The organism is Streptomyces sp. NPDC007189 (assembly GCF_040703635.1).
Lineage (GTDB): Bacteria > Actinomycetota > Actinomycetes > Streptomycetales > Streptomycetaceae > Streptomyces.
The window spans coordinates 1-55939 of record NZ_JBEYEY010000013.1; the positions used below are offsets into that span (position 1 = coordinate 1).

General features: G+C 72.7%; 51 protein-coding genes and 2 pseudogenes. 27 read left to right on the plus strand and 26 right to left on the minus strand.

What is annotated here, in order from left to right; translation table 11 throughout:
- Positions 1–714: 714 nt before the first annotated feature.
- Positions 715–1011, minus strand: coding sequence for a GYD domain-containing protein (locus AB0950_RS24970; RefSeq protein ID WP_360160106.1), 297 nt, complete (start codon positions 1009–1011; stop codon positions 715–717).
- 573 nt (positions 1012–1584) lie between these two features.
- Between AB0950_RS24970 and AB0950_RS24975 the strand changes: the two genes are divergently transcribed.
- Entirely contained in the window at positions 1585–2142 is a 558-nt protein-coding gene (locus AB0950_RS24975; protein WP_366779443.1) for a hypothetical protein, read from the plus strand.
- A 33-nt stretch (positions 2143–2175) separates the two neighbouring features.
- Here the strand turns inward: AB0950_RS24975 and AB0950_RS24980 are convergent, their stop codons facing one another.
- Positions 2176–2580, minus strand: coding sequence for a DUF3592 domain-containing protein (locus AB0950_RS24980; protein ID WP_366779445.1), 405 nt, complete (start codon positions 2578–2580; stop codon positions 2176–2178).
- 191 nt (positions 2581–2771) lie between these two features.
- Here AB0950_RS24980 and AB0950_RS24985 point away from each other — a divergent pair, with 191 nt between their 5' ends.
- Complete coding sequence (locus AB0950_RS24985) at positions 2772–3263, plus strand: inorganic diphosphatase (protein WP_366779446.1); 492 nt, start codon at positions 2772–2774, stop codon at positions 3261–3263.
- Positions 3264–3312: 49 nt separating this feature from the next.
- Here the strand turns inward: AB0950_RS24985 and AB0950_RS24990 are convergent, their stop codons facing one another.
- Together AB0950_RS24990 and AB0950_RS24995 are read right to left on the minus strand one after the other, a co-directional pair.
- Positions 3313–4587, minus strand: a complete 1275-nt coding sequence (locus AB0950_RS24990; RefSeq protein ID WP_360160110.1) for an MFS transporter — start codon at positions 4585–4587, stop codon at positions 3313–3315.
- A gap of 74 nt (positions 4588–4661) precedes the next feature.
- On the minus strand, positions 4662–6635 hold the full coding sequence (locus AB0950_RS24995; protein ID WP_366779448.1) for a heavy metal translocating P-type ATPase: 1974 nt from the start codon (positions 6633–6635) through the stop codon (positions 4662–4664).
- 114 nt (positions 6636–6749) lie between these two features.
- Between AB0950_RS24995 and AB0950_RS25000 the strand changes: the two genes are divergently transcribed.
- Positions 6750–7154 (plus strand): metalloregulator ArsR/SmtB family transcription factor, encoded by a 405-nt coding sequence (locus AB0950_RS25000; protein WP_360160112.1) that lies wholly within the window; start codon positions 6750–6752, stop codon positions 7152–7154.
- A 65-nt stretch (positions 7155–7219) separates the two neighbouring features.
- Here the strand turns inward: AB0950_RS25000 and AB0950_RS25005 are convergent, their stop codons facing one another.
- A complete protein-coding gene (locus tag AB0950_RS25005; protein WP_360160113.1) occupies positions 7220–7717 on the minus strand; it encodes a DUF1877 family protein in 498 nt (165 codons plus the stop codon).
- 665 nt (positions 7718–8382) lie between these two features.
- Here AB0950_RS25005 and AB0950_RS25010 point away from each other — a divergent pair.
- From AB0950_RS25010 to AB0950_RS25020, 3 genes are all read left to right on the plus strand, one after another.
- The gene (locus AB0950_RS25010; RefSeq protein WP_360160114.1) at positions 8383–9015 is read left to right on the plus strand and encodes an RNA polymerase sigma factor; all 633 of its coding nucleotides are present in this window, start codon (positions 8383–8385) and stop codon (positions 9013–9015) included.
- Between the two features lie 96 nt (positions 9016–9111).
- Entirely contained in the window at positions 9112–9933 is an 822-nt protein-coding gene (locus AB0950_RS25015) for a hypothetical protein (protein WP_366779449.1), read from the plus strand.
- A gap of 208 nt (positions 9934–10141) precedes the next feature.
- Entirely contained in the window at positions 10142–10768 is a 627-nt protein-coding gene (locus tag AB0950_RS25020; protein WP_360160116.1) for a hypothetical protein, read from the plus strand.
- 44 nt (positions 10769–10812) lie between these two features.
- Here the strand turns inward: AB0950_RS25020 and AB0950_RS25025 are convergent, their stop codons facing one another.
- Together AB0950_RS25025 and AB0950_RS25030 are read right to left on the minus strand one after the other, a co-directional pair.
- A complete protein-coding gene (locus AB0950_RS25025; protein ID WP_360160117.1) occupies positions 10813–11106 on the minus strand; it encodes a hypothetical protein in 294 nt (97 codons plus the stop codon).
- A gap of 58 nt (positions 11107–11164) precedes the next feature.
- The gene (locus tag AB0950_RS25030) at positions 11165–12340 is read right to left on the minus strand and encodes a SpoIIE family protein phosphatase (protein ID WP_360160118.1); all 1176 of its coding nucleotides are present in this window, start codon (positions 12338–12340) and stop codon (positions 11165–11167) included.
- A gap of 128 nt (positions 12341–12468) precedes the next feature.
- On the opposite strand from AB0950_RS25030, the gene AB0950_RS25035 reads away from it, so the two are divergent.
- Positions 12469–13338, plus strand: coding sequence for a slipin family protein (locus AB0950_RS25035; RefSeq protein WP_360160119.1), 870 nt, complete (start codon positions 12469–12471; stop codon positions 13336–13338).
- Here the strand turns inward: AB0950_RS25035 and AB0950_RS25040 are convergent.
- Positions 13241–14473: an MFS transporter gene (locus tag AB0950_RS25040; RefSeq protein WP_366779450.1), complete on the minus strand. Its 1233-nt coding sequence runs from the start codon at positions 14471–14473 to the stop codon at positions 13241–13243. The two genes, AB0950_RS25035 and AB0950_RS25040, sit on opposite strands and share 98 nt — an antisense overlap.
- Before the next feature lie 87 nt (positions 14474–14560).
- On the opposite strand from AB0950_RS25040, the gene AB0950_RS25045 reads away from it, so the two are divergent.
- The 3 genes from AB0950_RS25045 (at position 14561) to AB0950_RS25055 (ending at position 17001) form a co-directional block, all read left to right on the plus strand.
- Complete coding sequence (locus tag AB0950_RS25045; RefSeq protein WP_360575449.1) at positions 14561–15556, plus strand: winged helix-turn-helix domain-containing protein; 996 nt, start codon at positions 14561–14563, stop codon at positions 15554–15556.
- Positions 15557–15581: 25 nt separating this feature from the next.
- The gene (locus tag AB0950_RS25050) at positions 15582–16070 is read left to right on the plus strand and encodes a glutathione peroxidase (protein WP_366779451.1); all 489 of its coding nucleotides are present in this window, start codon (positions 15582–15584) and stop codon (positions 16068–16070) included.
- A 64-nt stretch (positions 16071–16134) separates the two neighbouring features.
- Positions 16135–17001 carry a MerR family transcriptional regulator gene (locus tag AB0950_RS25055; RefSeq protein WP_360160123.1) on the plus strand — a complete coding sequence of 289 codons (867 nt, stop codon included), beginning with the start codon at positions 16135–16137 and terminating at the stop codon, positions 16999–17001.
- 136 nt (positions 17002–17137) lie between these two features.
- On the opposite strand, the gene AB0950_RS25060 is transcribed toward AB0950_RS25055, so the two are convergent.
- From AB0950_RS25060 to AB0950_RS25070, 3 genes are all read right to left on the minus strand, one after another.
- Positions 17138–17329: a DUF397 domain-containing protein gene (locus AB0950_RS25060; protein ID WP_360160124.1), complete on the minus strand. Its 192-nt coding sequence runs from the start codon at positions 17327–17329 to the stop codon at positions 17138–17140.
- Between the two features lie 189 nt (positions 17330–17518).
- Positions 17519–18376 (minus strand): helix-turn-helix transcriptional regulator, encoded by an 858-nt coding sequence (locus tag AB0950_RS25065; RefSeq protein WP_360575447.1) that lies wholly within the window; start codon positions 18374–18376, stop codon positions 17519–17521.
- A gap of 262 nt (positions 18377–18638) precedes the next feature.
- Positions 18639–19394 carry a GPP34 family phosphoprotein gene (locus tag AB0950_RS25070; protein WP_360160126.1) on the minus strand — a complete coding sequence of 252 codons (756 nt, stop codon included), beginning with the start codon at positions 19392–19394 and terminating at the stop codon, positions 18639–18641.
- 181 nt (positions 19395–19575) lie between these two features.
- Between AB0950_RS25070 and AB0950_RS25075 the strand changes: the two genes are divergently transcribed.
- The 3 genes from AB0950_RS25075 (at position 19576) to AB0950_RS25085 (ending at position 26719) form a co-directional block, all read left to right on the plus strand.
- Positions 19576–22836, plus strand: a complete 3261-nt coding sequence (locus tag AB0950_RS25075; RefSeq protein WP_366779452.1) for a D-alanyl-D-alanine carboxypeptidase — start codon at positions 19576–19578, stop codon at positions 22834–22836.
- 302 nt (positions 22837–23138) lie between these two features.
- A complete protein-coding gene (locus AB0950_RS25080; protein ID WP_360160128.1) occupies positions 23139–25013 on the plus strand; it encodes an MFS transporter in 1875 nt (624 codons plus the stop codon).
- Between the two features lie 137 nt (positions 25014–25150).
- Entirely contained in the window at positions 25151–26719 is a 1569-nt protein-coding gene (locus tag AB0950_RS25085; protein ID WP_360160129.1) for a sodium:solute symporter family protein, read from the plus strand.
- A gap of 47 nt (positions 26720–26766) precedes the next feature.
- Here AB0950_RS25085 and AB0950_RS25090 read toward each other — a convergent pair whose 3' ends face one another.
- Positions 26767–27879 carry an ADP-ribosylglycohydrolase family protein gene (locus tag AB0950_RS25090; RefSeq protein ID WP_360160130.1) on the minus strand — a complete coding sequence of 371 codons (1113 nt, stop codon included), beginning with the start codon at positions 27877–27879 and terminating at the stop codon, positions 26767–26769.
- A 95-nt stretch (positions 27880–27974) separates the two neighbouring features.
- Positions 27975–28724: a TetR/AcrR family transcriptional regulator gene (locus tag AB0950_RS25095; RefSeq protein WP_366779453.1), complete on the minus strand. Its 750-nt coding sequence runs from the start codon at positions 28722–28724 to the stop codon at positions 27975–27977.
- 110 nt (positions 28725–28834) lie between these two features.
- Here AB0950_RS25095 and AB0950_RS25100 point away from each other — a divergent pair, with 110 nt between their 5' ends.
- From AB0950_RS25100 to AB0950_RS25115, 4 genes and pseudogenes are all read left to right on the plus strand, one after another.
- Entirely contained in the window at positions 28835–29863 is a 1029-nt protein-coding gene (locus AB0950_RS25100) for an alpha/beta hydrolase (protein ID WP_366779454.1), read from the plus strand.
- A 39-nt stretch (positions 29864–29902) separates the two neighbouring features.
- Positions 29903–30142, plus strand: a pseudogene (locus tag AB0950_RS25105) (Scr1 family TA system antitoxin-like transcriptional regulator); the annotation flags it as partial.
- A gap of 36 nt (positions 30143–30178) precedes the next feature.
- Positions 30179–30322, plus strand: a pseudogene (locus tag AB0950_RS25110) (DUF397 domain-containing protein); the annotation flags it as partial.
- Between the two features lie 29 nt (positions 30323–30351).
- Positions 30352–30858 carry a DUF2165 domain-containing protein gene (locus tag AB0950_RS25115; RefSeq protein ID WP_360160133.1) on the plus strand — a complete coding sequence of 169 codons (507 nt, stop codon included), beginning with the start codon at positions 30352–30354 and terminating at the stop codon, positions 30856–30858.
- Here AB0950_RS25115 and AB0950_RS25120 read toward each other — a convergent pair.
- The 3 genes from AB0950_RS25120 to AB0950_RS25130 all read right to left on the minus strand — a co-directional run bounded on the left by AB0950_RS25120 (position 30851) and on the right by AB0950_RS25130 (position 34935).
- Positions 30851–31414: a hypothetical protein gene (locus AB0950_RS25120; protein WP_360160134.1), complete on the minus strand. Its 564-nt coding sequence runs from the start codon at positions 31412–31414 to the stop codon at positions 30851–30853. The two genes, AB0950_RS25115 and AB0950_RS25120, sit on opposite strands and share 8 nt — an antisense overlap.
- Positions 31415–31479: 65 nt before the next feature.
- A complete protein-coding gene (locus AB0950_RS25125; RefSeq protein ID WP_360575443.1) occupies positions 31480–34065 on the minus strand; it encodes a bifunctional FO biosynthesis protein CofGH in 2586 nt (861 codons plus the stop codon).
- A 21-nt stretch (positions 34066–34086) separates the two neighbouring features.
- Positions 34087–34935 carry an LLM class F420-dependent oxidoreductase gene (locus tag AB0950_RS25130; RefSeq protein WP_366779455.1) on the minus strand — a complete coding sequence of 283 codons (849 nt, stop codon included), beginning with the start codon at positions 34933–34935 and terminating at the stop codon, positions 34087–34089.
- 96 nt (positions 34936–35031) lie between these two features.
- Here AB0950_RS25130 and AB0950_RS25135 point away from each other — a divergent pair, with 96 nt between their 5' ends.
- The gene (locus AB0950_RS25135) at positions 35032–36432 is read left to right on the plus strand and encodes a CehA/McbA family metallohydrolase (protein WP_360160137.1); all 1401 of its coding nucleotides are present in this window, start codon (positions 35032–35034) and stop codon (positions 36430–36432) included.
- Between the two features lie 13 nt (positions 36433–36445).
- Here the strand turns inward: AB0950_RS25135 and AB0950_RS25140 are convergent, their stop codons facing one another.
- Genes AB0950_RS25140 through AB0950_RS25155 form a run of 4 tightly spaced genes read right to left on the minus strand, consistent with a single transcriptional unit; the run spans position 36446 to position 39322 of the window.
- Positions 36446–36853 carry a hypothetical protein gene (locus AB0950_RS25140; RefSeq protein WP_366779456.1) on the minus strand — a complete coding sequence of 136 codons (408 nt, stop codon included), beginning with the start codon at positions 36851–36853 and terminating at the stop codon, positions 36446–36448.
- 36 nt (positions 36854–36889) lie between these two features.
- On the minus strand, positions 36890–37414 hold the full coding sequence (locus tag AB0950_RS25145) for a protease inhibitor I42 family protein (protein ID WP_360160139.1): 525 nt from the start codon (positions 37412–37414) through the stop codon (positions 36890–36892).
- Positions 37368–38933: a peptidoglycan-binding protein gene (locus AB0950_RS25150; RefSeq protein ID WP_366779457.1), complete on the minus strand. Its 1566-nt coding sequence runs from the start codon at positions 38931–38933 to the stop codon at positions 37368–37370. The genes AB0950_RS25145 and AB0950_RS25150 overlap by 47 nt, the downstream gene beginning before the upstream one ends.
- An 11-nt stretch (positions 38934–38944) precedes the next feature.
- Positions 38945–39322: a hypothetical protein gene (locus AB0950_RS25155; RefSeq protein ID WP_366779458.1), complete on the minus strand. Its 378-nt coding sequence runs from the start codon at positions 39320–39322 to the stop codon at positions 38945–38947.
- 160 nt (positions 39323–39482) lie between these two features.
- On the opposite strand from AB0950_RS25155, the gene AB0950_RS25160 reads away from it, so the two are divergent.
- The 3 genes from AB0950_RS25160 (at position 39483) to AB0950_RS25170 (ending at position 43423) form a co-directional block, all read left to right on the plus strand.
- Positions 39483–39878, plus strand: a complete 396-nt coding sequence (locus AB0950_RS25160; protein WP_360160142.1) for a nitroreductase family deazaflavin-dependent oxidoreductase — start codon at positions 39483–39485, stop codon at positions 39876–39878.
- A 188-nt stretch (positions 39879–40066) separates the two neighbouring features.
- Positions 40067–43039 carry a BTAD domain-containing putative transcriptional regulator gene (locus tag AB0950_RS25165; RefSeq protein WP_360160143.1) on the plus strand — a complete coding sequence of 991 codons (2973 nt, stop codon included), beginning with the start codon at positions 40067–40069 and terminating at the stop codon, positions 43037–43039.
- Between the two features lie 204 nt (positions 43040–43243).
- Positions 43244–43423, plus strand: a complete 180-nt coding sequence (locus AB0950_RS25170) for a hypothetical protein (RefSeq protein ID WP_360160144.1) — start codon at positions 43244–43246, stop codon at positions 43421–43423.
- A gap of 231 nt (positions 43424–43654) precedes the next feature.
- Here AB0950_RS25170 and AB0950_RS25175 read toward each other — a convergent pair whose 3' ends face one another.
- Together AB0950_RS25175 and AB0950_RS25180 are read right to left on the minus strand one after the other, a co-directional pair.
- Positions 43655–46012, minus strand: a complete 2358-nt coding sequence (locus tag AB0950_RS25175) for a serine/threonine-protein kinase (RefSeq protein ID WP_366779459.1) — start codon at positions 46010–46012, stop codon at positions 43655–43657.
- A gap of 179 nt (positions 46013–46191) precedes the next feature.
- On the minus strand, positions 46192–46944 hold the full coding sequence (locus AB0950_RS25180; RefSeq protein WP_366779460.1) for a VOC family protein: 753 nt from the start codon (positions 46942–46944) through the stop codon (positions 46192–46194).
- 134 nt (positions 46945–47078) lie between these two features.
- On the opposite strand from AB0950_RS25180, the gene AB0950_RS25185 reads away from it, so the two are divergent.
- Complete coding sequence (locus AB0950_RS25185; protein WP_360160222.1) at positions 47079–47714, plus strand: TetR family transcriptional regulator; 636 nt, start codon at positions 47079–47081, stop codon at positions 47712–47714.
- 86 nt (positions 47715–47800) lie between these two features.
- Here AB0950_RS25185 and AB0950_RS25190 read toward each other — a convergent pair whose 3' ends face one another.
- The gene (locus AB0950_RS25190) at positions 47801–48253 is read right to left on the minus strand and encodes an Lrp/AsnC family transcriptional regulator (protein WP_360160147.1); all 453 of its coding nucleotides are present in this window, start codon (positions 48251–48253) and stop codon (positions 47801–47803) included.
- 82 nt (positions 48254–48335) lie between these two features.
- Here AB0950_RS25190 and AB0950_RS25195 point away from each other — a divergent pair, with 82 nt between their 5' ends.
- From AB0950_RS25195 to AB0950_RS25205, 3 genes are all read left to right on the plus strand, one after another.
- The gene (locus AB0950_RS25195) at positions 48336–48953 is read left to right on the plus strand and encodes a LysE family translocator (protein ID WP_366779461.1); all 618 of its coding nucleotides are present in this window, start codon (positions 48336–48338) and stop codon (positions 48951–48953) included.
- A 120-nt stretch (positions 48954–49073) separates the two neighbouring features.
- A complete protein-coding gene (locus tag AB0950_RS25200; RefSeq protein ID WP_360160149.1) occupies positions 49074–49499 on the plus strand; it encodes a pyridoxamine 5'-phosphate oxidase family protein in 426 nt (141 codons plus the stop codon).
- Positions 49500–49509: 10 nt separating this feature from the next.
- Positions 49510–50175, plus strand: a complete 666-nt coding sequence (locus tag AB0950_RS25205) for a pyridoxal 5'-phosphate synthase (RefSeq protein WP_360160150.1) — start codon at positions 49510–49512, stop codon at positions 50173–50175.
- Positions 50176–50218: 43 nt separating this feature from the next.
- Here the strand turns inward: AB0950_RS25205 and AB0950_RS25210 are convergent, their stop codons facing one another.
- On the minus strand, positions 50219–51091 hold the full coding sequence (locus AB0950_RS25210) for a GNAT family N-acetyltransferase (protein WP_366779462.1): 873 nt from the start codon (positions 51089–51091) through the stop codon (positions 50219–50221).
- A gap of 270 nt (positions 51092–51361) precedes the next feature.
- Here AB0950_RS25210 and AB0950_RS25215 point away from each other — a divergent pair, with 270 nt between their 5' ends.
- Positions 51362–52549 (plus strand): NAD(P)/FAD-dependent oxidoreductase, encoded by a 1188-nt coding sequence (locus AB0950_RS25215; protein ID WP_366779463.1) that lies wholly within the window; start codon positions 51362–51364, stop codon positions 52547–52549.
- A gap of 123 nt (positions 52550–52672) precedes the next feature.
- On the opposite strand, the gene AB0950_RS25220 is transcribed toward AB0950_RS25215, so the two are convergent.
- The gene (locus AB0950_RS25220) at positions 52673–53983 is read right to left on the minus strand and encodes an MFS transporter (protein ID WP_360160153.1); all 1311 of its coding nucleotides are present in this window, start codon (positions 53981–53983) and stop codon (positions 52673–52675) included.
- Positions 53984–54054: 71 nt separating this feature from the next.
- Here AB0950_RS25220 and AB0950_RS25225 point away from each other — a divergent pair, with 71 nt between their 5' ends.
- Positions 54055–55053 (plus strand): helix-turn-helix domain-containing protein, encoded by a 999-nt coding sequence (locus tag AB0950_RS25225; protein WP_360160154.1) that lies wholly within the window; start codon positions 54055–54057, stop codon positions 55051–55053.
- A gap of 337 nt (positions 55054–55390) precedes the next feature.
- Here the strand turns inward: AB0950_RS25225 and AB0950_RS25230 are convergent, their stop codons facing one another.
- The gene (locus AB0950_RS25230; RefSeq protein WP_360575459.1) at positions 55391–55936 is read right to left on the minus strand and encodes an ATP-binding protein; all 546 of its coding nucleotides are present in this window, start codon (positions 55934–55936) and stop codon (positions 55391–55393) included.
- Positions 55937–55939 lie beyond the last annotated feature (3 nt).

The following is a 55939-nucleotide window of genomic DNA, read 5'->3' on the forward strand; positions in this document are numbered from 1 at the left end:
CCAACTCGAGAAGTTCAGGCGGGGTGAGAGCGCCGCTTCCGTCCGGTGGGATGAGCCAGTGCAGCGTCCCCCACCGGCAGTGCGGGGCGGGGGCCACGATCCAGCCGCCCTTCGAGACGTATCTCAGGTTGGGTCCGGCCCACAGAGCAGTGGGATCGGGCGGCACAAGGAGTCCCCCACGACGGCCCCGACCGTCGTGCAGAACTGGCCCCCGCTCCGTCACCGAGATCGTGTCGAGTAATTCGGCGGTGTACAAGCCGAGGCGCTCAGGAACAGTCAGGACATCCCATAGGCGTCCCGTGGCCAAGAGATGGACCCCGGTCGCTCCGTGCATCCAGTCGTCCCGACACGCGCGCGGATCTTTGGCCGCGGCAGCCAGTTACTCCCGTCTCCTGCACCACCGGCCAGCGAAGCGGAGCACCGCGGAAGCTGTGTGAGCGCGCCAGCCTGGACGCTGCGTTCCATGCGGACGTGCCAGGTACGGGCGCAGGCGCCGTCGTCACAGGCCGGCCGTCCTAGGCCGCTCAACAGCGGCCAATGATGACCAGCGGCGACCACCAGGCGCACGGGCGCACCGCTGCTGAAAAGCCAAAAGGCAGCCTGCCAAGATGCCCGGCAACACCCAGGGCAACCGACTCAGGACCCTCAGCAGACCTGCGGGGCTGCTGCTGAGCCGGCTCGCCAGACGCCGTCGCTTGCAGTGAGTGGAGGCAGTCAGCCAGCGGCCTTGCCGACGATGCGGTCCATCTCCTCTCGACCGAAGGCCCGCAGAGTCGTGGTACGGACATTACCCACCCCGCCGATCTGCAGTAGTGCCGCGGTGGCGGTTTCGTCATCGGGTGCCTCGACGACAGCCACGAGGTCGTACGGACCGACGGTCCAGTAGATGTTCAGGAGCTTCGCCCCGAGCTTCTCTACCGCTGCGCCGAAGGCCTCGGCGCGCTTCGCGGTGTCCTTGTAGTTTCGGATCCCTTGATCGGTCCAGTTCAGCAACGAGACGTAGGTCGGCATGATCTTTCACCTTTATGAGGAGACGCAGCGCAGGGTCAATCCTGGACATCGGGCCTGAAGCCCGCACAAGGTACGCACCCGAACGAGTTACTACGAGCACCACAGGCGGTTGATCACGGTGGTTGGAACCAGGGTAAGGCGGTCGCATCGATTCCCGGCTGGGCCTTTGGCGAGTTCAGGGTCGTGCCGCATGTGCGCCACTACCTGGAGGAGTCGTGGCCCGGATGGGGCATGGCCTTCGGTACGAAGTGGCTCAGGCGAAAGGTGGTTGGTTGCGTCAGGCGTCCGCAGAGCCTGTCCATCCGCACTGCCGTCCAGTCGATCTGCGTGTCCGACGTTCGGAGATGGCGGATGTGAGCGGTCCATTCCGACTCATCCTGGGTTTCGAAAAGCACCTCCCAGTGGCCGGCGTCAGGCGAGAAACGAGCACCAGCCCGTTGCGCCTCGTCCTGCTGCTGACGCCTTCTTTTGCGCTGTCCTGGCATCGGCCCAGCATCGCCGATCGACGGCGTACGGTCGACGGCTGCAAGGTCACCTAGGTGCTTCGCGCCGCCTCTCGGCACACTGTTGCTTGTGTCCAACTCCTATGCGCAGCCCATCCTGAGGACGGCCGATGCCGGCGAGGCGTTGTGTACGGTTGCGCGGTTGCTGGAGGTCGCTGATACCAGCGAGCTCGAGGTCGACTACGAGGCGGTGGTGTCCTCGGCGTCGGCGCTGACCCGGCTGCTCAAGTTGCTGCCGTGTGCGGACTGGTGGGCGGAGGGGGGTCGGGGTGGGTCGTCGCAGGACGGCGTCGATCCTGTGGCGTGTCTGCCGGTCAGGGTGCGGAGTTGGGGGCATTGTGCCGACGTTGTCGTGCCGCTCGTGCGTGCCAGCGGGTCGGAACCGGCCGCGGTGCGCTGGGACTTCGCGGGCTGGCCGGTGGCGCCTGAGGTGGGGCTTGGCGTCGGGGGTTCCCGGGGTGCGTTCGTGACGCTGTGCCTCAACGCCCGTGATCTGGACCTGGAGCATCCCGCGGCCGACCACACGGTCTTCGTGCACGTCAAGCAGGTCGAGGGCGCGCGGGCTCCGTGGCTGGCCGCTCGGGTGGGGCAGCGGGTGATCGGTGAACTGGTGATGGCGCCCTACTGAGCCACCGAGCCAGGTCCGGCGGGCCGGGTGGTCTCACCTCAGGGTGAGCTGCCAGGCCAGGAGCAGGGTGCTCAGCGCGGCGGTGACGAGCGCGCCGCGGAGTGTGGCGCCCAGGCCGCCGTGGGGGTCCATCGGGCTGTAGGGGCTGTCCGGGGAGACGAGGACGGTCATCGAGGAGCCTGCGTCGGCGGGACGGCCGTACGACGCGTTGACGATCTCCGCCTCGTAGCGCTTGCCGTCTATGCGGTAGCGGACCACCGGTGTGAGGAAGTACGCGCCCGGCTTGCCGCTCGCGGCAGCGCTGTTGCCGATGACTTCGGCCGGCAGATTCAGGGCCCGTCGACGGATTTGGCGGAGTGTCACGTTGCGGCGTCGTTCACGCGCCGCGGTGACGAGCGATGTCACGAGTACTCCCGCTGTCACCAGCATCCACACCATGGGGCATCTATAGCGCAGCGCGCGAATCCATGCGATACCGGACGGGCCGACGGGGGCAGGCAGGAAAACCGCGCGGTCCGTGGGGTGGCTCGGAACCGAGCCGGGCGCACACTGGAAGGGCGTGCTCCGGCAGGGGCTCTGCCGGTGGCGGGGCTCACCTTGGAGCACGGTATCCAGGCTAGGAGGCCGTGGTGGAGTTCCTTGTGACCGTGGAGATCCCCCAGGGGTCCCGCAACAAGTACGAGATGGACCACACGCTGCACCGCATCCGCCTGGACCGGCTGCTGTTCACCTCCACCAAGTACCCGGCCGACTACGGCTACATCGACGGCACCCTCGGCCGTGACGGCGACCCGTTGGACGCCCTCGTGCTGACGGGTGAGCCCACGTTTCCGGGTTGCACCGTGGAGTGCCGGGCGGTCGGGATGTTCTGCATGACGGACGAACACGGTCCCGACGAGAAGGTGCTGTGCGTGCCCTCCCACGACCCGCGCTACAGCCATGTGCAGGACATCGGCGACATCTCGGAGTTCGACCGGCTGGAGATCACCCACTTCTTCGAGGTCTACAAGGATCTCGAACCCGGCAAGTCCGTCGAGGGCTCCCACTGGGAGGGCCGGGACGCCGCCTACGCGGAGATCGACGCCTCCCGCGCCCGTGCCGGTGGGCTAGAACAGGGCTGATGGGTCGTGTCGGCACGGCAAGGGGGCTCCGCTCGTCGGGGGTACGTCGTCAGCGCCGCGCCGCGCCCGTGCCCTTGCCCGTCACGGCCAGCAGCAGCACCGCCAGGACCTGGATGGCGACGACCACCTCGATCAGTACGGGGATCGAGTAGCCGTACAGGCCACCGGTGAGCGCGCCGCCGGCCAGGCTTGCCGCGCCTACGACGCCGGCGAACAGGCCGTACGCGGTGGCCCGGCGGCCGCTGGGCACCAGGTCGGCGACCGTGGCGCGCAGGGTGGACTCCTGGATGCCCATGGCCGCGCCCCACACGAGCGAGCCGGCGACCGCGACGGCGAGCGTGTCGGTGAACGCCAGGGCCGCGACGGCCGCCGTCAGCACCGGCAGCGCCAGCAGCACGCGCGGGCCGAACCGGTCGTAGAGCCATCCCGTGGCCAGTGCCGCGACGGCGTCCACGGCCATCGCCGCCGCGTACAGCACCGGCACCCACGCGGCGCTGAGCAGGTGCCGTTGGACCAGGTGGTAGGAGAGCACGCCGAAGGTGGCGAAGCCGGTCGTGGTGGCCGCGGTGAAGCCGGCGTAGGTCCAGAAGGTGCGCGGCAGCCGCACGTTCCGCGCGGCGGGCGGCGCGCTGGCGGCGGCTTCCGCCTCGCGTTCGTAGGCTTCCGGGTCCGGGACGCGGGCCCGCAGCCAGAACAGCAGGGCCAGTACGGCGATGCCGGGGGCGGCGAGCACGCCGAGCGCGGGGCCGTAGTCGTTCCCGGTCAGCGCGAGAACGCCGGCCACCAGCAGGGGGCCGACCAGGGCGCCGACCTGGTCCAGCGCCTCGTGTACGGCGAAGCCGCGGCCCCGGCCGGTGACGGCGGTGGCGTGCGACAGCATCGTGTCCTTGGCCGGGGAGCGCACCGCCTTGCCGACCCGCTCGGCGACCACCAGCGCGCACGCCGCCCACAGCACGCCCACCACGCCCAGCAGCGGCACCGACGCGACCGTCAGCGCGTATCCGGCGATCGCCAGGCCCCAGAAGCGGCGGGTACGGTCCGCCAGCGGGCCGGACACGAGCCGCAGGCCGAACGCCGCCGCCTCACCGGCGCCGGTGACGACACCGACCACCAGCGCGGACGCGCCCAGCGACGCCAGCAGCGGACCGGTGATCGAGCGGGCGCCCTCGTACACGAAGTCGGCGAGCAGGCTGACGGTCCCGAACCACACCACGAACCGCCACGGACCCATCCGCGCCGACTCCGTCCGCACCGGCCGGTCCGTCTCCGCCTCCGGCTCCGGCTCCGGTTCCCCGGACGACACCTGTCTCGTCAGCCTCGTCACCGCTGCCTCCTGACCCGGGTATGCCCGCCCGCCCACCAGCCTCCGCGCATCCAGCGCCCGCGTCGAGAAGGCCGTCAGCCCCGCCCCGGACCCGACCGCCGCCACGCCGCGTCGGCCAGCAGGCGGAGGCCGTTGAGGCCGACGATGACGGTGGAGCCCTCGTGGCCGGCGACGCCGAGCGGCAGGGGCAGGGTGCCGGTGAGGTCCCACAGGACCAGGCCGGTGATGAACACCGCGGCGATGACCAGGTTCTGCACGACCAGGCGGCGGGCGCGGCGGGAGAGGCGTACGACCGTGGGGATGGCGGCCAGTTCGTCGCGGACCACGACCGCGTCGGCGGTCTCGAGGGCGAGGTCGGAGCCCGCGCGGCCCATCGCGACGCCGGTGTGGGCGGCGGCGAGCGCGGGGGCGTCGTTGACGCCGTCGCCGACCACCAGCACCTTGCGTCCGGCCCGCTCCAGCTCCCGTACGGCGGCCACCTTGTCCTGGGGCAGCAGTCCGGCGCGGACGTCGGTGATGCCGGCCTCGGCGGCGAGCCGGGACGCGGCGCGGGCGTTGTCGCCGGTGACCAGCACCGGGGCGGTACCGGTCAGCTCGGCGAGGGCGGAGACGGTGGCGGCGGCCTCCTCGCGGAGCCGGTCGGCCAGGCCAAGGACTCCGGCGGGTGTGCCGTCGAGGACGACCAGTACGGCCGTGCGGCCGTCCCGTTCCAGACCCGCGGCCACGGCGTCCGCCGGGTGGCCGGTGCGGTCGTGCAGGACGCGGGCGGGGCTGCCGACCGCGACGGTACGGCCCTGCACCGTGGCGCGTACGCCGGCGCCCGGGGTGGCGGTGAAGTCGTCCGCCGGCGGGATGTCCAGGCGCCGGCGGCGGGCGGCGTCCACGATCGCGCGGGCCAGCGGGTGCTCGCTGGGGTGCTCGGCCGCGGCCGCGAGCCGCAGCAGCTCGTCCTCGGTGAGGGCGGAGCCGGACAGGGGGCGGATGTCGGTCACCCGCGGGGTGCCCTCGGTGAGCGTGCCGGTCTTGTCCAGCGCGACGGCGTCCACCTGTCCGAGGCGCTCCATGACCACGGCCGATTTGACCAGCACGCCGTGGCGTCCGGCGTTGGCGATGGCGGACAGCAGGGGCGGCATGGTGGCCAGCACCACGGCACAGGGCGAGGCGACGATCATGAAGGTCATCGCGCGGAGCAGCGTGGACCGCAGGTCGGCGCCGAGCAGCAGGGGCAGGGCGAACAGGACGACGGTGGCGGCGACCATGCCGAGGCTGTAGCGCTGTTCGACCTTCTCGATGAACAGCTGGGTGGGGGCCTTGGTCTCGGAGGCCTCCTCCACCAGGGCCACGATCCGGGCGATCACCGAGTCGGCCGGGTCGCGGTCGACCCGCACGCGCAGGGCGCCGGTTCCGTTCAGGGTGCCGGCGAACACCTCGTCACCGGTCTGCTTGGCCACGGGCAGCGGTTCGCCGGTGATGGTGGCCTGGTCGACCTCGCTGGCCCCGTCCAGCACCCGGCCGTCGGCGCCGATGCGCTCACCGGGCCGGACCAGGACGACGTCGCCCACCGCGAGCTGCTGGGTGGGGATCGTCTCCTCGGTGCCGTCGTCGGCGAGCCGGGTGGCCGTGGCCGGGGCGAGGTCGAGCAGACCGCGCACGGAGTCGGCGGTGCGGGCGGTGGCGACCGCCTCCAGGGCGCCGGAGGTGGCGAAGATGACGATCAGCAGGGCACCGTCCAGGACCTGCCCGATCGCCGCCGCCCCGAGCGCGGCGACCACCATCAGCAGGTCCACGTCCAGGGTCTTCTCGCGCAGCGCCCGAAGGCCCGCCCAGCCCGGCTCCCAGCCGCCGGTGGCGTAGACGGCCGCGAAGAGCGGGCCCCGCGTCCAGGCCGGCGCCCCGGTCAGTTGCAGCGGCAGCGCGATCAGGAACAGCACCAGCGCCGCGGCGGCCCACCGCGCCTCGGGCAGCGCGAAGACACGGGTACGGCGCCGGGGCGCCACGGTCTCGCGCGCAGCACGGGGCGGCGCCGGGCGGGTGAGTGTGGATGACATCGGCAGGGGGTCCTTCACCGTGGGCGGACGCGATCAGGTCGGAACCCCACCACCGTAACAGGAAAGAATGAAGAGACATTCATGTGTTCATACGTGGTGCCGTACGATGGGCGCATGGGTCATGGAGCCGCACCGCCCGCCGGAAGCGTCCCGCGCAGGCGCCTGGACGCCGACAGCGCCGCCAAGGTCGCCACCACGCTCCAGGCGCTGGCCACCCCCTCACGGCTGCTCATCCTCGCCCGCCTGCGCGAAGGCCCCCTGCCCGCGACCGAACTGGCCGCCGAGGTCGGCATGGAACAGTCCGCGTGCTCCCACCAGTTGCGCCTGCTGCGCAACCTCGGACTGGTCGTCGGCACCCGGCAGGGCCGCTCGGTCGTGTACTCCCTGTACGACAACCACGTCGCCGCACTCATCGACCAGGCCATCTACCACGTCGAGCATCTCCGCCTCGGCCTGACCGACGCCGCCGCCGTGGCCGCCGACACCGAGCCGGAAGAGGCCGCCGTTCCGAGCGCGTGAGGGTGCCGGACGGCCGGTCGCCCGCTATGGGGGTAGCGGTTCTAAGGGGTCGCGGCTCTATGACGTCAGCCGGTCGGCCGCGCGTCGGCCGGGAGGCGCTTGACCACCGCGTCACCGCATGCGGCCGTCTGCGCGTAGAACGCCCTCAACTCCTGGTGCGCCACGGCGAACGCGGCCCAGGTCTCGGGCTCCGCGGGGGCGCCGCCGTAGCGCGGCAGCAGGTCCTCGCGGACGGCGTCCCACAGCGTCTCGAAGTCGGCGGCGCTCAGGAACCCGGCGACCCGGCGGGCCTGGGCGGACGTCAGCACCAGCAGGCGCGGCCGGTGCCGGTCGCGGCGGAACACCGGCCGGCCGCCGAGCACCACCTGGGTGCGGGGCCGGTTCTCGGCGCGCTGCGGGTGGGCGCCGGCGTAGAGGCGCTCCTGGTCCAGGTAGCGCTCGTCCAGCGCCTCCTCGCGGTGCCGGACGCCCTCGCCGCCCTCCTCGAACTGCCGCTCCAGCCAGGTCGCGCTGTTGCGCAGGGCCGGGGGCGGCACCGCGCGCAGACGGAGATGGGCACTCATGCCCAAGGGAGCGCACGGCGGCGGTGCGGCGTCACGCTGCCTTGATCGCCGGAGCGGCCGGAACCCGTGCAGTGGGCGGGTTCCCGCCGCCCCGTCCCTCACCGTGCCGCCCACGGGGGGAATCGGCGGCGGCACGGAGGGGGCCTGCGCAGCCGGTCTCCGGCAGGCGCCCGCCTTCGGGCCTGCGCGGTACCGGTACCGGCATGCATTGAGTCAGCGCGCGGTCGGCGCGAAACGTCACCTGGTGGGGTGCGCCGAACCGCGCGGGTTGGCTGGCACCGGCGGCCGCGCGGCAGGGCGCGGGCGGTTCCGCGCCCGGGTAACGGGCCGTCGAATCCCGCCGGTTGACTCGGGAGGCAGGACGCGGACGGTGCCGTGCGCCGGCAATAGGCCGCCGAACCGCGCCGGCTGGCTCGCGCGGTGCCGCAAAAGGGCGCCGGTAACGGGCCGCCGAACCGGGCCAGGTCGCTCGGGCCGTGCCGTAAAAGGACGCCGGTAAGGCCGACGAGCCGGCCGGTTGGCTGGTGCGGTGCCGTAAAGGGCCGGCGGGGCGTTGTGACACTTCTGTGACGGCAGACGCTGTGCAGCATGGGGGGCCGTCGATGCGACCGGAGCGCGGCGGACGGCACGGACCCGCTGTGGACCCGGTGCGAACGAGGACAGTCTTGGGCCAGGTACGGCAACCCGGGCGCGTACGTGCGTACGACGGGGAGTTGGGCGCTGCGGTCGCGCGGGCGCAGGACGGGGACGAGGCCGCCTTCGCGGTGGCGTACCGGATCGTGCAGCCCGGCCTGCTCGGCTATCTGCACGGGCTGGTCGGCGACGACGCCGAGGACGTGGCCTCCGACGCCTGGCTGGAGATAGCGCGCGACCTCGGACGCTTCAAGGGAGACGGCGCCGGGTTCCGGGGCTGGACCGTGACCATCGCCCGCCACCGGGCCCTGGACCACCTGCGCCGCCGGCGCGCGCGCCCCCGGGCCGGCGGCACCGAACAGGACGTACTGCACCTGCCCGCCCCCCAGAACACGTACGACCAGGCCCTGGAGTCGCTCTCCACCGAGCAGGCCCTGGCGCTGGTCCGCGCACTGCCCCGGGAACAGGCGGAGGCGGTGCTCCTGCGCGTCGTCGTGGGCCTGGACGGTCCCGCCGCCGCACGCGTCCTCGGCAAACGCCCGGGCGCCGTACGCACGGCCGCCCACCGGGGCCTGAAACGCCTCGCCCACCAGCTGGGCGCCGGCGGCGAGGCGGACGCGGGTGTGACGGATGGGACTCCCCGAACGCTGGGGGAGTGGACGTGAACAACGCCGGCGGCGGAAGGCGGCCGGAAGCCGCCGGGCGTGACACATCGACGCATCAGAACGCAGCGGAACAGTCGGACAGGGACGGAAACGGGCATGGGTGAACGACTGAGCGGCGACGGAGTACCGGTCCGTCACCGGCAGGTGCACCCCGGCGGCACCGCGTCCGGCCCGTCGGGCGCGCAGGACGCCGCCGCGCTGGAAGCGGTGCTGGGCGCCGCCCTGCGCCCGGACCGCCTCGACCCCGAGGCCGAACAGCGGGCCCTGGCCGCGTTCCGGGCCGCCGGCCATCAGGCGGGCGCGCCCCGGGCACGCACCCGGCGCCGGGACGACTGGCGGCCGCGCGAGGAACGGCGGCTCCGGCGCCCGGTCCGGATGACGTTCGGTGTCGTGTTCGCCAGCCTCGCGCTCGGCGGGGTCGCGGTCGCGGCCATCGGCCACTCCGGGTCGCCCGGCCACGGCGCGGGTACCGCCACCAAGACCGCGCACCGTCCGGCAGTGGCCGCCGTCGGCCGGCCGGACGGCACCGCCTCGCCGTCGCCCTCCGGGGGCCCGGGAGCGACCGGCCGCCCCTCCCCCGCCCAGGACACCGAGGCCCACTGCCGCGCCTACGAGCAGGTCGACGGGCTAGGCAAGGCGCTCGGCGCGACGGCCTGGCAGCAGCTCGTCGCCGCCGCCGGCGGAAAGGACAAGGTCGCCGCGTACTGCTCCGAGCAGCTGGCGCGGGCGACGGCCAAGCCCAAGAAACCGGGCGCCCCCGGCAGGGGCAACACGGCCAAGAAGCCCGGCAACCCGGGCGGCGGAACGGGCGCCGACCCCGGCGGCACCCACACCACGACCGGAAGCGGGAGCGGCCGAACGGGCAACGGAGCCCCCCACACCGGCACCGGCGGAAAGAGCAGCGGCAAGCACCGTTAGGCAGCGCGCCGAACCCGCAGGCAGCGCGCACCCCCGCGGCGACCGCCGACACACGCACGGCGGCCGGCGGCACACGTCGTGCGCGCAACCTGTTCGGCGCAGGGCGTCACACCTGGGTTGCGTCTGGAATGCCGGTTATGGGGGCTGTCGGTACGTTCGTCGGAGATCGGTCGTCCGGCCGACGTCCGCTGAGACAGAGGTAACTGACATGCCCTCGCGTACTTTCACCGTGGTCGGCGCCGGAGCCGGCGCGACCGTCCTCGCAGCCGCCGGCCTCACCTACGCCCTGACCGCCGGATCGGCCCCGGCATCCGCGTCCGTCCACCAGGCGGCCGCACCCGCCCACCGTGCGGCGGCCCCGCACGGGCGGCCCGCGGCCAAGCCCGCGCAGCCGGTGGCCAAGCCCGTGCAGCGGTCCGCTCCCGCCACCGCCCCTCAGGACGGCATGGGTTCCGGCGGGCGGAACGAAGGGCGTGACGGCGGCGGACGCGGCCACGGCCGCGGCCACCGTGAGGACGGACGGATCTACTTCAACGAACGCACCTACCCCGCCGCCGTCGACGGCTGCATCACCGCGGCGAGCGGCTTCGGCGCCAGCAGTTTCAGCGTCTTCAACGACAGCCGGCGCACCGTCGAGGTCTTCCGGGGCTTCACCTGCGACAACGGCGCCCCGGTCGCCGTCGTCGGCCCCCACGGCCGTACCTACGGCGTGGTGACCCGCACGGACCACGGGGACGAGTTCGGCGAGGACGGCGGCGTGTTCGCCCGCGCGGGCCTGTTCGACGACGGCGTCGCGGGCAGCTTCCGCGTGGTCGGCGGCCCCTACGACTGGTGACGGCGCCACGCTGTACCTGAACCGCGAAGGCACGCCCTCCCGCCTCAGCCCCGGTCGAGCCCCGGCTGGATCTCCACCGTGAACGTCGCGTCCTCCGGGCCGGTGCCCTCCTCGTCCTCCCAGACGATGACCCGCACGTGCTTCTGGCCGGCTCCGCGGCGGTCCCACTCGGACACCAGGTCGGTGACGACGAGGGCGGCGACGTACTCGGCGTCCTCGCCGGGGCCGTCGGTGGTGACGGTCCCCCGCCACCGCTGCGGATCGTCGCCGTAGGGCCGCCAGCCCTCGGAGCCGTGCGGCTCCTCCACCCGGTACACCCAGTCCGTCTCGGTGCTCATGACCCGATCCTGTCACTTCCCGGCGCGGGCCCGGTGACCGGCCGACCCCCGCTCGGTGTCAGGAGGCATGCCCGAACCCGCTCGCGTGGACGACGCGCCCGTGGCGGTGGCGCCGGTGGCTGTCGGGCTCGCGGTGGAGGGCGACGAGCGCCGCGTCGTCGTCGAGGCGCCCACGGGTGTGGGCGAGCAGATCGCGCTTGATGTGGTGCAGCAGCGACTCCGGGCCGGCGTTGTCCCACTGGGCGGTCCGCACCTCGAAGGGATAGAAGCGGCCCTCGGGATCGCGGGCCTCGATCACGCCGTCCGTGTAGAGCAGCAGGGTGTCGCCGGGCTCGAAGGACGTCACGTCGATGGTGTACGCCTCCGGCCCCTTCTCCGTGATGCCCAGGGGCGGGGCCGGGCTCAGGCCGGGGACGGTCAGGCCGTTGCCGGGGCTGAGCAGCAGCGGCGGCGGATGGCCGCAGCTGATCATGCGGACGATGTTGTCGTCGTTGGGGATCTCCAGCAGCAGGGTGGTGGCGAAGCGTTCGCCGGCCTCGGCGGGCGGCTCGAAGTCGGCCAGGTAGCGGACCACGCTCTGCTCCAGGGTGGCGGCCAGATCGGGCAGCGTGGCGTGCCGGTGGGCCGCCTCCCGGAAGGCCCCGAGCAGCAGGGCCGACTCCCCGATGGCGGACAGTCCCTTGCCCCGTACGTCCCCGATCATGATGCGCACGCCCCCGGGGACGCGGGTGGCCGCGTACAGGTCGCCGCCGATCTGCGCCTCGTCCTCGGCGGCCAGGTACAGGCAGGCGATCCGCAGGGCGCCCATCCGCTCCGGCAGCGGCCACAGCAGCCCGTGCTGCGCGGCCTCGGCGACCGAGCGGACCTGGGCCAGCTCGCGCCTGTGCCGCTCGCGCATGACGCAGAAGAACACGACCAGGGCGGACAGCACCGCGAGGGCGAGGATCTGGACGACCACGTTGCGCGTGAACAGCACGCCGAAGTGCCAGCCGATGTACGCCTGCGCCGCCACCGTCAGGATCCCGATCAGCGTGGTGGTCCGGGGACCGGCGAACGACGCGGTGATCGCGGGGGCGATCACCAGGAGCGGGCCGAGATGGATGTCCGCCGGAACCAGTTGGTCCACCGCCGTGATGACCACGATGAGCACGATCGGGATCAGCAGCAGCGCGTGGCTGGACTGCCGCAGCTGCCGTACATCAGCCAAGCCGTGTCCGGCCTTCACGTCTTCCACAGTGCCACCACCCGCGACAGCTGACGACCCGGTCGGTTTTTGACGCAACCATGACGCCCGGGCCGCATCCATTCGGTCTCCGCCGGTGTCCTTCCCCGTGTCCCTGCCGTTGCGAGGAATGGAGTGCCATGGAAGGCACCGTGGTGGCGGTCGTCGTGCTGGCGCTGTTGGCGCTGCTCGTGCTGAAGAGCGGTATGCGCGTGGTCAACCAGGTGGAGCGCGGAGTCGTGTTCCGGTGGGGCAAGGCCCTGCCGGAGCACCGGCAGCCGGGCGTCACCTTCCTGATCCCCTTCGCCGACCGCATGCGCAAGGTGAACGTGCAGGTCGTGACCATGCCGGTGCCCACCCAGGAGGGCATCACCAGGGACAACGTCTCGGTGAAGGTCGACGCGGTGGTCTACTTCCGGGTGACCGATCCGGTGCGCGCGGCCATCGAGGTCCAGGACTACGTCTTCGCCGTCGGGCAGGTCGCCCAGTCCTCGCTGCGGTCGATCATCGGCAAGAGCGATCTGGACGACCTGCTCAGCGACCGGGAGCGGCTGCACGAAGGACTGGCGCTGATGATCGACAGCCCGGCCGCCGGCTGGGGCATCCACATCGACCGGGTCGAGATCAAGGACGTCCAGCTGCCGGAGTCGCTGAAGCGGTCCATGTCCCGGCAGGCCGAGGCCGAGCGGGAGCGCCGGGCCCGGGTCATCACCGCCGACGGTGAGTTCCAGGCCGCGCAGCAGCTCGCCAACGCCTCCAGGATCATGGCCGACACCCCGGAGGCCATGCAGCTCAGGCTCCTGCAGACCGTCGTGGAGGTCGCCGCCGAGAAGAACTCGACCCTCGTGATGCCCTTCCCCGTCGAGCTGCTGCGCTACTTCGACCGTGCCGTGCAGAAGATCGACGCCGGCCTCAGCGCGCCTCGGCCGACTCAGCCGACTCCGGCCCCGGCCGAGCAGGCGCAGCCCCAGCCCCCGCTTCCGGTGCAGGAGAGCGCCGGCCCGCGGTAGCCAGCGCCAGCGTCACGCACACCGAGCCCGCCGCCATCACCGTCATCCCGGCGGCGGGCGAGGTCAGCTGGGCCACCGCGCCGGCCAGCGCGGCGCTCACGCCCTGCATGGTCAGCATGCCGGAGGAGTGCAGCCCCAGCGCCTGCCCGGCCAGCTCGTCCGGGGTCAGGTCCATCAGGCGCTCCTGCTGGACGAGGCTCGCGCCGAAGCCCGCCGAGGCGACCGTCACGCAGACCGCCGCGACCGGCAGCGGCGGGTGCGCGCCGAACGCCAGGTACGGCGTCGCCAGCAGAAGCAGCAGCGGGGTGGCCAGCCGGCGCCGTACCGCGCGCGGCAGCAGCCGGCCCACCGTCACGTCCCCGGTGAACATGCCGAACGCCCCGCAGGCGAACAGGGTGCCGGCCGCGTGCGGCGCGTACGACACGTACAGCGACTCGCAGCCGACGACCAGGCCGTTGGGCAGCCACAGGCCCAGGTAGGTGAGGCGGCGCGGGCGGGAGGACCACAGCAGGGCGTTGGTGCGCCAGGTCGCCGCCGGGGAGGTACGGCCCGCCGTCCTCGGCGGCCGGGCGGTCAGGCCGAGCCGCAGCGTCAGCGCGGCCAGCAGGTACAGCGCCGCCGACAGCAGCAGGCACACGCGCGGGGAGAGCGCGCCGAGCAGCGCGCCGCCGGTGGCGAACCCGGCGATCTGCATCAGCCCGCTCATCATGTTGAACAGCGAACGCCCCGGCAGATAGCCGCCCCCGGCGAGGATCTCGTTCAGCAGGCCCCAGCGGACCCCGCCGCCGAGCGAGGCCACGAGCCCGAGGACCAGCAGGACGCCGAAGACCGCGCCGACCGGCAGGCCGGGCAGCGCCTGCACCGCCGTACCGGCCGCGAAGGTCAGCGCGATCGCGGACAGCGCCGTACGCGGGGGCAGCCGGTCGGCGCCCGACAGCAGGACGGTCGCGCCCAGCACCTGGGCGAGGGAGGGGCCGAACATGCTCACCGCCGACAGCAGCGGCGAGCCGGTCGCCCGGTACACGAGCGTGGCCAGGGCGAGCCCGCCGACGGTCTGCGCGGCGGTCTGCGCGGCCGCGCCGAGGAAGAGCGGGGTGAACTCCGGTGTGCGGAACAGGGATCGGTAGCCGGTCATGCCGGGGAGTCTCGGCCGGGGCCGGCCGGCCCGGTTATTGTTTCGCGGCAGCGCGAAAGGTCGTACGGCGGCGAGGGGGTGCCGGGCATGGGCTTGTGGCAGCTCGACGCGGACACGCTCGCCCGGAGCCGGTTCGTCATCTCACCTCTCTCCGAGGCCTTCGCCTGCCTGAAACTGCTGTACGCGCGGGACGCCGCGCACCCCGGCGAGCAGGAGTGGCTGCGCACCCATCTGCCCGCCTACCGCGCCCGGCTGGCGGCGGACCCGGTGACGGCGCGGCTGGTACCGGCCGGGATCGGCCGGAACTGGATCGCCGACTTCCTCACCCCGGCGCCGCGCGACGACGAGACGTTCGCGGACGGGGTCGCCCGGATCCGCTCCACGGCGCCGGACGCGGCCCGCGCCCATCTGCGCACCGCGCTCGCCGGCCCGCTCCCCGCCGAACTGGACCGCGACGACCTGCCCGAGCGGGCGGCCGCCCTGCTGGAGTGGGTGTGGGAGGAGACCGTACGGCCGTCCTGGGAGCGGCGCCGGCGGGTGCTGGAGGCGGACGTGGTCGCGCGGACCGCGCAGGTGAGCCGGGGCGGCTGGGTGACCGTGCTGGACGCCCTGCGCCCCGGGCGCACCCGCTGGCTCGGTGAGAACCGGCTCCAGATCAACCTCCACGCGTACCGGCCCCGCGAGATCTCCGGCGCCGAGCTGGTCTTCGTGCCGGTGACCGTGCAGCGGGCGGGCTGGGCGGCCTGGGAGGAGGGGGTCCGGTACGCGGCGGTCTACCCGTGCGCCGGGGCCCTCGCCGACGCCGGTGTCCGCACCGTCCCCTCCGCCCTCGGCGCCCTCCTCGGCCCGGCCCGCGCCGACGTCCTGGTCCTCCTCGCCTCCCCCATGAGCACGACCCAGCTGACGGCGGTGACGGGGCAGGGGCTGGGCTCGGTGGGCCGCCATCTGAGGGTGCTGCGGGAGGCGGGGTTGGTGGAGCGGCGGAGGGCGGGTCGGTCGGTGCTGTACGCGAGGACGGCGGCGGGGGACGTACTGGCGGAGGCACCGGGGCGGGTGCGGGACGGGGACGCTCACCGGCGCTAGCGGGGTGCCGCATAGCATCGCCCACATGACCAACGTCCTGAACGTAGAGATCGACGCCCTCACCGGCGGCCCCGCGAACCTGGCCCAGTACGCCGGCAAGGCGGTCCTCATCGTCAACGTCGCCTCCAAGTGCGGCCTCACCCCCCAGTACACGGGCCTGGAGAAGCTCCAGGAGCGCTACGGCGACCGGGGTTTCACCGTGCTCGGCGTGCCCTGCAACCAGTTCCTCGGGCAGGAGCCCGGCACCGCCGAGGAGATCGCGGAGTTCTGCTCGGCGACGTACGGCGTGACCTTCCCGCTCACCGAGAAGGTCGAGGTGAACGGCGCGGGCCGGCACCCGCTGTACCAGCGCCTGGTGGACTTCCCCGATGCCGAGGGCCACAGCGGCGACATCCGCTGGAACTTCGAGAAGTTCCTCATCGGCCGGGACGGCACGGTCGTCGCCCGCTTCTCCCCGCAGACCGAGCCGGAGTCGGACGCGCTCGTGACGGCCATCGAGGCCCAGCTGGCCTAGCCGGTTGACCTTGCCCCTGGGGCAGGGCGGAGCGTCCTCGTCACCGGGCGGAAAGAGCCGCCCGGTGACGGAGGATGGCAGCGTGGACGAGGACCTGCTCACCATCGGCGCGTTCGCCGCGCGGGCCCGGCTGTCGGCCAAGGCGCTGCGCCTGTACGACCGGCTCGGCCTGCTGGCGCCGGCCCGTGTCGACGACGGCACCGGCTATCGCTACTACCGCGCCGATCAGGTCGAGCGCGCCCGGCTGGTGGCCCTGCTGCGGCAGTTGGACATGCCGCTGGCCCGGATCGCCGAGGTGCTCGGGGCCGGGGGCGCGGAGGCCGCCGGCCGGCTCGCCGCCTACTGGGCGGACGTGGAGGCCCGGGTGGCCGGGCAGCGGACGCTCGCCGAGTACCTCCGTGGACGACTGTCGGGGAGGAGCTCCGAGATGTACGGGAAGTTCACGATCGAGACGGTGGACGTGCCGGCCCAGGTGGTGATCACCGAGTCGCGGCACACGCTGGCGGACGAGCTGCCGACGTGGATCGGTGCCTCGCTGGGCCGGCTGGTGGCGGCGGCGCGGGAGTGCGGGGGCATGACGGGCGCGCCGTTCGTGGTCTACCACTCCGAGGTGTCGATGGAGAGCGACGGACCGGCCGAGTCGTGCGTGCCGGTGGCCGACGAGGCGGCGGCACGGGCGTGGGCCGCCGGGCAGGGCCGGGCCTGGAAGACGGCCGTACGGGTCGAGCCGGCGGCCCGGCTGGCGTACACGAGGATCACCAAGGCGCAGGTGGCGCATCCGCAGATTCTGGCCGCGTTCGGGGCGGTGGAGCAGTGGATGGCGGGGGAAGGACTTCGGATGGCCGGGCCCTGCCGGGAGATCTACTTCGCGGACTGGGACGCGGCGGGCCCCGGCGACCCGGTGTGCGACGTGGCGTTCCCGGTGGGCTGAGCGGCCGGAGGCGCCGTGGGTGCACGGCCGAGCCCCCTCGGCAAGGACGGCGACTGGTCGAGAGGGCTCTTCTGGTGGTGCGTGTGAAGTTGTGTTCGTCGGGAGGTCTCTACGGACGAAGGTCAGCGAGGACCTCCTAGGCCTTGACCGAGGCCACGAAGGCGTTCCACGCGTCGGCGGGGAAGGCCAGGACCGGCCCCTCGGTGACCTTGGAGTCACGGACGGCGAGTTCGGCGTCGGTGGGCGACTTGACCTCGACGCAGGCGCCGTTGCCCGCGGAATAGGAGGACTTCGTCCACGTCTCCGTAGCGCCCTGAATCAGTGCCATGTCCACTCCTGTAGCGAGTTGCGATAGTGCGGTTCACGCCAACCTGGTCGTCTGGTTGGCGTGATCGACGCTACCGGGCAACCGCCCCTGCCGGAGGAGTCGTTCACTCGACTGGATGGCATATTCCAGGCGAGCCTTCCACTGGAGCGGATCGACGGTGTACGATCCGGCGCCCTCGGTGCCAGCCGCTCATTCGGCGTAGTCTTTGGCCACCTTTGCAATGAACTGCCGGGATTGCTCCACATTGAGGGACTGTGCCCGCAAGTGCTCGTACATCACGGCGTACTTCTGCACGTCCTGGGCCTTCTCCAGGTACAGGTCGCTGGTGACGCCCTCCAGGTACACCACGCTGGAGTCGGCCGCGTCGGCGAACTCCAGGATCGCGTACTGGCCGTTCAGCCCCGGATGCGCGCCCACCTCGAACGGCAGCACCTGCACGGTGACGTGCGGCAGCTGGGACATCTCGATCAGATGGTCCAGCTGCTCGCGCATCACCAGCTTGCTGCCCACGACGCGCTTCAGCGCCGCCTCGTCGAGCACCACCCACAGCCGGAGCGGGTTGGTCTCGGCGGTGATACGTTCCTGTCGGCGCATGCGCACCTGCACACGCTTCTCGATCTCGGCCGTCGACGTCTCCGGCAGCGCGCCCTGCACCAGGGCCTCCGCGTAGGCGCGGGTCTGCAACAGACCGGTGACCAGCTGGGGTTCGTACACCCGCAGCGACTCGGCGTCGGTCTCCAGACCGATGTAGACGCTGTACGGGATGTCCCCGAAGGTGTGCCACCACCCCTGCTGCCGGGAATCCCGGGCCATCTCCATCAGCGAGTCCACGATCCGCTGGTCCTCGACCTCGTACACCCCGCACAGGTCGCGCACATCGCGCTGGCTGATGCTTCTGCGGCCGTTCTCCAGCCGGCTGATCTTCGACTGCGACACGAGCAGTCGCTCGGCCACTTCCTCGGCCGTCATGCCCTTGAGCTCGCGGAGCCTGCGCAGCTCCTGGCCCAGCCGGCGCCGCCTGACGGTGGGATTGACATTGGACGCCACGGGACGTGCACCTCCGGCTGCCTGCCTGTTCTTTGACACTTTCCGTATCTGCTGCTGAGCAGACTGCCACCAAGGTGCTTTCTACCGCTGGGAAATGGTGGATATGCGGCGCGTACGCGTCAGTTCCGCACGGCTCGCCGCCCGATGGGGGGCCGGCCGCCGGGCCCGGAAGCGGCCGAGCGGGGCGGCGAGACACACAGGTCTCACCGCCCCGCTCGACCAGCGGCTCCCGAACCGGGTCTGTGGGGACCGGGGTTACGGCTCAGTGGGCCACGGCGCGTGCCATGGAGCCGCGGTGCGGCTGCATCGGAACCCCGCGTGCGGGCTCCGCCGCGGACCGGGCGCCCGGTGCGCCCTGCCGCGCGGTGGCGGCCGTGCCCCGGCGCGGTTGCGCGACCGCGCCGTTCTGCACGTCCATCACGGCGTGCGCGACGAGACCGCCCATGGGGTCGTGCCGGATCAGATCCCGCAGCCGGGACCTGGAGGACCGGCCCTCGTTCCCCGGGTACAGGTGCTTGCCGAGGCCGACGGCGTGCGCCAGGGCGGCGAGCGCCGCGGTCCGCGGGTCCGGCGGTACGCCGGTGCGGATCGCGGAGTCCAGCCGGGCCCTGATCTCCCGGCTGATCTCGTTGTCCGTCGCCTGGTAGCGCGTCGTCGGCAGCACCCCGCACATCTGGCCGGCCACGGCATGCACCATGCCGCACCGCTCCAGATGCGAGAGGTAGGTCTGACGGAGCCCCAGGCGGGGCCCGCCGATCCAGTGAACAGCCCGCACGGGAGCGCCACGCCGTCGCAGCAACTCCAACGCGCAGTCCAAAGTCGGATCTCCAGTCGGCCGTGGCACCACCACGGCGATACGATCCCCGTCTGGGGCTATCCGTCCGGCCAGCGCCAGCTCCACTAGCTGTGCACCGGCCAGACCGAGGTCGAGCGACTGCGGCTGCGCAGTGGTACCCGTGGCCGGGTCCAGTGCCAGCAGCAGAAGCTCCTCCGGAAGTGTTCTGCGGCTCCTGCCCATCCATGCCTCCCCGCGTGGATGAATGACAGGGTGACCCCTCTCACATTGGTCTGTCGAGGGTGCGTGACCGGTTCGTGAGGGAACCGGTAGGTATGTCGTTCTCGTCTAGCGCAGGGGTTAAGCCCTCACACAGGACACTGGTACATGGTTCGGACAGGGCGCGCGTGTGGGCGTGCGGCGCATGGAGGAGGCATCGGTGGCGGGCGAGTCCCCCGACAGGTCGAAGCAGCGCGAGTCGTCGGCGGAACCGACGCCGGGGAGCGCGGCTCCGGTTCCCGAGACACGGGATCCGCGTCTCGCGGTCGCCCGGGAAAAGGATTCCGCGCCGAGCGGTGTCGACACCGCGACGAAGATCCTGTCGATCCCCGACACCACCCCCTCCCCCGAGGACACCGCCCTCCGCAAGGCGGTCTCCGCCTGGGTCCGCAAGGCCAACTCCAAACCGCCGACGGGGGATGAGCCGGAGGGGGGCGCGGACGCGGACGGCGGGGCTAAGGCCGACGCCGGCGCGGGCGCCGGGGGGAAGGCCGGCGCGGGCGCTGACGGGGGCTCGGGTGCGGACGCCGGGGCGAGGGCCGTCGCCGGCGCGGACGCCGAGCGGAAGGGCAACGCGGGCGCTGACGGGGGCTCGGGTGCGGACGCCGGGGCGAGGGCCGTCGCCGGCGCGAGCGCCGAGGGGAAGGCCGACTCGGGCTCGGGTGTGGGCGCAGACGGCCGGGCTAAGGCCGACGCGGGTGTGAAGGCCGGGGCGAAGGTCGACGCGGGCGCGGACGCCGAGCGGAAGGCGGACGCAGGCACGGAGGCGGGCGCTGACACGGGCTCGGGTACGGGCGCGGGCACGAACGGCGCGGCGAAAGCCGACGCGGGCTCGACGGCCCACGCTGACGGGGGTTCCGGCGACGAGAGTGGCGCCGACGCGAAGGCGGACGCGGACGCGAGTACGGAGGCTGGCGCCCGCTCGGGTGCGGAGGCCGGCGCGGGCTCGAAGGCAGTTGCGGGCGTGAAGGCGGAGGCGGACTCCGAGGCCGGCGCAGAGGCTGAGGCCCCGGCGCAGGATGGTGCTGACGCCGACATAAATGCCGAGGGTGACGGTGGCGCCAAGGCCGACGTATCGGCTGAGGCTGACCGTGATGGTGCTGAGGCCGATGCCAAGGCCGACTTGGACGGTGGCGCCGTCGCTGAGGCGAAGGCCGAGCCGAAGGTGAAGGCTGCATCCGAGGCGAAGGCCGACGCGAAGGGCGAGCCAGGGGGACAGGGCGAGCCCGCGTCGAAGACGCAGCCGAAGGGTGGGGCGAAGGCCGACCCCAAGGCCCAGGCGAACGGCGGGGCGAAGGCTGCGCCCACGGCCCTGGCGAACGGCGACGCGGACGCCACGGCCCAGGCCAAAGCTGAGCCCACGGCAAAAGCCGACCCCGAGGTGAAGGCTGGCCGCACGAGCCAGTCGAAGGCGGACGCCACGACCAAGGCCAAGGCTGACCCCAAGGGCCAGACCAAAGCCGATCCCACGACTCAAGCCAAGGCTGACTCCAACCCCCAGGCCCAGGCTGAGCCCCCTGCCAAGCCTGAACCGGAAGACGCGGCTGCCACTGCGGCTGAGGTACGACCGAAGCTGAGCGCTGCCGGAGCCAACGACGCGCAGGGCGCTGCCGGACCCGCGGACTCGGAGGGCGCTGCCGGAGCCAAGGACGCGAAGGGCGCTGCCGGAGCGAAGGGCGCTGCCGGACCCGAGGACTCGCACGGCGCTGCCGGACCCGAGGACTCGCAGGGCGCTGCCGGCGCTGCGGACTCGAAGCCGGCGGTCGCCGATGGCGGGGACGCGCCGCTGGGGTCGGACGCAGTCGGCGAGGAGAGCCGCACGGGTGGGGACGGCACCGACGGCGAAGCCGGGGCGGATGTGGACAGCGCGCCCGTCGATCAGCCCACCGCCGTCTTCAAGGCCGTACAGCCCAAGCGGCCGCAGGTCGACCAGCCCACCACCATGCTCAAGCTCGGCGGGAAGCCCAAGGCACCCGAGTCCGACTCCGAGCGCACCAGCAAGTTCGTCGCGCTCAAGAACGACATGGTCCCCGCCAAGCCGAAGGCCGAGCCCCACGCGAAGCCGGACGCCACCACGCCCGTCCCGCAGGTCGGGCCCGAGCGCACCACCCAGCAGCCGCTTCCCCCGAAGCCCCCGCTGGACCTGCTGGCGGAGCTGACGAACACGCCCCCGCCGCCGGAGACGCCGTTCCGCACGCTCGTGCGCCGGGTCAAGATCTGGACCCCCCTGGTCCTGCTCCTGGCGGTCATCTTCGCGATCGTGCAGACCCTGCGCCCGCTCCCCGGCCCCACCCTCGACCTCACCGCGAAGGACACCTACACCTTCGCCGGCGGCAAGGTCGCCATCCCGTGGCCGGCCGGCGGCGAGGCCGCGCTGGACGTGCAGGGCATCGGCACGTTCGGTTCCTCCGGCGCCCAGAAGCCGGTGCCGATCGCGAGCGTCGCCAAGGTGATGACCGCGTACATCGTCCTGCGCGACCACCCGCTCAAGAGCGGCGCCGACGGCCCCAAGATCAAGATCGACAAGGCGGCCGAGCAGCAGTCGAACGCGGGCCAGGAGTCCACCGTGCACGTCACCGCCGGTGACTCGGTCTCCCAGCGCGAGGCCCTGGAGAGCATCCTCATCGCGTCGGCGAACAACATCGCCCGTCTGCTCGCCCGCTGGGACGCCGGTTCGGAGAAGGCGTTCGTGGCGAGGATGAACGCCACCGCCAAGAGCCTCGGCATGACGAACACGACGTACACCGACCCCTCGGGCCTGACGGACTCCACGGTCAGCACGGCCGTGGACCAGGTGAAGCTGGCGAAGGCCGCGATGACCGAGCCCGCCTTCCGCGAGGTCGCGGCGATGATGTCGTACACCGACTACAAGGGCGTCAACCACTCCAACTGGAACCACCTGGTCGGCAGCAACAACGTCGTCGGCATCAAGACCGGCACCACCACCTCCGCCCTCGGCAACCTGGTCTTCGCGGCGAAGCAGCAGGTCGGCGGCGGCACCCGCACGATCATCGGCGCGGTGCTGCGCCAGCCGGCCGGCGGCTCGGAGAACACGATCCTCAGCGCCGCCCTCGACCACAGCGACCAGCTGATCCGGGCCGCGCAGGGCGCCCTGAAGTCGGTGACGATCCTGAAGAAGGGCGATGTCGTCGGGTACGTCGACGACGGCCTCGGCGGCCGTACCCCGGTCGTGGCGACGAAGGACGTCACGGCGGCCGGCTGGGCGGGGCTGAAGGTGAAGCTGTCCCTCACCTCCGGCACGGTGCCGCACACGGCGAAGGCCGGCGCCGAGGTCGGTTCGCTCACCGTGGGCGACGGTTCGGCCGGTGCCGTCAAGGTGCCGGTGGCCCTGCAGAAGGATCTGGCGGAGCCCGGCTTCGGCGCCAAGCTGACCCGGCTGGGCTGAGCCCGCACCCCGGGTCCGCCCGGACGTCACCGGCCCGCGCCCAGCGCGAGGGAGGCCGGAGGAGCGCACCGGTGGCGGGAGCGCGAGCGCGCAGGCCCTCAAGGGCTGAGCGCGGTCGCGCTCCCGCCGCCGGCCGGGGCCTGCCGGAGGCGAGCCGCGCCATGACCACGCGCGCGTGCTAGCGTCACGAAACGGGGCAGGTCGCCGGTCGCGGGACACGGCCGCGAACTGGACGGCAAGCGGCCGCGAACACCGGGGAACACGGCCGAGAACAGAAGACGGGACACGGGGAGTGCCTTCAGGTGGCCACAGCCGAGCCGACACGCGCCGACGACGCCGATCCGGGCCCGGGACCGGGCCCGCGAATACGCCTGTCCGCGGCTGACCGGGAGGGTCCGACCGATCACCCGGACAGCCCTGCCGGCAGTGATCGCGCCGCCGTGCGCCCGCGCGGCCTCGCGCGCCTCCTCACCGCAGCCGAGCCCCTCAGGCAGCGGATGCTGAAGCACCCGGTGCTGTCCGTGACGGCCCTCGCCGGGGTCCTGCACATCGTCTGGTTCTTCACGTTCGCGAACAGCGGTGGCGATCTCGCGGCGCAGGACGCCTGGGCGGAGTTCGTCGGCCGGCACCCGGACTCGGCGTACAACCTGGCCTGGTACGGCGGCATGCACCCGGTGTCGTACAGCGTGGTGTCGCCGTATCTGATGGCGATCCTCGGCGTCCGTACGACGATGATGATCGCCGGAACCGTGTCGGCGGGCCTGCTGACCATGGTCCTGATCCGCAGCCGGGCGGTGAGGAACCCGCTGTGGGCCTCGCTCGCCGGGGTCGTCGCGCTGCTGTGCAACGCGATCTCGGGCCGGGTGACCTACGGCCTCGGCACGATGTTCGCGCTCGGCGCGGTCGCGGCCGTCTTCTGCTGGCCGTACAAGTGGCGGCACAAGCGCTGGGCGAAGGCCGCGGTGGCCGCCCCGCTCGCCGGTCTGTCCACCATGGCCTCGCCCGTGTCGGGGCTGTTCGTCGGGTTGGTGGCGGTCGCGCTGTTCCTGCAGAAGCGGCGGCCGGGCGCCTGGGCGCTGGGGATCGCGCCGACGGTGGTGGTCGCGGCCTCGTACTTCCTCTTCCCCTTCTCCGGCACCCAGCCGATGACGATCGGCTCGGTGATCATGCCGCTGCTGTACGGGCTGCTGTGTCTGTTCCTGGTGCCGCGGGAGTGGGTGACGGTCCGGCTGACGGCCGCGGTGTACAGCCTGGGCGTGGTCCTGGTGTGGCTGATCAGCTCGCAGATCGGGTCGAACATCTCCCGGCTGCCGATGCTGTTCGCGGGTGCGACGCTGGTGGCCGCGCTGCCGTTCACGGTGCCGAAGTCGCGGAAGTGGTACACGGCCGTGCTGGCGCTGCTCGGCTTCGCCGGGTGGATCGGCTACAAGTCGGTGGACGACATCATCCACACGACCCCGGCCGCGTCCTGGGCCCGTGAGCTGGCCCCGCTGGTGCACCAGCTGCAGAAGGCCGGTGCCGAGAAGGGCCGCGTCGAGGTGGTCCCGGCGCGCTCGCACCGGGAGGCCTCCGCGCTCGCGCCGTACGTCAACCTGGCGCGCGGCTGGAACCGGCAGGCCGACATGGAGCGCAACCCGCTCTTCTACGACGACACCCTCAACTCGGCGAACTACCACGAGTGGCTGCGGCGTTGGGCCGTGCACTTCGTGGTGCTGCCGAAGGACAACCCGGACGGTGACGGCGGCCAGCGGGAGCGGGAACTGCTGCAGCGGGGGATGCCGTATCTGAAGCAGGTCTGGGGCGACGCCAACTGGCAGCTGTTCCGGGTGACCGATCCGACGCCGCTCGCGGAGCCGGACGCGGTGGTGGACCGCGCGGAGCAGGGCGAGATGACGCTCCAGGTGCGCAAGGCCGGGCGGATCCTGATCCGGATCCCGTACTCGCCGTGGCTGAGCGTCGTCGACGAGCACGGCAAGAGCCTGAAGCCGCCGCAGGTGATCTCTCCCTCCGGCGCGCCGAAGAAGTACCGGAACGTCAACGGGTGCCTGATGGAGACCCCGCAGGACGCGAACGGCGACAAGTGGACGATGCTGCTCGCTCCGCACGCCGGCACCTACCGGCTGGCCGCGCCGTACCAGCTGCCGCGCGGCACACCCTGCCCTGACGAGCTCAAGTAGAGCCGCCCGTCTCAACTCGGCCCACCCGCACGTTCGTTCACGTAGATGAACGCAGGTCATCAAGTCGAACATTTTTACTTCGACTTGACCTTACGCTTGCTTGTCGCGTTCATATGACCGCACCCACGATCGAGCACATGAACAGTCTCGACTGGGCCGTACTCATCGGCTACTTCGGTGTGATGGTCGCGATCGGCGTCTGGTCGCACAAGCGCGTGGACAACGTCTCTGACTTCTTCACGGCCGGCGGCAAGATGCCCTGGTGGCTCTCCGGCATCTCGCACCACATGTCGGGCTACAGCGCGGTCATGTTCACCGGGTACGCGGGCATCGCCTACACCTACGGCGTCACCTCCTTCGTCACCTGGTCCTTCCCCATCGCGCTCGGCATCGCCATCGGGTCGAAGCTGTTCGCGCCGCGCATCAACCGGCTGCGGTCCCGGCTCCATGTGGCCTCCCCGCTGGAGTACCTGAAGAACCGCTACAACCTGTCCACCCAGCAGGCGCTCGCCTGGTCCGGGATGCTGCTGAAGATCGTGGACGTGGGCGCCAAGTGGGCGGCGATCGCCACCCTGCTGTCGGTGTTCACCGGGGTCACCCTGAACCAGGGCATCCTCATCACCGGTGCGATCACGGCCGTGTACTGCACGATCGGCGGCCTGTGGGCGGACGCGCTGACCGAACTCGGCCAGTTCGTCATCCAGTTGCTGGCCGGCGTCTCGATGTTCGTGGCGGTCGTGCTGAAGCTGAACGACAAGCACATCGGCTTCCTCGACGCCTGGAACCAGCCGGCGCTGCACGGCCACGGCAAGCCGCTGGTCGGCCCCTACAGCACGGTGTTCCTGCTGGCGTTCCTGTTCATCAAGCTCTTCGAGTACAACGGCGGCATGCTCAACCAGGCCCAGCGGTACATGGCGACGGGCAGCGCGCACCAGGCCGAGCGGTCGGCCCGGCTGTCGTCCGTGCTGTGGCTGATCTGGCCGACGGTCCTGTTCTTCCCGATGTGGATGTCCCCCCTGCTGGTCCACGCGCAGAAGCCGGACGGCTCCGACTCCTACGGCCTGATGACCGAACAGCTGCTGCCGCACGGGCTGCTGGGCCTGGTGATCGTCGGGTTCTTCTCCCACACGATGGCCATGTGCTCCTCCGACGCGAACGCCATCGCGGCGGTGTTCACCCGGGACGTGGCGCCGGTGCTGTCCTCCCGGGCGCGGGGGTGGGGCGAGCGGTCGGGACTGATCGCGGCCCGCGTGACGACCCTCGTCTTCCTCGGGCTGTCCATGGCGGTGGCGACCCAGGTCAACTCCCCCACGTTCAAGGACATCATCACGGTGGTCATCAAGTGGGTGGCCGGTCTGATGGGTCCCATCGCGATCCCGATGATGCTGGGCCTGCTCCGCGCGTTCCGCCGCTCCGGCCCGACGGCGGCGCTGACCAGCTGGGCGGCGGGTCTGCTGGCGTTCTGGCTGGTGAACTACCCCATCAACTGGAACGTCTCGGGCGGGGTGCCGCTGCAGTACCAGGTGTCCGTGCCGCTGGCGGTGTCCCTCGTCCTGTACATCGTCATCGGCTACGTGAAGCCGGAGGAGACGCCGGAGCGGCTCGCCATCATCGAGAAGGTCAACACGGACGGGGACGCGGTGGCGGCGGTGCCGGTGCCCGCGAGCGCCGGGGACGACGTGATCGGCGCACCGGCGGTGGACTAGCCGCTGTGCGCATCCAGGGTGCCGGTGGCGCACACCGGCGCGCGCCCCTAACGCGGGTACCTCGCCAGCCACCCCGGCGACGAGCCCGCCGGGCCGTGCAGCGCCGGGCCCTGGGTCATCTCCATCGAGAAGTCGTCGGCCAGTTCCAGCACCGTGGGACGGCCCTCCAGCTCGGCCACCCAGGCCGGGGGCAGGGCCGTCTCGCCGTGCAGGGCGCCGAGGAGACCGCCGGTGAGGGCGCCCGCCGCCGCCGACGGGCCGCTCTGGTTCACCGCGAGGCACAGCCCGTGCCGTACGTCCTCGCCGACCAGCGCGCAGTACACCGCCGCCGCCAGCAGCCCGTCCGCCGTACCGTCGCCGGCCAGTTCCTCCACCCGCGTCGGGCTCGGGATCCCCTGCCGTACCGCACCGAGGGCGTGCTGCAGGGCGTCCGAGACGGGCTGGTGGCCGGGGCGGGCGGCGAGCAGGGCCAGGGCCCGCTGCACGGCGCCGTCCAGGCTCTCGCCCCGGGCCAGCGCATGCACGATCACGGCGTACGCGCCCGCCGACAGACAGGCGAGGGGATGCCCGTGGCTCTGCGCCGCGCACTCCACCGCGAGCTGCGCGACGAGCTGCGGCTCCCAGCCGACCAGCAGCCCGAAGGGCGCGGACCGGGCCATCGCCTCCGGGCCCAGCTCGCCGGGGTTCTTCGGTGACTCCAGCGTGCCCATGGTGTCGTCGCCGAAGCCGATGAGCAGGGCCCGGGTCGGGTCGCGGCGGGCGTACAGCCACTCCTCGCGCGCGAGCCAGCCGTCGTCCTTGCGGCGCTCGTCCGGCCCCCAGTCCCGCTGGGTGGCGGCCCAGCGCCGGTACGCCCGGTGCAGGTCGGTCGGCGGGTGCCAGGCGCCGGTGTCCCGCCGTACCTGGGCCCGGATCAGCCCGTCCACGGTGAACAGGGTGAGCTGGGTGTGGTGGGTGACCGTGCCCCGGCGTCCCTGCCCGAAGGCCAGGTCGAGCAGCCCCTCGGGGCCGTACGCGGCCCGGATCTCCTCCAGGGACAGCGGGTCGGCGGGCCCGCCGAGCGCGTCGCCCACGGCGACCCCGAGCAGGGTGCCGCGCACCCTGCTGCGGAAGTCCTGTTGCTCGGATCGGCCCCAGACGGCGCCGGACGTCGCACTCATCCAGACCTCCCCACGGCACCGTCCGTCCGTACGACGCTAGGCACTGTAATCGACGGGGAACGGTCCGTTCACGGGGGCAAATCGGCCTCGGGTGGTCATTCCCGCCCAGCTACGAGCGCTTCGACCCCGTCGGCGATCCGGTCGAGCCCGAAGTCCAGCGGATCGGTGCCGTCCGGCTCGAACGCTCCCTCGGCGACGGCCCTGGTGAGGGCCGGGAAGCGGTCGGCGTGCCGTGCGAGCACCTCGCCCGCGAGCCGGTCCCACTGGCGTTCCTCCTCCTCGTCGCGGTCGCCGTGCTGCTGGGCGAGGTTGCGGACGAGTCCGACGACGAGGAGGAAGACCTTGTGCCGCTCGGCGGCGGTGAGCGGGGTCGGCTCCAGGACGGCGAGTGCGGCGTCCAGCCACTGGAGCTGGTGCGGGCCCATCAGCTGACGGCGCATGGGGACGGCGGCGAGGAGCCAGGGGTGTGCCGTGTAGACCTGCCAGAGCCGGCGGGCCCACTCCCGCAGCCCGCCCCGCCAGTCCCCCTTCGCGACCCCAGCCAGGTCCGGCCCCTCGGCCAGCACCGACTCCACCATCAGCTCGACCAGTTCCGCCTTGCCGGGCACGTACCGGTACAGCGCCATGGCGGAGACGCCGAACCCGGCCGCGACCTTGCTCATGGAGACGGCGTCCAGGCCCTCCTTGTCGGCCAGTTCGGCGGCGGCCGCGGCGATGCGCTGCGGGGTCAGTTTCGGCTTGGGCCCGCGGGTGGGCCTGCCCTGCTCGCCCCACAGCAGCGCGAGGGTCGCCCGCGGATCGGGCCCCTGCGCTTCCTTGCCCTGTCCCGCGTTCCGTCCGGCCACGAGGTCCCTCCCGCTCGGCTTCGGGAAGCCTGTTGACTCCCCCCGCAACTGTATATACCGTAAACCGCACACCAAACAGCTGACGACATAAACAGTTTAGGGGGAACACCATGCTGCTGACCTACCGCGCCCTCAAGCGCCGCGCGAACGCCAGGAAGCTCGCGATCACCACCCCGAACGGCATCGACGAGTCGTCGTACGTCCGTATCGGCGGCATCGACCAGTGGATCTCCGTCCGGGGCGAGGACCGCTCGAACCCCGTGATCCTCGAGCTGCACGGCGGCCCCGGCGCCTCCAACCTGGTCTTCGTCCCGCGCACCCGCGCCTGGGAGCGGCACTTCACGATCGTCCGCTGGGACATGCGGGGCGCCGGGAAGACCTTCGCGGCAGGCGGCCCCCAGGGCCAGGGCGAGCTGACCCTCGACCGTCTCCACGCGGACGCCGTGGAGGTCACGGACCACATCCGCACCCGCCTGAACGTGCCCAAGGTCCTGCTCCTGGCCAACAGCTTCGGCACGGTCATCGGCCTGCGCCTGGCCCGCGACCACCCCGAGCGGTACTCGGCGTACGTCGGCACCGACCAGAACATCGCCGGCGGCGGCCGGGACACTTCCGCGTACGAGGCGCTGCTGACGCGGTTGGAGAAGGCGGGCAGGAAGAAGCAGCGGGCGAAGACCGCCGCTCTGGGCCCGGACCGCTCGTCCTGGTCCGCGCACCAGTGGGCCGAGTACGCGAAGACGGTGGTCACGACCGACCCCCTCACCTACGACACGATGAAGACGGTCGTGATCCGCTCCCTCTGGTTCTCCCCTCTCCACACCCTCCGCGACCTACGCGCCTACCTCAAGGCCCAGACCTTCTCGGAACCGCTGGGCCCCCAGGCGACGACGATCGACGAACACGCCGAGGGCACCGCCTTCCGCCTCCCCTTCTTCCTCTTCCAGGGCGAGCACGACGTCCTCACCCCACCGGAACCGGCCCACCGCTTCTACACCGAAGTCACCGCCCCGGCCAAGGACTTCGCCCTCATCCCCGACGCCTCCCACTTCGCGTCCTTCCGCCACCCCGACCACTTCCTGGACCTCCTGCTGACCAGGGTGCGGCCGGTGGTGACGGGGGAGGCAACCAGACGGCGTTGATGCAAGGGGGCAGCATGGAGGACGAAGAGGCCGAGGAAGATGCGGCGCCCCTCCTACCCGGAGGAGGAGATCGACCGTCTCGTCTCCGCCCGCACGGCGCGCAAGACGGTCTTCGAGCGTGTCCCCCGTGTGCTGACGACCTTTGTTCTGGAGGAGGTGACGCTACGGCGGCCGGTCGGAGGCCGGGATGTGCTGCGCCAGCAGCTCGAACACCTCCTGGAACTCCGCAGGTTGAGGCACGTGGAAATCCAGGTGATGCCGACCGACCGTGAGGATCATCAGTGAGCCTCAGGAGGTACAACTCCTGGAGGCCCCGACTGCGTCGAAGTAGCCATAACCCCCGCCACCGTCCGCATCCGCGACTCCAAGGACAGGGACGGCGCCCAATTCGCTGTCCGCGGCGGCCCCTGGGCCCGGTTCCTGGACTTCGCTCAGTCTGGCGCAATGCCCCCGCGATAACCGGGCCCCTGGCAGGGGAGAATCGCGCCATGACCACCAATCCCCCACGTCACAACGGCCTCAGACTGGCCGCCGGTGTGCTCACCGGCATACTCGCCCTCTACATCGCCCTCGTCGCCGTCGGGAACATCACCGACTTCGGGACGAACCAGCAGTTCGTACGGCATGTGCTGGCGATGGACACCACCTTCAAGGACCCGGATCTGATGGGGCGGGCCATCACCAGTACCGGGCTGCAGGACACCGCCTATGTCGCGATCATCGTGTGGGAGGCCGTGGCGGCCCTCGTGCTGATCGGGGGGACCGTGCTGTGGGCGTGGCGCAAGGACGACGTCGCCCGGCGCCTCTCCACCTACGGGCTGCTGATGCTGCTTCTGCTCTTCGGCGCCGGGTTCATCGCGATCGGCGGTGAGTGGTTCGCGATGTGGCAGTCGAAGGCCTGGAACGGGCTGGACGCCGCGACCCGGGTGTTCCTGCTCAGCGGAGTGGCGTTGATCGTCAATCTGCTGCCCGCGCGGCGGGCGGACGCTATTTGACGACCGTGACGCTGGTGCCCTGATCACCGAAGGACCACAGGGCGGCGCCGTCTTCCTTGTGGAGGCGGATGCCGCCCAGTTTCTTGCCGTCCGCCGGGGGCGGCGAGGAGCCGTCCAGGGCGTTGGAGAAGGCGATGTTCACGCCCTGCGTCGCGGTGAAGTACATGATGTGCTCCACCTCCACCCCGTCCGAGCCCTTGATGGACTGGGTGCGCTTGATGATCGAGTAGCGACCGGGCTGCGGGCTCACCGTGCCCGGCCACACCGTGAACGTGCGGGTCGGCTTGCCCGTCGCGTCGACCAGCCAGACCCGCTTCCCGGAGAGGGAGTACACGATCCGGCGGCCCGTGCCGGAATCGTCCGGCAGGGCGGGCGCGGCCGGTGTCTTCGGCGTCGCGGGCCCGTGGGCGCCGGACGACGCCGACGCGCTCGGCTTCGACACGGCGGCGATCGGACGCGGCCCGTGGTCCGCCTGTACGGCGAGCGCGACCACGACCGCGGTCGCTCCCGCCGTCAGGCCGGTGACCCAGGCCCACGAGGGCAGTCGGGCAGCCACGGGACGCTTCTCCTGACGCTAGGCGTATGGGGCCCCGTCTCGGGTCGGGGGTCGGATCATCGTACTCAGTCCAGGACCGGCAGCAGTTCCGGCAGGTGCCCGTCGGAGGCCTCCGCCGCCCGCTGCCGCTCCTCGGGCACCTCGCCGTAGAGCGTGGTGCGCGGTTTCGCCGGGCGGCCGGCCGCCTCGGCCACGGCGATCAGGTCGCGGACCGACTTGTAGGAGCCGTAGGAGGAGCCGGCCATCCGGGAGATCGTCTCCTCCATCAGCGTGCCGCCCAGGTCGTTCGCGCCGGAGCGGAGCATCTCCGCCGCACCCTCCGCGCCCAGTTTGACCCAGCTTGTCTGAATGTTGGGGATCCAGGGGTGGAGGAGCAGACGGGCCATCGCGGTGACCGCCCTGTTGTCCCTGGTCGTGGGGCCCGGCCGGGCGATGCCCGCCAGGTAGACCGGGGCGTTGGTGTGGATGAAGGGCAGGGTGACGAACTCCGTGAAGCCGCCCGTCTCGCGCTGGATCCGGGCCAGCGTGCGCAGATGGCCCAGCCAGTGGCGGGGCTGGTCGACATGGCCGTACATCATCGTCGAGGACGAGCGGATGCCCAGCTCGTGGGCCGTGGTGATCACCTCGATCCAGGTGGCCGTCGGCAGCTTGCCCTTGGTCAGCACCCAGCGGACCTCGTCGTCCAGGATCTCCGCGGCCGTCCCCGGGATGGAGTCCAGGCCCGCCTCCTTGGCCGCCGTCAGCCACTCCCGGATGGACATGCCGGTGCGGGTCGCGCCGTTCACCACCTCCATCGGGGAGAAGGCGTGCACGTGCATGCCGGGGACGCGGGACTTCACCGCCTTCGCGATGTCGAAGTACGCCGTGCCGGGCAGGTCCGGGTGGATTCCGCCCTGCATGCACACCTCCACCGCGCCCACGTCCCAGGCCTGCTGGGCGCGGTCCGCGACCTGCTCCAGGGAGAGCGTGTAGGCGTCGGCGTCCGTGCGGCGCTGGGCGAAGGCGCAGAAACGGCAGCCGGTGTAGCAGACGTTGGTGAAGTTGATGTTGCGGGTGACGATGTACGTCACGTCGTCGCCGACCGCCGACCTGCGGACGTCGTCCGCGATACGCGTCAGGGCGTCCAGCGCCGGGCCGTCCGCGTGCAGCAGGGCCAGCGCCTCGGCGTCGGTGAGCTTCGTCGGGTCGTCGGCCGCCGTCGCCAGCGCCTGCCGTACGTCCGTGTCGATGCGCTCCGGCGCCATGCCGGGGGCGGCCGCCTCGCGCAGCGCCTCCCAGTCGCCGTACACCTCGTCGAAGTCGTCGCGCCGGTCCTTCGTGCGGCCCTCGGTGTCGATCGACGCGTGGAGGTCCGTGCGGCCGGTGGCCGTGAACGCCTCCTCCGGCTCCTGCCAGGGCAGGCCCCGGGGAAGGGCGCCGGGGCGGGCCAGGCCCGTCTCCGGGTCGGCCAGCGCGCTCACGTGCGGGCGCAGCCGCGGGTCCAGCCAGGGCTCGCCGCGGCGCACGAACTCGGGGTAGACGCAGAGGCGTTCGCGCAGCTCGAAGCCGGCGGCGGCCGACCTCGCGGCCAATTCCTCGATCTGCGGCCAGGGGCGCTCGGGGTTGACGTGGTCGATGGTCAGGGGCGACACCCCGCCCCAGTCGTCGATGCCGGCGCCGATCAGCCGCTCGTACTCGGCGTCGACCAGGTTCGGCGGGGCCTGGAGGCAGGCGGCCGGGCCCATGATGTGGCGGGCCACGGCCACCGTCGCGACCAGCTCGTCCAGTTCGGCGTCCGGCATGCCGCGCATCGCCGTGTCCGGCTTGGCTCGGAAGTTCTGGATGATCAGCTCCTGGATGCCGTGGTAGGCCCGGGAGACCTTGCGGAGGGCGAAGAGGGACTCCGCCCGCTCCTCGTACGTCTCGCCGATGCCGATCAGCAGTCCGGAGGTGAAGGGCACGGACGAGCGGCCCGCATCCTGAAGTACCCGCAGCCGTACGGCCGGTTCCTTGTCCGGGGAGCCGTAGTGGGGGCCGCCGGGCTCGGACCACAGGCGGGTCGCGGTCGTCTCCAGCATCATGCCCATGGAGGGGGCCACCGGCTTGAGGCGCTGGAAGTCCGTCCAGGTCATGACGCCCGGGTTGAGGTGGGGCAGCAGGCCCGTCTCCTCCAGGATGCGGATGGAGATGGCGCGGACGTAGGCGATGGTGTCGTCGTAGCCGTGCGCGTCGAGCCATTCGCGCGCCTGAGGCCAACGGTCCTCGGGTTTGTCGCCGAGGGTGATCAGGGCTTCCTTGCAGCCGAGCGCGGCGCCCTTGCGGGCGATGTCCAGCACCTCGTCCGGGGACATGAACATCCCGTGCCCGGCACGGCGCAGCTTGCCGGGGACGGTGACGAAGGTGCAGTAGTGGCACTTGTCCCGGCACAGCCGGGTGAGGGGGATGAAGACGCTCTTCGAGTACGTGATGACACCGGGACGGCCCGCCTGTTCGAGACCCGCGTCGCGCACCCGGGCCGCGGACGCGGCGAGGTCGGTCAGGTCCTCGCCGCGGGCCTGGAGCAGCACCGCCGCCTCGGCGACGTCGAGGGCGACGCCGTCCCGGGCGCGTTTGAGGGCGCGACGCAGGGAGTTCTCGGTCGGTCCGGTTCCGGAGGTCGCGGAAGTCGTCATCCCTCGAGCATACGAGCGTGATCAGGAAACGTACCGCGCGTACTCGTCCAGCGCCCGCAGCACCTCCCCCTCCCCCGCCGGCGGCAGTTGCACGACGACCTCCTCGATGCCCAACTCGGCGTAGTGGGCCAGCTTGCCGGGGGTGGGCCGGACCGCGTACGGGACGACCTCCGGCGCGGCGGGGTCGCGGCCCGCGTCCGCCCAGGCCGTGCGCAGCGCCGGCAGGGACTCGGCGAGGCCGCGGCCGCCGATCGGGAGCCAGCCGTCGGCGTACTCGGCGATGTGCGCGAAGAGTCCGGGCCCGGCCGTCCCGCCGACGAGCGTGCGCGGGCCGGTGATCCGGCCGCGCGGCTTGCGCACCGGCTTGGGATACGCGTGGCTGGCCCGGACGCTCGCGAACTCGCCGTCGTAGGGCGTCGGTTCCTCGGACCACAGGGCCTGCATGAGCCGTACCCGGTCCCGGACCAGTTCCCGGCGGGTGCGCCACTGCACGCCGTGGTCGGCGGCCTCCTCGACGTTCCAGCCGTAGCCCAGGCCCAGGGTGAAGCGGCCGCGGGACAGGTGGTCCAGCGTGGCGATCTGCTTGGCCAGGGCGATGGGGTCGTGCTGGGCGAGAAGGGTGATGCCGGTGCCGAGGCCGAGGCGCTCGGTGACGGCGGCGGCCTGGCCGAGGGCGACGAAGGGGTCGAGGGTGCGGCCGTACTCCCGGGGGAGGTCGCCGCCGGCCGGGTACGGCGTCGTGCGCTCCACCGGGATGTGGGTGTGCTCGGGGAGGTAGAGGCCGCTGAAGCCGCGTTGCTCCAGCTCGTGCGCGAGCCGGAGGGGGGTGATGGTCTCGTCCGTGAGGAAGATCGTTACGGCGATGCGCATGGGGCATCGTACCGACTGGTTGGTCGCTCGTCAGGGAGGCGTGCGGCCGCGCACCGGTACTGTCCGCGCCCCCGAACCGCGCCTACCGTGGAAGCCGTGACGACGTTGCGCGGCACCCTCGCCCCCGGCTCACCCGACTACGTCTACCTGCCCTTCGAAGTCCCGCCCGGCACACGGGAACTGCGCGTCTCCTACACCTACGACCGGCCCGCCACCCCCGCCGGCACCCCCGGCAACGCCCTCGACATCGGCCTGTTCGACGAGCGCGGCACCGAGGTCGGCGGGCCGGGGTTCCGGGGCTGGTCCGGAGGCGCCCGCACGGAGTTCTTCGTCCGGGCCGACGACGCCACCCCCGGCTACCTCCCCGGCCCGCTGCACCCCGGCACCTGGCACATCGCGCTCGGGCCGTACACGGTGGCCCCGCAGGGCCTGTCGTACGAGGTGACCGTCACGCTGACGCAAGGGGAGCCCGGCGCCGCCCCGCAGCCGGTGTACCCGCCGGAGCGCGCCAGGGGCCGGGGCCGGGGCTGGTACCGGGGCGACTGCCATCTGCACTCCTGGCACTCCGACGGGCGCCGCACGCCGGCCGAGATCGCGGCGCTGGCCCGCGCGGCGGGGCTGGACTTCGTGGGCAGCTCCGACCACAACACGACCGCCTCGCACGCCCACTGGGCCGACGCGGCCGGCGACGACCTGCTGGTGCTGCTCGGCGAGGAGGTCACCACCCGGAACGGCCATGTGCTGGCCCTCGGCACCGACCCCGGCACCTTCGTCGACTGGCGCTACCGGGCCCGGGACCGGCGCTGGCCGCACTTCGCGCGGCAGATCCGCGGCGCCGGCGGCCTGGCCGTGCCGGCCCACCCGTACGCGGACTGCGTCGGCTGCGCCTGGAAGCCCTCCTTCGCCGAGGCGGACGCGCTGGAGGTGTGGAACGGGATGTGGACGCCCGACGACGAGGTGGCGCTGGCCGCCTGGGACGGGCTGCTCATCGCCTCCGGGCGGGAGGAGGGTGCCTGGCTGCCCGCCATGGGGAACAGCGACGCGCACCGGGACCCGGACGTCGTCGGGCACCCGCAGACGGTCGTCCTCGCCGAGGAGCTGAGCCGTCAGGCGATCCTCGCCGGGCTGCGGGCGGGACGGTCGTACGTGGCCGAGTCGCGGACCGTCTCGCTGGACTTCACCGTCACCGCCGCGAGCGGTGAACGGGCCGGGATCGGCGAGCGGTTGGCGGTCGGCGCCGGCACCCCGGTGACCGCCCGGCTGTCGGTCGCGGGCGCCCCGCGCTGCTCGGTCCGCTTCGTCACCGACCAGGGCGTGCTGTTCAGCAGCGGCCCGCTGCCCGTGTCCGGGGCGGGGGTCGTGGAGTGGCGTACGACCCCGGCGTACGCGGCGTACGTGCGCGCCGAACTGCGGCACGAGACGGCGCTCGGGCCGGTCCCGGGGATGATGGCCGCGTTCACCAACCCGGTGTTCCTCGGGGCGGTCGACGCAGCGTGAGCCCCGCAGGCGGTCAGTTCCGCGCGGCCCTCGTCAGCTGCCGCAGTTCGATGACCGTCGCGACGGCGCGCAGCCAGCGGGCGGCGGTGTCGTCGGCGTCGACGCCGGCCGCGAGTTCGGCGCCGGCGGCCAGCCAGTCGCGGACGACAGCCGTCGCCTCCGGGCGCGGCAGCGGCTCGGGGAGCCCGGCGGCGTAGGCCAGGCCGCCCGCCCGGACGGTGTCGGCGAGGAAGGCCACCGAGCGCGGCTGGGTGCCGAGGCGGTCGAGCAGCACGGCCGCGCCCACGGCGCCGTCCCCGAACAGGGCGGTGCGCCGGGGGCCGGGCGGCGCGGTGAGGCCGTAGCGGACCAGGGCGGGGATGTCGAGCCGGGCCAGCTCGTCGTCGGTGCGGTCCGGGGGACGCGGGGCGGGGTTCGGCACGGGGTTCATGTTCCGGTCTCGGGGGGGTCGGCCGGCTCAGCGGACGGTGACGGTGTAGGTGACGCGCTTCGGCGCGGACTGCCGGTACGGCGCGGTCGACGCCGGGGCCGGGGTGCCGCCGCCGTCCTCGTCGCAGGTGGTGGCGAACGTGCAGTGGGTCAGCACGATGCGGGTGCTGCCCTTGCCGGTGGCCTCGAAGGTGAAGGTGAGGCTGCTGCCCCCGCCGACCGCGTGCTTGTCGCCGGAGTCCGAGGAGCTGTGCTGCCCGCGCTCGCGGACCACGCCGGCGTCGGGCCTGGGGTCGGACAGGTACCAGTGCTCGCGGGTGGAGGCGTTCTGGTGGACGGTGAGCGTGAAGCGCTCCCCGACCTTCGCGGTGATGCGGGATTCGCCGGTGGGGTGCGCGACGGGGGCGGGCCCGCCCGTGCCCGACCCGCAGCCCGTGAGGAGCGTCAGCAGCGCGAGGGCCGCGACGGCGCCGCCCGCGGCCCCGCCCCGGCGCCGCAGGCTCCGGCTACTTCGCCGCCGGGAGGTACACGCTGTACGCGTCGTTGAGTCCACTGTCCGCTGCCTTGCCCATGTGTCCGTTGATGAAGTCGTTCTCGCTGACCCAGGTCGTCGTGCCCCACGGGTTGTAGATCTGCAGCCTGTCGCCGTCCTGGGCGATGATGGTCATCGCGTGGGCGCCGTCCTTGCCCTGGACGTCGACGGGAACCGGGCGGCCGTCCGCGACCGCCTTCTCGACGTCGTTCAGCACCGCCCTGCGGTCGTCGGCGCCGCCCAGGTCGTGGCGCTGGTAGTCGTCGCCGGTGGCGGCGCCGATGGTGGAGTCGGCGATGTGCTCCTGCCCGTCGGGGCCCATGCCCTCCCAGTGGTCACCGCCGTCCCCCTCCGTGTGCAGCCGGTGCTGCTCGGCCACCAGGCGCCGCTTGAAGGCCTCGGGGTCGTCCTCCTGCCCGCCGGGCCCGCCGGTGATGTCGAGCGCGTAGAGGGGGTCGACCATGGCGCGGGCGGTGACGGTGGAGGAGGCCACGCAGGTGCCCTCCGAGCCGTCGCCGCCCTGGATCCAGCGCTGGCCGTCGAAGGTGACGTAGTCCTTGTTGTTGTTGGAGCCGTCGGCGGCCACGCCCTCGTCGTCCATGCTGTCCACGGCGGTGACGACCGGCGTGAGATGCCTGCGCAGCCACTCGGGGTCGTGGCCGTGGATCTTGCCCTGGAACTGCTCGATCTCCGCCACGCTGTGCCCGGCGGCCAGGGCCTTCATCAGATAGGCCCGCTCCTGCGGGCTGTCCGACCCGGCCAGCATCCGGTCCATCGCGGCCCGGTCGGCGGCGCTGAGCCGGTCCATGCGCCGGCCGGCCCGCTCCAGGTCGTGCGCGGTGAGGATCTCGTTCAGCACGGGGTCGCCGTCGACGGCGCTGGTCTCGGCCAGCATCAGCTTGTCGACGGCCGTGAGGTCGCCCGTGCCCAGCTTGCTCATGCGCGCCTCGGAGACCCATTTGTCCAGGTCCCTGGCGAGGGCGTGGGCGGCGTCGTCGGCGGCGATCGCGGCCTTGTGCAGGTCCTCGGCGCCCAGGGAGGCGACGGAACGGGCGTTCAGCCGGACGGCCTCCTCGTCGTCGTCCTCGTAGAGGTCGTCGAACCAGCCGTCCTTGCCGCCGAGCGTCCGCAGTGCCTCGCGCAGCGTCTCCCGGCCGTCGCCGTCCTGGCTCTGGGCGTCCTTGAGGGCGTCGGCGAACGTGAGCAGCGCCAGTCCGCCGCCGTACAGGGCCCGGCCCACCGCTCCGGCGGCCACCCCGGCGGCGGCCACCGCGTCCGAGGCCAGCACGCTCGTGTTGCCGGCCCAGACGTCCGGCAGGCCCTTCTTGGCCACCCTGTCGATGCGCCTGTGGAGGTCCTCGAGGTCCTGTTTCTGGTACAGCTTGCCCAGGGTCTCCAGCGTCGCCGTGTCGCCGACCGGGGCGGAGACGGCGAGCGCGTCGTTGATGGCGTCGATCAGGTCGTTCTTGCTGCCGGCGGAGGCAATGGTCCGGCACAGCTCGGCCAGCCGCTTGCGCCGGTCGCCCGTGGACTGCGTCATCGCCCGCGCCCTCAGTAACCGGCCAGCGCCGACGGGCGGCCGGCCCGGGCGGGCATGGTGCTGACGAGGTGACCGTCCCCGACGGCCACGCTGTCGGCGTTCGTGCCGACGAGGCTGTCGCTGCCGTGATACGCGCCCTTCGACAGCCGTACCTTGCCGGCCAGTTCGTGCAGCGCCGACTCCAGGGCCTTGACCTCCGCCTCCCAGGCGGAGGCGTACGCGTTGAACGCGGCGGCGGCCTCCGGGCCGCCGAGCGCGTCGTCCATGTAGCACATGCCGGGCTCGATCGCCTTCGCGATCTTGCCGGCGTCGTCACCCGCGGCGTCCAGGTCCTTCGCCTGTCCGGACATCCCGGACTTGACCGTGTAGCCGTCCGAAGACGCGCCCATCAGACTCCCCCGTTGAATCGATCGCGACCGCGGGGGAGGCTAACACGCGGCAGCCGGCGGACCGTTTGGAGACCACACGCCCTGCACGGAGCCGCCACACCATCGCCCGTCCACCGTCCCCGCCGCGACACCGCGCCGTCAGACCAGGAGAACGACCGGCATGTCAGCCCCCGAAGACCGCAAGCACCGTGTGGTGACCGCCTTCCAGCGGCGCCTCGCCAACCCCCTGACCCGGCTACTGCCGTTCCAGACCCTCCTGGAGACCACCGGCCGCACCTCCGGCCTGCCCCGGCGGACCCCGGTCGGCGGCCGCAAGGTGGGCGACTCCTTCTGGCTGGTCTCCGAGTTCGGCCACAAGTCCCAGTACGTCCGCAACATCCAGGCCGACCCCAGGGTCCGCGTCCGCATCGCGGGCCGCTGGCACCACGGCACCGCCCATCTCCTGCCCGACGACGACCCGGTGGCCCGCCTGCGCTCCCTGCCCCGCCTCAACAGCACGGCGGTACGGGCCTTCGGCACGGACCTGCTGACGGTCCGGGTGGACCTGACGGACTAGGCCAGGCCTGCTTCACGCAGCGAGCGAGCACCTGACGGTCATCAACTAGCGTCGGCGTGCGAAGAGGGTGTGAGGGGTTTGTGGACCGACGCACGGCGCCCTGTGATCGGCGTCGTCGATGGCTGACGGAACCGGCCCGAACAAGGCAAACTGACGGGGTTGTTCGTGATGCCGAGGGGGACCAACGCATGGACGGTGGGCCGCGAGTGCCTGAGCAGCGGCGTTCCGGCTCCGTGGCCGTCACGGAGCCGGAGGCGCTGCGGTTCGGCGTGCTCGGTCCGGTGCGGGCCTGGCGCGGCGAGGAGCAGATCGGCACGGGTTCGCCCCAGCAGCGCGCCCTGCTGGCCGCCCTGCTGCTGCGCGAGGGCCGTACGGCGACCGCGGCGGAGCTGATCGACGCCCTCTGGGGCGACGAGCCGCCGTCGCAGGCGCTGGCGGCGGTGCGCACGTACGCCTCGCGGCTGCGCAAGATCCTGCCCGGCGTCCTGGTCAGCGAGTCCGGCGGTTACGCGGTGCGCGCGCTCGGCGAGGGCGCCCTGGACCTGGCGGTCGCCCAGAACCTCGCGGCCCAGGCGGAGAAGGCGCGGGCCGTCGGCGACCTGTGCCGCGCCCGCGCGCTGTTGAACGAGGCCCTGGCCCTGTGGGACGGCGAGGTCCTGGCCGGCGTCCCCGGCCCCTACGCCGAGACCCAGCGGGTCCGCCTGGAGGAATGGCGCCTCGGCCTCGTCGAATCCCGCCTGGACATGGACCTGGAGCAGGGCTGCCACGCGGAGGCGGTCTCGGAACTGACGGCGCTCACGGCCGCCCACCCCCTGCGCGAGCGCCTGCGCGAGCTGCTGATGCTCGCCCTGTACCGCAGCGGCCGCCAGGCGGAGGCCCTGGCCGTCTACGCCGACACCCGCCGCCTGCTCGCCGAGGAGCTGGGCGTCGACCCGCGGCCCGGGCTCCGGGAACTGCAGCAGCGCATCCTGCAGGCGGACCCGGCGCTGGCGGAACCGTCGTCCCCGGCGGCGGAACCCTCGGTGGTCCCGGTCCGCCCCGCGCAACTCCCCGCCTCCGTACCCGACTTCACCGGCCGGACGTCCTTCGTCGCCGAACTGAGCGACGTGCTGGCGTCGGCGTCCGAGGCGCCCGACGCCGGGGGCCGGGTGATGGCGGTGTCGGCGCTGGCCGGCATCGGCGGGGTGGGCAAGACGACCCTGGCCGTGCATGTGGCCCACCGGGCCCGGGGCGCCTTCCCCGACGGCCAGCTCTACGTCGACCTCCAGGGCGCCGGCCCCCGCCCGGCCGAACCGGAGACGGTCCTCGGCTCCTTCCTGCGCGCCCTCGGGACGGCCGACTCGGCGATCCCCGACTCCCTGGACGAACGGGCCGCCCTGTACCGCTCGGTCCTGGACGGCCGCCGGGTCCTGGTCCTGCTGGACAACGCCAAGGACGCGGCCCAGGTACGCCCCCTCCTGCCCGGCACCGAGGGTTGCGCGGCCCTGGTCACCTCGCGCGTCCGCATGGTCGACCTGGCCGGGGCCCACCTGGTCGACCTCGACGTGATGTCCCCGGACGAGGCGCTGGCGCTGTTCACGAAGATCGTGGGCGAGGAACGGGTCGCCGCGGAACGGGAAGCGGCGCTGGACGTCGTGGCGGCCTGCGGGTTCCTGCCGCTGGCGATCCGCATCGCCGCGTCCCGCCTCGCGGCGCGCCGCACCTGGACCGTGTCCGTCCTGGCGGCGAAGCTGGCCGACGAACGCCGCCGCCTGGACGAACTGCAGGCGGGCGACCTGGCGGTGAAGGCCACCTTCGAGCTGGGCTACGGCCAGCTGGAGCCGGCCCAGGCCAGGGCGTTCCGGCTGCTGGGCCTGGCGGACGGCCCGGACATCTCCCTCGCGGCGGCAGCGGCGGTCCTGGACCTGCCGGTGGAGGAGACCGAGGACCTCCTGGAGTCCCTGGTGGACACGTCCCTGCTGGAGTCGGCGGCGCCCGGACGCTACCGGTTCCACGACCTGGTCCGGCTCTACGCGCGTGCCTGCGCGGAGCGCGACGAGCGGCCGCCCGGGGAACGGGACGCCGCGATGTCGCGCCTGCTGGACTTCTACCTGGCCACGGCGGCCCAGGTCTATGCGATGGAGAGGCCGGGGGACCGGGTCGTGGACCATCTGCAGCCCACCGACTATCCGGGGCTCGGCTTCGAGTCCCGGCACCAGGCCCAGGACTGGCTGTACGCGGAGGCCGTGTCCCTGCTCGCCTGCGTCCGCCAGTTCACGGGTCCGAGCACGCTGCTGCGCGCCATCGACCTGCTGTGGGCCGCCGTCGACCTGACCGAGTCCGGCGCCAACTCACGGGAGTACGACGCCGCGGCGATCGCCCTGCGCGACGCGGCGCGGGCCTGCGGGGACCGGCGCGCGGAGGTGCGGGCGGCGGCGGTCCTGGCCAACGCCCACCAGCTTTCCGGGCGTTTCACGGAAGCGGACGAGTCCGCCGAGGACTCCCTGCGCCTGGGCGCCTCCTTCAGCGACCCGCCGGCCCGCTGCTGGGCGGCCAACATCCGCGGAGCCATCGCCTTCTACCAGCGCCGCTACGCCGACGCCGAGGAGCACCTCAAGCAGGCGCTCGCGGACTTCCGGGACTGCGAGGACCGGGCCGGCGAGGCCAGCGTGCTGTGCAACCTGTCGCGTATCCACCTGGTGACGGGTCGGCCCCACAGCGCTGTCGAACTGGCCCAGCAGGGCGTCGACATGTACGAGACCCTGGGCCACGCCGTGAAGAGCGCCAACGGACGGTACGCGCTCGGCATGGCGCTCACGGAGAACGGCCTGCACGTCGAGGCGACCGAGCGGCTGCAGGAGGCACTCGGCGTCTTCCGCGAGAGCCGTCATCGGCTGTGGGAGGGCATGACGCTGTTCCGGCTCGCGGAGCTCGACCTGGCGGCCGGGCGGCCCACGCAGGCCTCGACGAACGCCGAGGCGGCGCTGACCGTGCTCCGCGGGATCGGCGGCGAGTGGCGGCGGGGCAACGTGCTCACCGTCCTCGGCCGGGCTCTGGACGACATCGGGCAGTCCGGACGGGCCCAGGTGTGCTGGCAGGAGGCCCTCTCCATCTACCAGTCGCTGCGCTCACCGGAGGCCGAGACCGTCCGGGCGCTGATGGCGCAGACCGCGACGGCCTGAGCCGGCCGGGACGTTCATCGTTCGTTTATCGCCCCACGGCACTCTCGTCGTGTCGGTCCGTCGCGTCGGGGGGCACACGGACCGGCGCCGAGGTCGCCCGTCCCAACGATCTAAGGTTGGGCGATCCGTTGCTCGTCCGGCCGTCCATCGGGGGAACGGCCGGACGAGCACCCCACGTTCAGCACCAAACGGGAGGGAAGCGCCATGAGCGACGCCAAGAAGGACGGGCAGGCCGTCCAGCCGGACAACGTGCACATCACCGATGCCAAGGACAGCGGCACCGGCACGGCCACGACGGACAACGTCCACATCACCGACGCCAAGGACAGCAGCACCGGCACGGTCACGACGGACAACGTCCACATCACGTCCGAGCCCAGCTGAACCACCTCCCGCACGGGGGACCGGCCGCGGTGGCACCGAGGGGGAGCCGCCGCGGCCGAGGCGTGTCCAAGACGGACTCGTGCACCACGCCCCCGCCGCGAACACCGTCAGTGACCGTATGGCGCACCCCGCGTACACCCGGTAGCGTCAACCCTGGGACGGCCGCCGTCCGGAGCCCTTCCGTGATGCACCGGTACGACGGCCGTCACGCACCACCGTCCCGGCCCGCACTCACGCCGTGCGGGCCGTTCCCGTCCCCTTCTCCGCGTCCAGCGCGTACACGCAGCGGTCCTTGCTGCAGGCGTACACGACGCCGTCCCTGACGACCGGGGAGCCGGTGATCTCGCCGCCGGTGGCCAGTTTCCAGCGCAGGCGGCCGTCGTCGGCCTTGAGCGTGTACAGCAGGTGGTCGGTGGAGCCGAAGTGGATACGGCCCTCCGCCACCGCCGGTGCGCCCACGACGTCGCCGCCGGCCTGGAAGCGCCACTTGGGCGTGCCGGTGACCGCGTCCAGCGTGTACAGGCCCTTGCCGCTGCCCACGTGGACATGGCCGGCGGCGACCAGCACCGGCTCGATGGAGGAGCGGGCCTCCGTGGCGATGCGCCAGCGGTCGCGGCCGTCGGTGGCGTCGAGGGCGTAGACGGTGCCCAGGTAGTCGGCGAGGTAGATGCCGCCGCCGGTGACCGCCGGGCCGGGGGCGAAGGCGGGCGGGCAGAGGAAGACCGCGGGGGCCTCGAAGTGCCAGCGGACCATGCCGCTCGCCGCCTCGACGGCGAGGACGCGGGTGCCGGCGGAGACGTACACGTGACCGTCGGGGGCCGGTGCCAGGCGGACCGGTACGCCGCCGCAGGAGGCCGCGTCGCCGACCGGGTACGACCAGCGCTCCTCGCCGGTGCGGGCCTCCAGGGCGCGCAGCCGGGCGTCCTGCCAGACGTACACCGTGCCCTCGTGGACGAGGGGTCCGGACTCGGGGGACTCGAAGTCGGTCTGGCAGCCGGCGATCTCCCACAGCTTCTGCCCGGTGGAGGCCTCCCAGGCCTGGACGCCACCGCCCCGGGTGCCGGTGACGACGGTGCCGCGGTCGGCGTTGAGGGAGTACACCCAGGCGTCCGTGGACAGCCGCCACAGGTCGGTGCCCTCGCGGGCGTCCAGCGCGAAGAGGGTCGGGCCGTCGGAGGCGTGGATACGGCCGTCCGCCACCGCCATGGACCAGGCGACGTCCCTGGTCTTGAACCGGCGCCGGCCGGTGCCCACGTCCAGGGCGTGCACCTCGAAGGAGGTGACGTACACCAGGTCGCCGTCGACCGAGGGGGTGCCCCAGACCTCGTTGGACATGCGGAACCGCCAGGGCCGCCAGCCGCTCGCCGTCTCCGGGGGCTGCGGCGGCGCGGCCGGTACGGCAGGGCCTACGGCAGCGTCTGTGCCGGCGACGCCGGGGCGCGGGCGGGACCAGTGGGCGACCAGGCCGGCCTCCGGCGGGGGCGCCTTGACGGCGGCGGCGCGGGCGTCGGCGACGCGCGGGCCGGGGCCGATCGGCACCGCGGCGCCGGCGAGGCGGACCGGGCCGGTGTCGGGGGCGCCGACCGGAGCGGGGACCGGCGGCGGGTCGTAGGGGGGCGGCGGCGGTACGGCCGCGCGGCCGCCGCTCCTCGGGCCGCCGGTCGGCGCCGGGGCGGGCTTGGCGGCGGGGCGGCTGCCGCGGCTGCGGGCCTCGATCAGGGCGACCGCCTTCTCGGGCAGCCAGGCGGAGGCGGTGCCGCTGTCGTCGGAGCCGGAGCCGAAGAGGTGGGGCGCCAGCTGGGCCTGGAGGTCGGCCGGAGTGGGCCGGGCGGCGGCCTCCATCTGCATGCAGGCCTCGATCAGCGGACGCAGCTCGTCGGGCAGGCCGGTGAGGTCCGGGCCCTCGCGCAGCAGCATGAAGACGGTCTCGACCGGGTTGGCGCCGTGGAAGGGCGGGTGGCCGGTGGCCGCGAAGACGAGGGTGGAGCCGAGGGAGAAGACGTCGCTGGCGCCGGTGACGCTGCGGGAGTCCTTGGCCTGCTCGGGCGACATGTAGGCGGGGGTGCCGACGGCGACGTTCGTCATGGTCAGCCGGGTGTTGGAGACGCCGGAGGCGATGCCGAAGTCGATCACCCGGGGGCCGTCCTCGACCACGAGCACGTTGGAGGGCTTCAGGTCGCGGTGGACCAGCCCGGCGCCGTGGATGGACTGGAGGGCTTCCGCGACGCCCGCCGCGAGCCAGCGCACGGCCTGGGCCGGGAGCGGCCCGCAGTCGTTCACTATCTCCTCGAGGGAGGGCGCGGGGACGTACGCGGTCGCGAGCCAGGGCACGGCGGCGCGCGGGTCGGCGTCCACGACGGCCGCCGTGTAGAAGCCGGAGACGGCGCGGGCCGCCTCCACCTCGCGGGTGAAGCGCACCCGGAACAGCTGGTCCTCGGCCAGCTCGGTGCGCACCGTCTTGATCGCCACGCGCCGGCCGGACGCCGAGCGCGCGAGATAGACCAGCCCCATGCCGCCGGCGCCCAGCCGCCCCAGCACCTCGAACGGCCCGATCCGCCGCGGATCGTGCTGCGTCAGCTGATCCACCACTTGCCTGCCACCTCCCCGTACGAGCCGCGTCACCCACATATGTACGCGACCGAAGTGCAGCGTCTCACCACCGCACCGCCGTGGCGGCACGCACCCCGATTCTTCCTGGCCGGGCGGCTGGTTGCGAACCCGGTGACAATCGGGGTGTCTCGCTCCCAATCACTCCGAAGCGGGCGGAATCAGCGCTGCAACAGTGCGAACGACGCTCCCTGATTGTCGGTGACGACGGCCACTCGTCCGTACGACGTCTCAAAGGGTGGCGCCTGCACCCGGCCGCCGAGCCGCTGGACGGCCCCGAGGGCGTCGTCCAGGTCCGCGGCCCGGAAGTGGGTGAGGAAGTGCGGGGGATACTCGGCGGGGAAGACCTCGGTGACGTCGGCGCGGCCGAAGTCGGGTTCGGCGCCCTCGCCGAAGAGGGCGTCGTGGAAGAGGCCGCCGTAGAAGACGTTGGCGGCGGCGGTGTCCCGGGTGTACAGCTCGGCCCAGACGAAGGTGCCGGGTTCGTGCCGGCGCTCGAAGCCCCGGTGCCGGCCCGGCTGCCACAGCGCGAACACCGCGCCGCCGGGGTCGGTGGCGAGGGCGGCGACGCCGAGGTCGCCCACCGGGAACGGCGCCATGACCACCTGTCCGCCGGCCGAGGTGATCCGTCGGCCGAGGGCCTCGGCGTCCGGGGTGGCGAAGGACACCGTCCAGACGGTGGGCATACGGCCGTCGATCTTGGGCGCGAGGGAGGCGACCCGGTCCCCCTCCAGCAGGGCCCACACCGAGGAGCCGTAGGCGTCCTCGAAGGTCCACCCGAAGAGCTCGCCGTAGAACCGCTTGCCCGCCTCGACGTCGGCGAGCTGGGCGTCCACCCAGCAGGGCACACCCTCCCCGTACACCTCGGTGGCCTCCTCGGCCTCTTCATTCCCGGATGCCCTGTTTTCGGCCATGCCGTCAAAGTAACCGGGCCGCCCGCACCGCGCAGACCAGGCACACCACTCCCAGAGCACCCGTGCACCCCATTTGCAGTCGGCCGAATCGCGCTCCGATCACCCCTCGGTAAGCTGACGGCATGACAGGACAAGTGCGTACCGTCGACGGCCGCGTGGCCGGCCGGCGTGGGCAGGCGACCCGGCAGAAGCTGCTCGACTGCCTCAGCGAGATGCTCAGCTCCTCCCCCTACCGGGACGTCAAGGTCATCGATGTGGCCCGGAAGGCGGGAACGTCGCCGGCGACCTTCTACCAGTACTTCCCCGACGTCGAAGGCGCCGTCCTGGAGATCGCCGAGCACATGGCGGCCGAGGGCGCCGGATTGACCGAGCTGCTCCAGGGACGGTCCTGGGCCGGCAAGTCGGGATGGCAGACCGCGCAGGAACTCGTGGACGGGTTCCTGGAGTTCTGGCGGAAGAACGACGCCATCCTGCGAGTGGTCGACCTGGGCGCTGCCGAAGGGGATAAACGGTTCTACAAGATCCGCATGAAGATCCTCAATTCGGTGAACGGCTCCCTGGCCGACTCGATCGCCGAGTTGCAGTCCAAGGGCAGGGTCGACAAGGACGTGAACCCGGCCGCGGTGGCCGGCTCGCTGGTCGCCATGCTCGCGGCCGTCGCGGCACACCAGAAGGGCTTCTCGTCCTGGGGTGTGAAGCCGGCCGAACTCAAGCCGAATCTCGCGCTGTTGGTCCACCTGGGTGTGACGGGGAGGAAGCCGAGCAAGTAGCCCACGCCCACGGCGCCTTTTTGCCGCTGCCCCCAAGTCCTGTCTGGCAGGCGGCAGTTCACCATGGTGAGCTGCCGCCTGCCGTGTTATGCGGGCAGGGGCCGGTCCCGCACCACGTGCTTCATCACCAGCGTCGAGGTCAGCCGCTGCACACCCGGCAGGGTGGCCAGCCGCTCGTCGTACAGCCGCTGGAAGGCCGCGAGGTCGGCGGTGGCGACCCGGAGCAGATAGTCGGGCTCGCCGAACAGCCGCTGGGCGTCGAGGACGTGTTCCAGCTCGCCGACCGCCCGCTCGAACTCGGCGACCGTGTCCCGGTCCTCCTGCCGCATCGACACGAAGACCAGCGCCTCGAAGTTCAGCCCGAGCGCGGCCGGGTCCACCACCGCCCGGTATCCCTCGATGGCACCGGACCGCTCCAGCTCGCGCAGCCGGCGGTGGCAGGGCGAGACGCTCAGACGCACCCGCGCCGCCAGCTCGGTCACGGTCAGCCGCCCGTCCTGCTGCAGCTCGGCAAGGATTTTCCGGTCCACGTCGTCCATGAGGCAGATCTTCCCTCCCTTAGGCCGTTCCCGGGCAAACTTCGGGAACACTTTCGGGCCATTCACGCCTAATGTCGCCGACATGGACTCGGGACTGCTCTTCTCCTTCCTCGCCGTGGACCTGCTCCTGGTGTGCGTACCGGGGGCCGACTGGGCGTACGTCATCGCGACCGCCCTGCGCCGCGGCCCGGTACCGCGTGCGGTGGCCGGCCTGGTCTGCGGATACGCCCTGCACACGGCCCTGGCGGCGGCCGGCCTCGCGGTCCTGGTGGCGGGCTCCCCGAAGCTGCTGACGGCCCTGACGGTGGCGGGCGCCGGGTACCTGCTGTGGCTGGGCTGGGGCGTGCTGCGCCGCCCGGCCGTGCCGAGCGCGGCGGAGGACACCGCGGACACCCGGGGCTGCTTCCTGCGCGGGGCCACGATCAGCGGGCTGAACCCCAAGGGGCTGCTGCTCTACCTCTCCGTGCTCCCCCAGTTCCTCACCCTGCGCGGCGCCCACCTGCCGGTCCCGGTCCAGACGGCGGCTCTCGGGCTCCTCCACATGGGGTGCTGTGCGGTGGTGTACGTCGCGGTCGGCGCGGTGTCGCGTGCGCTTCTGTCGGCGAGGCCGGCCGCGGCCCGGGCGGTGGCGCGGACGTCGGGGGCGGCGATGGTGGGGATCGGCGCGGTGCTGCTGGTGGAGCGGCTCACCACGGTGTAGCTCCGCCGGGTGGGCGATGGTGCCCGGCCGGAACTGATCGGGCGGGGCCCCGCACGGGAAGACGCCTGCTGTCGGCCGGTGTTGCCCCGGCCACGGACGAGCCGCAGGAGGATGAGGGACATGGCGTTGACACGCGCGGAGCGAGAGGCGTTCCTGGCCGAGGCTCATGTGGCCGCGCTGGCGGTGGACGCGGGGCCGGGGCGGGCGCCGCTGACGGTGCCGATCTGGTACGGGTACGAGCCGGGCGGCGAGGTGTGGATCATGACGGGTCTGGAGTCCCGCAAGAACCGCCTGATCGGCGAGGCGGGCCGGTTCGCGCTGATGGTCGACCGGCTGGAGCCGACGATCCGGTACGTGTCGGTGGAGGGCCCGGTGGTCGGGACGGCTCCGGCGACGATCGAGGAGCTGCGGCGCATGTCCGCGCGCTATCTGCCGGCCGAGAAGGTGGACGGCTATGTGGACTTCGCCTGGAAGAACCACGGCGAGCAGGTGGTGATCCACATGCGTCCGGAGCGGTGGGTGTCGTCGGATCTCGGCCAGGTGTGACCATGGGGGCATGGGAACTGATCTCCCCGCACTGCTGAGGTCGCTGCGGGTCTGGGACCCGGGGACGACCGAGCTGCGTCCCTTCGACCCGGACACCGCCCCGCCGACCCCGCTGGCGCTGTTCACGAACTGGTTCGCGGACGCGGTGGCGGCCGGGCAGCCGGAGCCGCACACGATGTCGCTGGCCACGGTGGACCGGGAGGGGATGCCGGACGTACGGGTCGTGATGCTGCACGGCGCCGACGCGGACGGCTGGTCCTTCGCCACGCACGTCTCCAGCCGCAAGGGCCGGGCCCTGAGCGCCCACCCGCACGCGGCCCTGGCCTTCTACTGGCCGGTGCTGGGCCGCCAGGTGCGGATGCGGGGACCGGTGACGGCGGCGCCGGCCGAGGAGAGCCAGGCCGATCTGCACGCCCGCTCGACGGGCGCGCTGGCCGCGGCGCTCACCGGCCGGCAGAGCGAGGAGCTGGCCTCGCTGGACGAGCTGCGGCAGGCGTCCGACGCGGCCTGGGAACGGGCCCGCGCCCACCCCGACGAGCCGTCCCCCACCTGGACGCTGTACCGGCTGCGCCCGAAGACGGTGGAGTTCTTCCAGGGGGATGCGGACCGGCGGCACGTACGGCTGGAGTACCGGAGCACGGAGTTCGGGTGGAGCAAGGCGTTGCTCTGGCCGTGACCGGCCGCGGCACCCGCCGAAGGCCCCCGCCGGCCCGCTCGGTTCAGCCGCCCGTCGCGCGCCCGGAGAACCCCCACACCGCGAAGTCCGCCACCGGCCGGTAGCCGATCCGCTGGTACAGCCCGTTGCTCGTCGGGTTGGCGAGGTCGGTGAAGAGGAGGATCTCCTGGACGCCCGCCGCCCGCGCGGCCCGGCTCACCTCGGCCGTGGCCGCGCCCGCGTATCCGCGTCCGCGCAGGCCGGCCGGGGTGTAGACCGGAGCGACGCGGACCTGGCCGGCGGTCTCCGGGGTGACTCCGGCCAGGGAGACCGGGGCGCCGTCCGGGGTCTCCCAGAGGGTGATGCCGCCGTCGGCGATCCGCGCGTCGGCCCACGCGGCCGGATCCGTGCCGACGCTGTGCCCGGTGTCCGTGTCGAAGGCGTCCTTCCAGCGGATCAGCAGCTCACGGTCTCCGGTCCCCGCGATCCGCGCCCGCCCGGCAGGCGCCGGCTGCGGAAGGGTCAACTCGGCCAGGTGGTAGAGCCGTTGACGCTGCCGGAGGGTGGCCGCCGTACCGGTGTGCCGCTGCCAGGCCGCCGCGAAGGCCTCCGCCGACTCCCGCGGGCCGGAGACCCCGGACACCGGCCGGCCCAGGTCCGCGAGCCGGGCGGCCAGGGCGTCGGCCTCCCGCGGGGTGAGCGCGGTGACGTGGGGCGGGAAGGGCGGCGTGTGGAGCAGGGCCGCGCGGACCGTGCCGTCGTCCAGGACGCCGAAGAGCGGGGCCTCGCCGCCGTAGAAGTCCAGCCCGCGGCGCGCGAGCGCGTCCGTCACCGTCAGCGGCACCGTGTGCAGGGCAGGCCGTGAGCGCAGGAACCCACCCGCGCGGGAGAGGAACTCGTCGAGGTCGTGGGTGAGTTGCCAGTTCTCGGGGCGCATACGGCCATGATCGGGCCCCGGCTCCGGGGCGGCACGCGGTTTTCCGGCCGGGGCTCAGCGCGCCGGGCGTCCACAGCACCCCCCGCCCACCTGTGCGTCCTCCCTGAATCAGGCAGTGGGGGCGCGGGGCGGGGCCGATCGCCGTACCGCCACAACCGGCCGCCCTACGACACCGGTCCCGCCCACTCCTCCCCCACCCGTGATCAATCCGCAACCAATTCCGGTCTTGACCGAGACCCATCAACCGGGTGCGTGATTACGCTCCCGAGCATGGCCGACTCCCGTTCCGCTTCCGCGCAGCTCTCCGCCACCCCCGCCGACCGCCCGGTGTACGTCATCGGCGCCGGTCCCGGCGGCCTGGCCGCCGCCTGTGCACTGCGCGCACGGGGCATACGGGCGGTGGTGCTGGAGAAGGCCGACCAGGTGGGCAACTCCTGGCGCGGCCACTACGACCGGCTCCATCTGCACACCACCCGGCGGCTGTCCGCCCTGCCCGGCCTGAAGATCCCCCGGAAGTTCGGGCGCTGGGTGTCCCGTGACCATGTCGTGCGCTACCTGGAGAAGTACGCCGAGCACCACGAGCTGGAGATCGTCACCGGCGTGGAGGTCTTCCGCGTCGACCGGGCCGAGGACGGCGCCGGCTGGCTGCTGCACGCCTCCGGCGGGCGCGAGCTGACGGGCAGCGCGGTGGTCGTCGCCACCGGCTACAACCACACCCCGCGCATCCCCGACTGGCCCGGACTGGAGCAGTACGGCGGCGAGTTCCTGCACGCGGGCGCCTACCGCAACGCCGCGCCGTACGCGGGCCGGGACGTCCTGGTCGTCGGCGTCGGCAACACCGGCGCCGAGATCGCCGTCGACCTGGTGGAGGGCGGGGCCGCGCGGGTGCGGCTGGCCGTGCGCACCGTGCCGCACATCGTGCGCCGTTCGACGCTGGGCTGGCCCGCTCAGTACTCCGGCGTGCTGGTACGGCGGCTGCCGGTGCGGTTCGTGGACCGGCTGTCCCGGCTGCAGGCCAGGGCCGCCCTGCCCGACCTGTCCGCCCACGGCCTGCCCCGCCCGGACACCGGGCTGTACAGCAGGGTCAAGGAGGGCGCCATCCCGGTGCAGGACGTCGGCCTGATCGACGCCGTCCGCGGCGGCAAGGTGGAGATCGTGGCCGCCGTCGACTCCTTCGAGGACGGGAAGGTGGTCCTCGCCGACGGCAGCCGGATCGAACCGGACGCGGTGATCGCGGCGACCGGGTACACCCGGGCACTGGAGGGCCTGGTGGGACATCTCGGGGTGCTGGACGAGCGCGGCAAGCCGGCCGTCCACGGCGGCCGCACGCCCACCGGGGCGCCCGGGCTCTACTTCACCGGCTACACCAACCCCATCAGCGGAATGCTCCGCGAACTGGCCCTGGACGCCGGGAAGATCGCGAAGGCGGTCGCGAAACAGCTGCGCACCGGCCGGTGACCTGCCAGGCGCCGACGAGTTGGGCGGAGGTCAGCCCAGGCGGCTGGTACTGCGGAACCAGACCAGCCGCCACTCCGTCAATCTGACGTACCGTCAGCTTCAGGGGATGCAGAGGCGGTCCGATCAGGGCACGGCGACCGCCGGGACCGAAGGGGTCGCCCGGCGGATCACCAGGGCCATCAGGGCCGCTGCCGCGCAGAGGGTGCCGGAGGCGTACCAGACCAGGTCGTAGGTGCCGAAGACGTCGCGGGCGAGGCCGCCGAGGTAGGCGACGAGGGCCGCGCCGACCTGGTGGGAGGCGAGCACCCAGCCGAAGACGATGGCGCTGTCCTCGCCGTAGTTCTCGCGGCACAGGGCGAGGGTCGGCGGGACGGTGGCGACCCAGTCGAGGCCGTAGAAGACGATGAAGAAGAGCATCGGGGGGTGGACGGCGGGGCCCAGCAGCATGGGGAGGAAGACGAGGGAGACGCCGCGCAGGGCGTAGTAGACGGCGAGCAGGCGGCGGGGTTCGAAGCGGTCGGTGAACCAGCCGGAGGCGATCGTGCCGGCCACGTCGAACACGCCGATGACCGCGAGCAGCGAGGCCGCCGTGGTGACCGGCATGCCGTGGTCGTGCTCGGCGGGCACGAAGTGGGTCTGGATCAGGCCGTTGGTGGAGGCGCCGCAGATCGCGAAGGTGCCGGCGAGCAGCCAGAACGTGCCCGTGCGGACGGAGCGGGAAAGGACCTTCAGGGTGCGGCGGGCTGCGCCGGTGACCGGGGCCGGCTTGGGTGCGAACTCCTTGGCGCCGTACGGCCGTTGTCCGACGTCGGCGGGGTGGTCGCGCAGCAGGATCCAGACGAAGGGGACCACGGCGAGCGCGGCCAGGGCCACCGTCACGGCGGCCGGGCGCCAGCCGTGGTGCTCGGTCAGCCAGGACAGCACCGGCAGGAAGATCAGCTGGCCGGAGGCGGACGCGGCGGTCAGGATGCCGCTGACCAGACCGCGCCGCTCGGTGAACCAGCGGTTGGTGACCGTCGCGGCGAACGCGAGGGCCATCGAGCCGGAGCCAAGGCCGACCAGCAGGCCCCAGCACAGCCACAGCTGCCAGGCCGCCGTCATCCACACCGTCAGGCCCGAGCCGGCCGCGATGACGGTCAGCGCGACGGCGACCACCCGGCGGATGCCGAAGCGGTCCATCAGGGCGGCGGCGAAGGGCGCGGTGAGGCCGTAGAGCGCGAGGTTGATGGAGACGGCCGCGCCGATCGTGCCGCGCGACCAGCCGAACTCCTGGTGCAGCGGGTCGATGAGCAGGCCGGGCAGGGAGCGGAAGGCGGCCGCGCCGATGATGGTGACGAAGGTGACGGCGGCGACGGACCAGGCGCGGTGCACGCGGCGGCGCCGGGCGGGCGGGGCGGCCTGGACGGGGGCTGCGGCTGGGCTTGTCTGAGTCACGTCATACAGCGTCCTTTTTCGATGCGCCTACAACGAGTGGCCCGAGGGTCAGCATTCGCTAGGATCGGGCCATGGCCGCTGTCGCCGATGGTTTCCGTCCGCACCGGGTCGTCGTCCTCGCCCTCGACGGCCTGCTCCCCTTCGAGCTGGGCATCCCGCACCGCATCTTCGGCCGCCCCAGGGACGAGCAGGGCCGGCACCTGTACGAGGTCGTGACCTGCTCGGTACGGCCGCCCGGCCTGGTGGAGACCGACGCCGACTTCGCCGTGCACGTCCCCAACGGCCCGGAGGCCCTGGCCGGCGCCGACACGGTGATCGTCCCGGCGTCGTACGAACTCGGCCCGGTCTTCGAGGAGGGCCGGCTCACCGACGAGCTGGCCGCCGCCCTCGCCCGCATCCGCCCCGGCACCCGGCTCGCCTCCATCTGCACCGGCGTGTACGTCCTCGCCGCCGCCGGATACCTCGACGGCCGCCCGGCGACCACGCACTGGGCCGACGCCGACCGCTTCCAGCGGCTCTTCCCGCAGGTCGAGGTGGACGCGGACGTGCTGTTCATCGACGACGGCGACGTGCTCACCTCGGCCGGGGTGGCCGCCGGGATCGACCTGTGCCTGCACATGGTGCGCCGCGACTTCGGCACGGCGGTCGCCAACGACGTGGCCCGGCGCACGGTCGTACCGCCGCACCGCGACGGCGGGCAGGCCCAGTACATCGAACGGCCGGTGCCCGACCCGCAGTTGTCGACCACGACCGCCGCCCGCGCCTGGGCGCTGGGCCGTCTGCACGAGCCGATCCAGCTGCGGGACATGGCCGAGCAGGAGGCCATGTCGGTGCGCACCTTCACCCGCCGGTTCCGCGAGGAGGCCGGGATCAGCCCCGGCCAGTGGCTCACCCAGCAGCGCGTCGAACGCGCCCGCCATCTGCTGGAGACCACCGACCTGTCCATCGACCAGGTGGCCCACGAGGCGGGCTTCGGGACGGCGCAGTCGATGCGCCAGCATCTGCAACAGGCGCTCGGGGTGACGCCGACCGCCTATCGCCGGACGTTCCGGACGGGCGCCAGGACGTGACCCACCGGCCGCGCCAGGCGGTCGGCCACCGCACACCGCGTGTCCGGAGCGAAGAGTTGTCCACAGCCTGTGGAGAAAAAGGGCCGTACGCGTCACCGGACGGCGGGCGGCGCGCCTCCCCCCACTGCCCTGCGCACGCGCCGCCCACCAGGTGCCGACCCACACTCGGCGAGAGCCGCCGTCGCCAGGCCCTCGCCGTCCCCTCGCGGCGAATCGTCGCCCACAAGCGTGTTCAGCCGGTCACGGGTCGTCAACGCCGGTAGGGAGATTTGTTACGTACGCCCTGTTCGCGGCGCCCGCGCACGGATGCACCTCCGGCGCACCACCGCGCCGGGTGCTACACCGCCTCGAAGGCGGCGCCCTCGTATGCGGACAGCCCGCTCCCGTACGCCACCGCTGCGCTCTGTCCGGGCCGTGTGCAGCGGTCCAGTTCGCACCAGATGCTCTTGCCGGCGCCTTCCGGGCTCCAGCCCCAGCGGTCGGCCAGGCAGTCCACGAGGGCCAGGCCCCGGCCGCCGGTCGCGTCACTGCCGGCGCACCGCGGCACGGGGGCGCGGGAGCTGCCGTCTGCCACCTCCACGCGCACGGTGCCCGCGGTGGGCGCCTCCGGTGGCACGGCCGCATCGGTCGGCGGTACGGCCCCATCGGTCGGCGGTGCGCCCGCATCGGTCGGCGGTGCGGCCGTCGCGCCCGGCAGGGAGAGCCGGAGCACGGCAGCGTGGCCGGTGTGCACCACGGCGTTGGTCACCAGTTCGGAGACGAGCAGGATGAGGGTCTCGGCGAGCGGCTCGTCGGCCGCTATGCCCAGTCCGGCGAGCCGCGAGCGGGCCCACCTCCTCGCCCGTCCGACCTCCGTGGGGTCGGGCCGGATCTCCAGCTGCACTTG

What these genes read in the sequence shown, in the direction of transcription:
- AB0950_RS25195 (WP_366779461.1), top strand. Translation starts at nt 48,336, where the DNA reads ATGGACTCGGGACTGCTCTTCTCCTTCCTCGCCGTGGACCTGCTCCTG.
- AB0950_RS25025 (WP_360160117.1), bottom strand. Translation starts at nt 11,106, where the DNA reads ATGAGCACCGAGACGGACTGGGTGTACCGGGTGGAGGAGCCGCACGGC.
- AB0950_RS25160 (WP_360160142.1), top strand. Translation starts at nt 39,483, where the DNA reads ATGTCAGCCCCCGAAGACCGCAAGCACCGTGTGGTGACCGCCTTCCAG.
- AB0950_RS25225 (WP_360160154.1), top strand. Translation starts at nt 54,055, where the DNA reads ATGGCCGCTGTCGCCGATGGTTTCCGTCCGCACCGGGTCGTCGTCCTC.
- AB0950_RS25155 (WP_366779458.1), bottom strand. Translation starts at nt 39,322, where the DNA reads ATGGGCGCGTCTTCGGACGGCTACACGGTCAAGTCCGGGATGTCCGGA.
- AB0950_RS25115 (WP_360160133.1), top strand. Translation starts at nt 30,352, where the DNA reads ATGACCACCAATCCCCCACGTCACAACGGCCTCAGACTGGCCGCCGGT.
- AB0950_RS25210 (WP_366779462.1), bottom strand. Translation starts at nt 51,091, where the DNA reads ATGCGCCCCGAGAACTGGCAACTCACCCACGACCTCGACGAGTTCCTC.
- AB0950_RS25090 (WP_360160130.1), bottom strand. Translation starts at nt 27,879, where the DNA reads ATGAGTGCGACGTCCGGCGCCGTCTGGGGCCGATCCGAGCAACAGGAC.
- AB0950_RS25015 (WP_366779449.1), top strand. Translation starts at nt 9,112, where the DNA reads ATGGGTGAACGACTGAGCGGCGACGGAGTACCGGTCCGTCACCGGCAG.
- AB0950_RS25100 (WP_366779454.1), top strand. Translation starts at nt 28,835, where the DNA reads ATGCTGCTGACCTACCGCGCCCTCAAGCGCCGCGCGAACGCCAGGAAG.
- AB0950_RS25045 (WP_360575449.1), top strand. Translation starts at nt 14,561, where the DNA reads ATGGGCTTGTGGCAGCTCGACGCGGACACGCTCGCCCGGAGCCGGTTC.
- AB0950_RS25130 (WP_366779455.1), bottom strand. Translation starts at nt 34,935, where the DNA reads ATGCGCATCGCCGTAACGATCTTCCTCACGGACGAGACCATCACCCCC.
- AB0950_RS25050 (WP_366779451.1), top strand. Translation starts at nt 15,582, where the DNA reads ATGACCAACGTCCTGAACGTAGAGATCGACGCCCTCACCGGCGGCCCC.
- AB0950_RS25000 (WP_360160112.1), top strand. Translation starts at nt 6,750, where the DNA reads ATGGGTCATGGAGCCGCACCGCCCGCCGGAAGCGTCCCGCGCAGGCGC.
- AB0950_RS25150 (WP_366779457.1), bottom strand. Translation starts at nt 38,933, where the DNA reads ATGACGCAGTCCACGGGCGACCGGCGCAAGCGGCTGGCCGAGCTGTGC.
- AB0950_RS25200 (WP_360160149.1), top strand. Translation starts at nt 49,074, where the DNA reads ATGGCGTTGACACGCGCGGAGCGAGAGGCGTTCCTGGCCGAGGCTCAT.
- AB0950_RS25075 (WP_366779452.1), top strand. Translation starts at nt 19,576, where the DNA reads ATGGAGGAGGCATCGGTGGCGGGCGAGTCCCCCGACAGGTCGAAGCAG.
- AB0950_RS25070 (WP_360160126.1), bottom strand. Translation starts at nt 19,394, where the DNA reads ATGGGCAGGAGCCGCAGAACACTTCCGGAGGAGCTTCTGCTGCTGGCA.
- AB0950_RS24980 (WP_366779445.1), bottom strand. Translation starts at nt 2,580, where the DNA reads ATGGTGTGGATGCTGGTGACAGCGGGAGTACTCGTGACATCGCTCGTC.
- AB0950_RS24995 (WP_366779448.1), bottom strand. Translation starts at nt 6,635, where the DNA reads ATGTCATCCACACTCACCCGCCCGGCGCCGCCCCGTGCTGCGCGCGAG.
- AB0950_RS25190 (WP_360160147.1), bottom strand. Translation starts at nt 48,253, where the DNA reads ATGGACGACGTGGACCGGAAAATCCTTGCCGAGCTGCAGCAGGACGGG.
- AB0950_RS25035 (WP_360160119.1), top strand. Translation starts at nt 12,469, where the DNA reads ATGGAAGGCACCGTGGTGGCGGTCGTCGTGCTGGCGCTGTTGGCGCTG.
- AB0950_RS25170 (WP_360160144.1), top strand. Translation starts at nt 43,244, where the DNA reads ATGAGCGACGCCAAGAAGGACGGGCAGGCCGTCCAGCCGGACAACGTG.
- AB0950_RS25165 (WP_360160143.1), top strand. Translation starts at nt 40,067, where the DNA reads ATGGACGGTGGGCCGCGAGTGCCTGAGCAGCGGCGTTCCGGCTCCGTG.
- AB0950_RS25060 (WP_360160124.1), bottom strand. Translation starts at nt 17,329, where the DNA reads ATGGCACTGATTCAGGGCGCTACGGAGACGTGGACGAAGTCCTCCTAT.
- AB0950_RS25020 (WP_360160116.1), top strand. Translation starts at nt 10,142, where the DNA reads ATGCCCTCGCGTACTTTCACCGTGGTCGGCGCCGGAGCCGGCGCGACC.
- AB0950_RS25085 (WP_360160129.1), top strand. Translation starts at nt 25,151, where the DNA reads ATGAACAGTCTCGACTGGGCCGTACTCATCGGCTACTTCGGTGTGATG.
- AB0950_RS25180 (WP_366779460.1), bottom strand. Translation starts at nt 46,944, where the DNA reads ATGGCCGAAAACAGGGCATCCGGGAATGAAGAGGCCGAGGAGGCCACC.
- AB0950_RS25040 (WP_366779450.1), bottom strand. Translation starts at nt 14,473, where the DNA reads ATGACCGGCTACCGATCCCTGTTCCGCACACCGGAGTTCACCCCGCTC.
- AB0950_RS25205 (WP_360160150.1), top strand. Translation starts at nt 49,510, where the DNA reads ATGGGAACTGATCTCCCCGCACTGCTGAGGTCGCTGCGGGTCTGGGAC.
- AB0950_RS24970 (WP_360160106.1), bottom strand. Translation starts at nt 1,011, where the DNA reads ATGCCGACCTACGTCTCGTTGCTGAACTGGACCGATCAAGGGATCCGA.
- AB0950_RS25005 (WP_360160113.1), bottom strand. Translation starts at nt 7,717, where the DNA reads ATGAGTGCCCATCTCCGTCTGCGCGCGGTGCCGCCCCCGGCCCTGCGC.
- AB0950_RS25125 (WP_360575443.1), bottom strand. Translation starts at nt 34,065, where the DNA reads ATGACGACTTCCGCGACCTCCGGAACCGGACCGACCGAGAACTCCCTG.
- AB0950_RS25215 (WP_366779463.1), top strand. Translation starts at nt 51,362, where the DNA reads ATGGCCGACTCCCGTTCCGCTTCCGCGCAGCTCTCCGCCACCCCCGCC.